Raw genomic sequence first — 51,615 nt, forward strand, 5'->3', positions numbered from 1 at the left:
TCCCCCGATGTGAGCGAGGGCGACGACGAACAAATCCAAGCGTCCCGCTCCCTCCCCCCCCCCCCCCCCCCCCCCCCCCCCCCGCCCGGACGGTCAGACGGCGAGGGCCTGCTTGACCTGGGCCAGGCTCGGGTTCGTCATGACGGACTCGCTGCCGGCGGCGGACTTCACGAGCACGGTCGGGACCGTCTGGTTGCCGTTGTTGGCCTTCTCCACGAACGCCGCGGACTCCGGGTCGAGCTCGATGTTGATCTCGTTGTACGCGATGCCTTCGCGGTCCAGCTGGGTCTTCAGCCGACGGCAGTAGCCGCACCAGGTGGTGCTGTACATCGTGACGGTGCCGGTGTCCTGCATGCTCGCTCCTCTGTGGGGACTCGGTGGATCGCGGGGCCCATGATGATCCGAGGAGTCGAACGTCCCGCCCCGCCGGGCCATTCCCGCCGGGCCGCCCGGTGTGACCGATCCGACTGCCGGCTGATCCACTCCCGCCGGACCTGCGGCTCCGCCGGTGCGACCGGTACGACGGGTCCCGCGGGGCTGTGGACAAGTTTCCCGTCCGGCCCACCCGACCTGGCAGCATGGCGGGGTGACAGCAGCAACGCACTCCTCATCCGTACCGGCCGGCGGCGGCGCGCCCGACGTCGACGCCGACGCCGTGCTCCAGGGCCTGGACCCTGAGCAGCGCGAGGTCGCCACGACCCTGCGCGGCCCGGTGTGCGTGCTGGCGGGCGCCGGTACCGGCAAGACCCGCGCGATCACCCACCGCATCGCCTACGGCGTCCGCTCGGGCCAGCTGATGCCGGCCAGCGTCCTCGCCGTCACCTTCACCAACAGGGCCGCCGGCGAGATGCGCGGCCGGCTCCGCGCCCTCGGCGCGGGCGGGGTCCAGGCCCGCACCTTCCACTCCGCCGCCCTGCGCCAGCTCCAGTACTTCTGGCCCCGGGCGATCGGCGGGGAGGTGCCCCGGCTCCTGGAGCGCAAGATCCAGTTCGTGGCCGAGGCCGGCGCGCGCTGCCGCGTCCGCCTCGACCGCAACGAGCTGCGCGACGTCACCGGCGAGATCGAGTGGGCCAAGGTCACCCAGACCGTGCCCGCCGACTACCCGGCGGCCGCCCTCAAGGCGGGCCGCGAGGCCCCCCGCGACATGGCCGAGATCGCCCAGATCTACGGCACGTACGAGCAGCTCAAGCGCGACCGCGGGATGATCGACTTCGAGGACGTGCTGCTCCTGACCGTCGGCATCCTCCAGGACCGCCACGACATCGCCGAGCAGATCCGCGCCCAGTACCAGCACTTCGTGGTGGACGAGTACCAGGACGTCAGCCCGCTCCAGCAGCGCCTGCTGGAGCTGTGGCTCGGCGACCGCGACAGCCTCTGCGTCGTCGGCGACGCCAGCCAGACGATCTACTCCTTCACCGGCGCCACCCCCGACCACCTGCTGAACTTCCGCACCCGCTACCCGCAGGCCACGGTGGTCAAGCTGGTCCGCGACTACCGCTCCACCCCCCAGGTGGTCCACCTCGCCAACGGCCTGCTGAACCAGGCCCGCGGCCGGGCCGCCGAACACCGGCTGGAGCTGGTCTCCCAGCGCGAGCCCGGCCCCGACCCGGTCTACGCCGAGTACCCCGACGAGCCCGCCGAGGCCGAGGGCGTGGCCCGCCGGGTCCGCGACCTGATCGCGGCCGGGGTCCCGGCCGGCGAGATCGCCGTGCTCTACCGCATCAACGCCCAGTCCGAGGTCTACGAGCAGGCCCTCGCCGACGCCGGCGTCCCGTACCAGCTGCGCGGCGCGGAGCGCTTCTTCGAGCGCGCCGAGGTACAGAAGGCGGTCCTCGCGCTGCGCGGAGCCGCCCGCTCCGCGGGCAACGACCCGCTGCTCGACGACGTCGTCGAGCTCGGCGCCCAGGTCCGGGCCGTGCTCAGCTCCACCGGCTGGACCGCCGAGCCGCCGGCCGGCTCGGGCGCCGTGCGCGACCAGTGGGAGTCGCTGGCCGCGCTGGTCCGCCTCGCCGAGGACTTCGCCCGCTCCCGCCCCGGTGCGGGGCTGGCCGAGCTCACCGTCGAACTGGACGAACGCAGGGCCGCGCAGCACGCGCCGACCGTCCAGGGCGTCACCCTCGCCTCGCTGCACGCCGCGAAGGGCTTGGAGTGGGACGCCGTCTTCCTGGTCGGCCTCACCGACGGCATGATGCCGATCACGTACGCCAAGACCGACGACCAGGTCGAGGAGGAACGCCGGCTGCTCTACGTCGGCGTCACCCGGGCGCGGCTGCACCTGACCCTCTCCTGGGCGCTCTCCCGGGCTCCGGGCGGCCGGGCCTCCCGTCGCCCCAGCCGCTTCCTGAACGGGCTGCGGCCGGGCTCCGCGGCCCCCGCAGTCCGGCCGGGCACCCCGGCCGAGGGCGCGCCGCGCAAGCGGGGCCGCCGCGGGCCGGTGCTGTGCCGGGTCTGCGGCCGGACCCTGACCGAGGCCGGGGACATCAAGCTGATGCGCTGCGGGGACTGCCCCTCGGACATGGACGAGGGCCTCTACGAGCGGCTGCGCGAGTGGCGCGCCGTGCAGTCGAAGCTCCAGGGAATGCCCGCATACTGCGTGTTCACGGACAAAACCCTCATGGCGATCGCCGAGGCCGCTCCCTCCGAGCCGGGGGAGCTCTCGATGATCTCCGGAGTGGGGGGCCGCAAGCTCGACCGCTACGGGGCCGACGTCCTGGCCATCTGTACTGGTCAGGAGACTGACGGTGAGGATCCTGACGACGCGTAGAAACTCGTCGGAAAAATAGTTTGCACATGCCCGGCGAAGCCCCATAGGTTCTTAGCAACGGAAACGGTGGCTTCTCCGAAGCTCCGGATCCGTGCTGTACTTATCCGAATACATGGGACAGGCCCCCGGGCCGAGTCCCCGAGACGCCGAGAGGAGGCGAGACCAGTGACCAGCTTCATGACCTTCACCAAAATGACCGATCGCTCGGTCGCCGCTTCCTGCCTGCTCGGTTCCGTCTCCCTCCGGGGCACCGGTCTGTCCGCGATTGCCGCTGACAGCCCCGCCCTGCTGGCGATCCGTCCGGTCAGCGAGCGCAATGAGCGACCGACCAAGGCACTGGTGGCAGTAGCGGAAGCCCAGAAGGCGCATGGCGCCTATGGCTTCGCGGCCGCGGCCGGTGCCGGATCCAAGACGCAGCAGACGACGCAGCACCACCTGATGTGGGCCTTCCGCGGGCTCGAACCCTGGAGTGATCCAGCCTGATCGCATGATCAGGCCGGCGCCTTCAGGGCCGCGGAACCCCACCCGGGATCCGCGGCCCTTCTGTTTGTCCCCGAACGGGGATGACGGAGCGAAGGGGCCTCGGGACTGGCAAGACCAGGTACCACAGCCGCCACCCGGCCGACCGGCCGGAACGACTAGACGAACAAGACGAGGAAGAAAACACCGTGCAACTCGAAGCGCACGCCCCGTCCGTACCGCAGACCCAAACGATCTCCCCGCCCGCAGTCCCGGAGGACCACGCCTTGACCCCCCTCACCGCGCTCACCGCGCTCGACGACGCCATCGAGAACCTCGGCGTCCCCGTACCGTGCCGGACCTTCGACCCCGAGGTCTTCTTCGCCGAGTCCCCGGCGGACGTCGAGTACGCCAAGTCCCTCTGCGGCACCTGCCCGCTGGTCGAGGCCTGCCTCGCCGGCGCCAAGGAGCGCCGCGAGCCCTGGGGCGTCTGGGGCGGCGAGCTCTTCGTCCAGGGCGTGGTCGTGGCCCGCAAGCGGCCCCGTGGCCGTCCGCGCAAGAACCCGGTTGCAGCGGCATGACCGCCATCGGAACCATCGACCGCCCCCTCACGCACGACCCCTTGAAGCAGGCCCCCATGTCCCCCCACGCCACCACGAGCGAGCAGCCGCACGGCTCCGCCACCGCAGACTTCATCACCGCAGGCGCGATCACCTCGCGTCAGAACAGGACCCGCGAAATGCAACTCATCCCAGAAGCCCTGGCCCGTGCCCATATGGACGACCGCATGCGCGAGGCGGACGCCGAGCGTCACGCCCTGCGCCTGGTCGCCGCGCGGCGCATGCAGCGAAGGGCCGAGCGCGTCTCCATGCGCGCCCGGCGCGCGCTGGCCATGGCCGTCATGCACTGAGCAGGCGAGACCGGCCCGACAGGGCACGGAAGCCGCTCGAAAGCGACTCGAAGGCGACTTGAACGCCGCCGGAGCCGGCTGAACACAGCAGGCGACGGCAGCACCGGGGGGGGGGGGGGGGGGGGGGGGGGGGGGGGGGGGGGGGGGGGGGGGGGGGGGGGGGGCGGGGGGGGGGGTGGGGCGGGGTGAGTACCCCCCCCCCCCCCCCCCCCCCCCCCCCCCCCCCCCCCCCCCCCCCCCCCCCCCAAACCCCCCCCCCCCCCCCCCCCCCCCCCCCCCCCCCCCCGGTGCGTTGCGGGGCGCCGCGCGGGTCCGCGGGGATATCGTCTGGTGGTGGACCAGCCGACCCCCCAACCCACCCCGCCGGGGCCCGAGGCCCAGCCCGTCGTCTGCGCGCGCTGCGGAGCCCGCTCCCCGGAAGGCGGCCCGCCGCCCACCTGGACGTGTTCGGTGGAGAACGGGACCAGACAGTTCTTCTGCGTCGACTGCGCGCGCGCCAACCTCCGGGCGATCGAGGGCCGGCTCGACTCCTCCTGGTGGTGACGGACCCCCAGGTCAGTCCTCGGGCAGGAACCCCGGGAGCCAGGACTCCAGTTCGTCCCGCAGCCGCACCGTCGCGCCCAGCTGGCACAGCACGCCGATGGTGCTCAACGTCACCCGGTGGATCAGCAGGTAGGACGGCGGCAGGTTGATCTGCCGCCCCAACTGGTGGGCGGGGGAGCGGGGATCGGCGATCCGCGCCGCCTGCCCGCGCAGCCACGGCCGGGTGAAGGTGAACTCGTCGGCCTCGGCGGGCTCGAGCATGGGCTTGAGGTAGTCCAGCACCGCGTCCGGGTCGAGTTCGATGCTCTCCCTGACGAACCCCTCGCCGCACAGGTGCCCGTAGACCCCCTCGGCATCCCCCTCCAGGGTCATCCGCAGCGACCGGCCGATGGGCTTGGGCCAGCCGCCCGGCAGCCGGTCCACCGTGCCGAAGTCCAGTACGCCCAGCCGCATCCGGCCGTCCGCCCCCGACACCAGCCGGAAGTTGCCCGGGTGCGGATCGGCGTGCAGCAGCCCGGTGCGAGCGGGCCCGGAGAAGAGGAACCGGGCCAGCAGCTGTCCGGCACGGTCGCGCTCCTCCCGCGTCCCGTCGGCGATCACCTCGGAGAGCGGGGTGCCCTCCAGCCACTCGGTCACCAGCACCTGGTCACCCTGGAACACGACGTCCGGGACGAGGACGTCCTCGTCGGCGTCGAAGGCGTCGGCGTGGGTGCGCTGCGCCTCGGCCTCCAGCTCGTAGTCCAGCTCCTCCGCGACCCGGTCGCGCAACTCGGTGATCAGCGGCTTGAGGTCCATGCCCGGGACCAGCGGCCCCAGCAGGCCCGCGAACCGGCCCAGCTGCTTGAGGTCCGACAGCAGCGCCTCCCCGGCCCCCGGGTACTGGACCTTGACCGCCACCTGCCGCCCGTCGTGCCACACCGCCCGGTGCACCTGTCCGATCGAGGCGGCCGCGGCCGGCTTGTCCTCGAACTCCTCGAACAGCTCCCGCCAGTCCTCGCCGAGCCGCTCCGCCAGCACCTCGTGCACCCGCGCCGCCGGCAGCGGCGGGGCCGCCTCCTGAAGCTTCGTCAGCGCCGCCCGGTAGGGCCCGGCGACCTCCTCGGGAAGCGCCGACTCGAACACCGAGAGGGCCTGCCCGAACTTCATCGCGCCGCCCTTCAGCTCCCCGAGCGTGCGGAACAGCTGCTCGGCGGTGCGCTGCTGGAGCTCGCGGGCCACGATCTCGGCCGACTTCCCGCCGATCCGCTTGCCCAGCCCCCAGGTGGCCCGGCCCGCGATGCCGAGCGGGAGCGCGGCCAGCTTGACGGTGCGCGTGACCGCCTTCCGGGGAAGATCGGACATGAGCCCCTCCAGTTTCCGGACTGCTGCGCCGCGAGCGGCGGTTCGGGGCGCGGCTCGGCCCCCGTCGCATCCTGCCATGGCCCCCCGACCCCCCGGACCGGGGCACCCGCCCCCGCTCCGGCGGGAGTCCGGCGGCTCACGACCGCACCGCCGCGCCCGCCGCCGGGCCGGACGCCGCCCCCGGGTCGGCCGCAGCCCCGGGCTCGGCCGCCGCCCCAGGGTCCGCGGCCGCGCAGGGGCAGTCCGGGTGCGGGCGCAGCGCGGTGCGCTGCCAGTGCAGCCCGGGCAGGGCGGCCTCCCACCGGGCGGCCGTCGAAGCGGGCAGCTGCCCGTCGAGGAAGGCCAGGGCGTGCGCCGCGGCCAGGCCGGCCACCGCCGTGGACAGCCCCAGGTCGCAGGCCCCCGCCCCGCGCCGGCGGTGTGCCGAGCGCCACTGGACCAGCATCCGGGGCCACGCCGGGTCCCGGTCGACGCGGTCGCGCTCCATGCACCCCGCGCAGGCGGTGGACCCGGGCAGCACCAGGGGCCCGACCAGCCCCGTCCCCTCCAGCACCCCCGCGTACAGGTGCGGGGTGCCCGACGCCACCCAGTCGGCGGCCGTCGCCGGATCGGGGGCCCACGCCTGGAGGCCGTCCCGGGGCGCGAGGACCACCAGCGCCGGCTCCGGCCCCGGGCCCCCGGGATCGCCCGCCCCCGGAGCCCGCCCCGGTGCTGCCGCACGCACCAGCGCCCCCGCCGCCTCGGCCCGAGGCCGGCCCACGCTCCCCGGATCCAGCCCGCCCGGAGCCACGTCGGCGGCCTCCACCCGGCCTCCGTCGAGCACGTCGACCCGGCCCACCCCGGCCCCCGCCAGCACGGCGGCGATCACCGCCCCCACCCGGCCGCTCCCGCGCACCTGGACCCGTAACGCCCTGCGCGCCGCGACCCCTCGCAGGTCACCGCCCGGCTCCCGGTGCACCAGCGAGAGCGAGCCCAGGTCGGGCCCCAGCCGCTCCAGCACCTCCGGCCTCCTCCGCACGGCCTGCGCCCGCGGCCCCCCGGCGGTGAGGTCGTCGAGCAGCCCGGCCCCGGCGAGGTGCCGGACCAGCCCGTCGACCTGCCCCTCCGGCAGTCCCATCCCGGCGCCCTCGGCCCGCAGCAGTTCCATGCCCCGCGTGCCGTCGATCCGGTCGATCAGCGACCCCGTCGCCGTGTCCAGTGGTCCGAGCACCACCGCGTGGGCGGGCGTCACCCCGAACTGGACCGTCTGCAGGTCCCGCCACGCCCGCGCCAGCGCCGGCTTCACCTTCGGATACATCACGGCCTCCCCGTCCCGATGGACTTCCCCTGTCTTCCGCCACCATGCCCGGCCGCCGGCCGGGGTGCGGAGATTCGTCCACAGGCAAGGGGTATTGGTCATATGGGATGAGGAATGGCCGTGTTTGCGGCCTCCTGGTGAACCGATCACGTTCCGAACCCCGGACGCGCGGGATTTCCGCCACGGCTACCGGGTACCGTCGTTGCGTGCCAGCCGCCGACCCGCCACAGCGCGCCGTCGAAGTACGCCGGAGCGCGCGCCGCCGCAGGACCGTGTCCGCCTACCGCGAGGGCGAGCGGACGGTCGTCCTGATCCCCGCCCGGATGTCCGAGGCCGAGGAGCGGCGCTGGGTGGGCGTCATGCTCGACAAGCTCGCCGCCCAGGAGAGCAAGCGCACCCTCGGCGACGCGGAACTGATCGCGCGCGCCGAGCGTCTGTCCGAGCAGTACTTCGGCGGCCGTGCGCGTCCGCTCTCGGTCCGCTGGGTCACCAACCAGAACACCCGGTGGGGCTCCTGCACCCCCGCGGAGGGCAGCATCCGGCTGTCCCACCGCATCCAGGGGATGCCGGAGTACGTCGTCGACTACGTGCTGCTCCACGAGCTGGCGCACCTCCTGGTGCCCGGCCACGGCCCCCGTTTCTGGGAGCTGCTGGAGGCCTATCCGAAGACCGAGCGGGCCCGCGGGTTCCTCGAAGGAGTGGCCGCGGCGGAGCGGATGCCCAGGGTCCCGGCCGCCCGCGGCGAGTGACGTCCCGTCACGGAGGACGGGCGCGCACCGGGCCGGGAACGGCCCGGAACCGGGTCGGTACCGGCTTGGCCGGATGTCGGCAGGAGCCGTTAGCCTGAGCGGCACACATCGAGCAGTCGAAGTCGGGATGGGGGACGGTCGGACACATGGCCAGGGAATTCCAACGCGGCCACAAGGCCAAGATCAGTGATCTGACGGCGGGCACCGATCTGTACGTGGGCGTCCAGATCGCCGGCCCCGGGCTCGCCTTCGACATCAGCTGCTTCGGCCTCGACGCCGACGAGCGCCTGTCGGACGACCGCTACTTCGTCTTCTACAACCAGCCGAAGTCGCCCGAGGAGTCCATCCAGCAGCTCGGCGCACAGGCCGGGGACACCGAGTCCTTCCGGGTGACCCTCGACCACGTGCCCGCCTCCATCCACAAGCTGTCCTTCAGCGCCACCCTCGACGGCGCCGGCCAGATGTCGCAGATCGGCCCCGGCTACATCCGGATCGTGGCCGGCGGCGAGGAAGTCGTCCGGTACTCCTTCACCGGCTCCGAGTTCAGCACCGAACGCGCCCTGATGATCGGCGACTTCTACCGCAAGGACGTGTGGCGCTTCGCCGCCGTCGGCCAGGGCTTCGACGGCGGCCTCGCCGCACTGCTGGAGCACTTCGGCGGCGAGGTCGCCGAGGACGAGCCGCAGCCCGAGCCGCAGGCCCCGGCCCAGCCGCAGGCCGCCGCCCCCGCGTTCGCACCGCCCCCGCAGGCCGCCGCCCCGGCCCCGTCCTTCGGCGCCCCGGTGCAGCAGCAGCCGCCCGCTCCGGCGCCCGCCCCCGCGCCGTACGCCCCGCCGCAGCAGCCCCAGCAGCAGCCCCCCGCCCCGCAGCCCCCCGCCCCGCAGCCCCCGGCGCCCGCGCCCGTGCACTCGGCCCCGACCATGGTCGGCCCGATCGGCACGCCCCAGGCCCCGTACGGCCAGCCGCCCCACCCGCCGCAGCAGCCCGGCCCGCCCTCGTACGGCCAGCAGCCGCAGCACTCCTACGGCGCGCAGGTCCCGCCGCCGGCCCCCGCCCCCGCGCCCTACGGCCAGCAGCCGCAGCAGCAGTCGTACGGCCAGGTCCCCGGCCAGCCGCCCGCCCCGCAGGCCCCCTACGGCCAGCAGGCCCCGTACGGCCAGCAGCCCCCGGCCCCCTACGGCCAGGCCCCGCAGGCCGCCGCCCCCGGAGCCGGCCTCGCCCTCGCCCTCCAGCCGTACAAGGAAGCCCCCACCGGCGCCCGCTGGACCCCGCAGAACCAGCAGCTCATGCGGGTCGACCTGTCGATGGGCGGCCAGGCCGTCCTCGCCCGCCAGGGCAGCATGGTCCTCTACCAGGGCAAGGTCGACTTCAGCTACAAGGGCGCGGGCTTCGCCGGCCGCATCGTCGGCAACGCCACCGGCCAGGAGATGCAGCTGATGCGCTGCACCGGCCGCGGCCAGGTCTTCCTCGCCGAGAACGGCGCCCACCTGCACGCCATCGAGCTCCAGGGCGACGGCATCTGCGTCTCCGCCGAGAGCGTCCTCGCCTTCGACGAGTCCCTCCAGCACGAGGTCCGCCGCATCGAAGGCCACGGCATCCCCGGCGGCGCCCTGTTCACCATGCTGTTCCAGGGCACCGGCACGGTCATCGTCAAGACGCACGGCGTGCCCGTCGTCCTGCCGGTCACCCCCACCACCTTCGCCGACAGCAACGCCATCGTCGCCTGGTCGGCCGCCTCACAGGTGATCATTTCCAGCCAGGTCCGGCTGCGCCGCAACGCCTACCCGGGCCACAGCGGGGAGACCGTGAACCTCCAGTTCCGCGGCGCCCCCGGCAACTTCATCGTCGTCCAGCCGTACGAGGTCTGAGGGAGCCCCACATGAACGCCATGAACGCCATGAACCAGCAGCTCGCGGGCTACGCCCCGACCCCCGTCACGGCCCGCATGGAGAACCACGGCCGCGCCATGCTCAAGGTCGCCATGCAGAGCGGCCAGGACCTCTTCGCGCGCACCGGCTCGATGGTCGCCTACGAGGGCTTCGTCCAGTACGAGCCCAACCCGCCCGCCGTCCGCCAGATGGCCTCCCAGTGGCTGACCGGCGAGGGCGCGCCCCTGATGAAGTGCACCGGCGACGGCCTGCTCTACCTCGCCGACTACGGCGCGGACGTCGTCTGCATCAACCTCAACAACGACGCCCTCTCCGTCAACGGCACCAACCTCCTCGCCTTCGACGCCCACCTCCAGTGGGGCGTCGAGCGGGTCAAGGGCATGGCGAAGTTCGCCGGCCAGGGCCTGTTCAACGTCCAGGTGGCCGGCACCGGCTGGGTCGCCATCACCTCCCGCGGCACCCCGATCGTGGTCGACTGCGGCCGCGGCGACGACGAGACGTACGTCGACCCGGACGCGCTCGTCGCCTGGTCCCCCAACCTCAAGGTCAAGGGGAAGCGCAGCTTCAAGGCCTCGTCGATGATCGGCCGGGGCAGCGGGGAGGCCTACCAGATGGCCTTCTCCGGCCAGGGCATCGTCGTCGTACAGCCCAGCGAGGACAGCACCGACCGGCTCCGGACCCGGGGCTGAGGGGGAGCGGACACACCATGCAGAGCTCACTTTTCGGCCACGCCGAGCAGCAGTCCCAGGACCGCTACACCGTCCAGAACCCCCAGCTCCTGAGGGTCACCCTGAACGGCTCCGACGACATTCTCGCCCGCAAGGGCTCGATGGTCGCCTACCAGGGCATCGTCGACTTCGACGGCGAGTACCAGAGCAGCAACCAGCGGGGCGCCCGCCGCCGCACCGGCGAGGGCCTCGACCTGATGCGCTGCTCCGGCCAGGGCACCGTCTACTTCGCCAACCTCGCCCAGTACGTCCACGTCGTCGACGTGGACCACGACGGCCTCACCGTCGACAGCGGCTACGTCCTCGCCATGGACTCCACCCTGCACTCCGAGGTCATCGCCGTCGACAGCCAGTACGGGATCTCCGGCTCCGGCAAGTACCAGCTCAACATCTCCGGCCGCGGCAAGGTCGCCCTCATGACCTCCGGCCAGCCGCTGATGATGCAGGTCACCCCCGACAAGTACGTCAACGCCGACGCCGACGCCATCGTCGCCTGGTCCACCTCGCTGCGCGTGCAGATGCAGGCCCAGACGCACTCCACCGGCGTGTGGCGGCGCCGCGGCAACACCGGCGAGGGCTGGGAGCTCAGCTTCCTCGGCACCGGCTTCGCCCTGGTGCAGCCCAGCGAGGTGCTGCCCCCGCAGAACGCCCAGCTCGGACAGGGCGTCGCCGCCCAGTACGGAGTGGGCCAGCACGGCGCGCACGCCCAGAACCAGAACAACGCCTGGAACTGACGGGCACCGGCGCACGGCGAAGGGGCGGACCCGCACGGGCCCGCCCCTTCAGCGTCACCTCAGCTCACGCGCCCAGCCGCGCCCGCGTGGCCTCCAGCAGCCGCACCACCGAGGTGTCGGCGACCGCCGCCACCTCCGCGTACGGGAACCAGCGCAGGTCCAGCGACTCGTCGCTGATCTCCGCCTCCACACCGGCCGGGGCCAGCACCGCGTACTGCACGTCCAGGTGCCAGTTGCACGGCGCCGGGATCGGATGCCGGTCCAGGCGCACCGGCCCGCCCGCCACCAGCGTCAGCCCCGAGCCGATGCCCGACTCCTCCACGGCCTCGCGCATCGCCGCACCGGCCAGGGTGGTGTCACCGGGCTCGCAGTGCCCGCCCATCTGGAGCCACATGCCGAGCTTCTTGTGCAGGGTCAGCAGCACCCGGCCGCCGGCGGGGTCGATCACCAGCGCGCTGCCCGTGACGTGCCCGGCCGTGCAGGGCTTGTACATCCCCTCCGGGTGGGCGGCCAGGTGGTCCAGGTAGACCCCGCGCAGCTCTTCCTGCTGGGCGTCCGGGCCCTCGTACTCCTTCAGGACCCGGACCGCGTCGTCGTACAGGCTCACTTCTTGTCGTCGCCCTCTTCGTCACGCTGCTGGGCGGCCTCGCCGAGCATCTTGTCGATCTCCGAGAAGTCCAGCTGCTCGCGGTGCACGAACCCGTCCGGGTCGTCCAGGTCGGAAGCCGTCGGCAGCATGTCCGGGTGCTCCCACAGCCCGTCCCGGCCGTCCACGCCGCGCGCGTCCGTGAGCGAGGCCCACAGCCGCGAGGCGTCCCGCAGCCGCCGCGGACGCAGCTCCAGCCCGATCAGCGTCGCGAAGGTCTGCTCCGCCGGACCACCCGAGGCGCGCCGCCGGCGCATCGTCTCGCGCATGGCGTCCGCCGAGGTCAGGCGGGGCTTCGCCGCCTCGTGCACGACCGCGTCCACCCAGCCCTCGACCAGCGCGAGCGCCGTCTCCAGGCGGGCCAGGGCGGCCTTCTGCTCCGGGGTGTCCTGCGGCTGGAACATACCGCCCTGCAGCGCCTCCTGGAGCTGCTCCGGGTTCGACGGGTCGAGCTGGCCGACCACGTCCTCCAGCTTCGAGGTGTCCACCTTGATGCCCCGGGCGTAGCCCTCGACCGCACCGAACAGGTGCGAGCGCAGCCACGGCACGTGCGCGAACAGGCGGGCGTGCGCGGCCTCGCGCAGCGCCAGGTACAGCCGCACCTCGTCCGAGGGGACGCTCAGGTCCTTGCCGAAGGCCTCGATGTTCAGCGGCAGCAGCGCCGCCCGCCCGGCCGGGCCCAGCGGCAGCCCGATGTCCGTCGAGCCGACGACCTCGCCCGCGAGCGTGCCCACGGCCTGGCCGATCTGCTGGCCGAACATGGCCCCGCCCATGGAGCGCATCATCCCGAGCAGCGGGCCGGCCATGGCCTGCATCTCTTCGGGCAGGACGCTGCCCATGGCCGCGCCGACGCGCTCGGCGACCGGGTCCACCAGCTCCTTCCACACCGGGAGGGTCGCCTCGACCCACTCGGCGCGGCTCCACGCGACGGCCGCGTTGGCACCCGACGGCAGGGAGGTCACGCCGTCGAGCCACAGGTCGGCCAGGCGCACGGCCTCCTCGACCGCGGACTTCTCCGCGATGCCGACGCTCGCGTCCTTGACCCCGTCCGCGGTGCCCTGCGCGACGGTCTGGCGGGCGATGTCCTTGGCCATGTCCCAGTTCACGGGACCGCCCTCGTAGCTCAGCATCTGGCCGAGCTGCTGGAAGGCGGCACCGAGGTCGTTCGGGTTCATCGAGCCGAACATCGCGGCGAACGGATTCTCCGCACCGCCGGGGAAGCCGCCGGGGAGGCCGCCCGGGCCGAACCCGAACGGATTGGCGGGACCTCCCTGGCCGCCCTTCTTGCCTTTGTCGCCGTCCTCCGGCTCCTCCGGCGGAAGGCCGAATCCGAATGGGGTGTCGCTCACGGGTTTCCTCGGCTCGTAGGGCCGCCGGCGGGTGCCGACGGGCGATGGTCCGACAACACCACCCAGCCTAGACACCACTCCCGCTTCCGGGCTCGGTGCTCCGCCGGGTCCTGGGCTGCGGCAGGATGGACATCACCTGGTGGGTACGCGTCACAGCGCGTCCCCACTGAAGACAACCGCTGGAGACGCCCGGTGAGTTCCCCAGATCCGCAGGCTCGCGCGCCGCACGACGCCGAAAAACGCCCTGAGCACGACGACAGCGCCCCCGGCGTTCGCCAGCCGCGAAACCAGGCCGGTCCGCGCCGCCCGAGCCCCGTGATCGCGGTGACCGGAGCCGCTTCGGGGGTCGGCGCCGCGCTGGTGAGCCGCCTCGTCGAATCCGACGAGGTCAAGCAGGTCGTGGCCATCGACGAGCGGCGCGGGGACTGCGCCGCCGCCCAGTGGCACGTCCTGGACGTCCGGGACCCCGCCATCGCCGAGAAGCTGCGCGGCGCGGACGTCGTCGTCCACCTCGCGCTCGACCTCGACCTGGAGACGGACCCGGCGGCCCGCACCGCCTACAACGTGCGCGGCACCCAGACCGTGCTGACCGCCGCCGCCGCGGCCGGCGTGCACCGGGTCGTGCTGTGTACCTCGGCGATGGTCTACGGGGCCCTGCCGGACAACGACATCCCGCTCTCGGAGGACTCCGAGCTGCGCGCCACCGCCGAGGCCACCGGCGTCGGCGACCTGCTGGAGATCGAGCGCCTGGGCCGCCGCGCCCCCCGCGCCCACCCCGGGCTGAACGTGACCGTCGTCCGCCCCGCGGTCCTGGTCGGCGGCACGGACACCGCCCTCACCCGCTATTTCGAGTCCCCGCGCCTGCTCGTCGTCGCCGGATCCCGGCCCACCTGGCAGTTCTGCCACGTCGAGGACCTGGTCAGCGCCCTGGAGTACGCCGCCCTGGAGAAGGCCGAGGGCGAGCTCGCCGTCGGCTGCGAGGGCTGGCTGGAGCAGGAGGAGGTCGAGGAGCTCAGCGGGATCCGCCGCATGGAGCTGCCCTCCGCCGTCGCGCTCGGCGCCGCGGCCCGGCTCCACCGGATCGGCCTGACCCCGTCCCCGGCCGGGGACCTCGCGTACACCATGCACCCGTGGGTGGTCAGCGTCAGCGGGCTGCACGCGGCCGGCTGGCGGCCCCGCTGGACCAACGAGGAGGTGCTGGCCGAGCTGCTCCAGGAGGTCGCGGGCCGGCACACCGTCGCGGGCCGCCGCCTCGGCCGCAAGGACGCCGCCACGGCCGCCGGTGCCGCGGGCGCGACGGTCGCCCTGCTCGGCGCCGCCGCCGCCGTACGCCGCGCCCGGCGCCGCCGCGGGCTCTGACCTGCGGGACACGGCCCCGGACCGGCCCGGTCCGGGGCGGGGCCGGTCTCCTGTAGGAGGCTCCCAACCGACGCGCCGCGCCCCGGGCGAAACGGCTATTCCACCGGGTCGGCGGCTAGGGCACGATGGGGAACATGGCACCGCACTTCGACCACCCCGGCGAGCAGGCCGCTCAGGACCCCATCCGGCTGCTCGAGATCCGTGAGACCCCGCTCTCCATCGACGAGGTCTTCAAGGCCGTCGGCGACGACGCCACCGGAGGCACCACCCTCTTCGTCGGGACGGTGCGCAACCACGACGGCGGAGCCGACGTCGACTCGCTCGGCTACTCCTGCCACCCGACGGCGGAGGCCGAGATGCGCCGCGTCGCGGACCGCGTCGTGGCGAAGTACCCGGTCCGCGCCCTGGCCGCCGTGCACCGCATCGGCGACCTCGCCGTGGGAGACCTGGCCGTGATCGTCGCCGTCTCCTGCCCGCACCGCGGCGAGGCCTTCGAGGCCTGCCGGATGCTGATCGACGACCTCAAGCACGAGGTCCCGATCTGGAAGCACCAGACCTTCTCCGACGGCACCGAGGAGTGGGTCGGCGCCTGCTGAGGCCCGCCGGTACGGGGGCCGGGCGCGGGGTCCTCACGGGCGGGCGGTAGCCTCACCCCCGTTCGGCCGCGCAACACGCCCTCGATTTGCGTAACCCCCCTCCGGGCACGAGCGTTGAAGCCACAACGACACGCACTTTCGGGGCAGGGAGGCACGTTCATGGCATCACTGGCGTGGTTGCTGATTCCGCTGTTCGCCGCGATCGGAGCGGCGATATGGGGCAGCTGGGCGGCCCGCGACCGCACCCAGGGCGACATATCCGAACTGGCCGGTTACGCCAGGTTCCGCGAGGCCATGGACCGGGCCGACCGGGCGAGGACGAACGAAAAGGCGCACTCCGGTTCCGACGCTGTCTGACGCGTCCCGGAAGTGCCCTCCCCGCCCCCGCAGGCCCCTTCGGGAACGTGCCGGACGGGCTCCGACCGGGCTCCGACCGGGCTCCGACCGGGCCCTGGCTGAGAATCCGGTGAGAGTTCCGCCCGCGGGCCCCGTACGGACCGGCCCCACGGGCCGCCCGGCAGGGCCGTCCCGTACTGTCGATCCATGCCACGCCGCACCGCGACGATGCTCGCTTCCTTCCTCGTGCTGTTCGCGCTGCTCTGCGCGGGCGTCTTCATCAAGGTCCCGTACTCCGAGATGAGCCCGGGCCCGACCGTGAACACGCTGGGCGACTCGCGCGGTGAGCCGGTGCTGAGCATCTCGGGGCACCAGACGTACCCGACCAGCGGCCACCTCAACATGACCACGGTCCGCGTCACCGGCGCCGACTACGACATGAACCTGCTGGAAGCGGTCTACGGCTGGGTGGCCGGCGACAACATCGTCGTACCGCACGAGAACCTCTACCCGAACGGCAAGACGGACAAGGAATCGACGCAGGAGAACGCCGAGGAGTTCAGCCAGTCGCAGGAGAGCGCCAAGGTGGCCGCCCTCAAGCAGCTCGGCATCCCGGTCAGCGCCCGCGTCGTCGTCTCCACCGTCGTCAAGGGCAGCCCCTCCGAGGGCCGGCTGCACGCCGGGGACGTGGTCAAGGCGGTGGACGGCACCCCCGTCACCGTCCCCGGGGACGTCGCCAAGCTCGTGACCAAGCACAAGCCCGGCGAGCCCGTCGAGTTCACCATCGTGCCCGCCGCCGAGGCGGCCGAGGCCGAGAAGGCGAACCGCGAGCCCACCGGCAGCGCGAAGGTCACCATCACCGCGGGCAAGGCGGAGGACGACGGCCACGCCATCGTCGGCATCCGGGCCGGGACCGACCACACCTTCCCGTTCCCGATCGACATCAAGCTCGCCGACGTCGGCGGCCCGAGCGCCGGCCTGATGTTCGCCCTCGGCATCGTCGACAAGCTCACCCCCGAGAACCTCACGGGCGGCAAGTTCATCGCGGGCACCGGCACCATCGACGACGAGGGCAAGGTCGGCCCCATCGGCGGCATCCAGATGAAGACCATCGGCGCCCGCAAGGCCGGGGCCGAGTACTTCCTGACCCCGGCCGAGAACTGCGTGTCGGCGGCCCAGCACACCCCCGAGGGCCTGACCCTGGTGAAGGTGTCCACCATCGGGGACGCCACCAAGGCACTGGAGAAGATCGGCAAGGGGGACACGGCCGGACTGCCGAAGTGCACCGCGTCCTGACCGCGCCCCTCCCCCTAGGACTCAGGCGAACGTAGCCGCCAGCGCGTCGGCCAGGCCCGGCACGAGGCTCGCGCCGGTCAGCACCTCGCTGGAGGAGTCCTTCTCCCGCAGCCGTACGGCGGACTCCCGCGAGCCGTCGCGCAGCACGCCCACCGTGAGGCGCACCTCCTGCCGCTCGGGGTGGCCCGCGACCCACTTGGTCAGCTGCTTGTCGTTCAGCCCCTCCGGCACGGCGGCCTCCGCGGACGGCGGCAGCATCAGCCGCTCCACCGTCAGCGCGCAGCCGACGACCGCGTCGGGCCAGGCGATGGTGCCCAGGAACTTGTCCAGCGGGGTCCCGGCCGGCACCTCGTCCTGCTCGATCGGAGTGAGCTGGCTCTTGCCGGCGTCGTCCTGGTCCAGGCCGAGCTGCCCGGCGAGGCGGGGCTCCTGCCGGCGCAGGCGGGCCGTGTCGACCAGGGCGAAGAGGCGGGCCGGCTTGTCCCAGCCGAGGGTGGAGGCGTACTCGTCGATCTCGAGGACGGCGCGGGTCAGCGGACTGGCCGCCATGGGGGTGCCGGGGGAGGGCGAAAGGTTGGACATGGACAACATCCTGCCTCCTTTCCCCCCGATACCGGGAACTGACTAAAGCCTCAGTAAGTTGCATGGGTGGGCCCTACGATCGTGGGCCCAGGACCAGACACAGCGACTTTCGAGGTGCGCACCTTGGCTTTCCAGATGCCGGACCGCGGCGGAGGCCCCTCCGGGCCACGGATGAGAGTCGGCCGCCCCTCCCGGCGCGCCCGGACCCTCCTGACGACATTGGGCGTCCTTGCCGTCCTGGCCATGGCGTTCATCATGTTCGCCGGGTTCTGGACGGACTGGCTCTGGTTCCGCTCCGTCAAGTACTCCTCCGTCTTCACCACCACCCTGTGGACCAAGATCGGCCTCTTCGCCGTCTTCGGCCTGCTCATGGCGGGTGCGGTCGGGCTGAACATCTGGCTGGCGTACCGGCTGCGGCCGCCGCTCAGCGCGATGTCGATGGAGCAGCAGAGCCTCGACCGCTACCGGATGAGCGTCGCCCCGTACAAGAAGTGGCTGCTCCTGGCCATCGCGGCGATCGTCGGTCTGATCGCGGGCGCGTCGGCGGCGGGCCAGTGGAAGACCTGGCTGATGTACGTGAACGGGGTGCCCTTCGGGAAGAAGGACCCCCAGTTCCACCTGGACGTGTCGTTCTACACCTTCGACCTGCCCTGGTACCGCTTCCTCCTCGGCTTCGGCTTCGCCGCCGTCGTGCTCTCGGTGATCGCCGCCGTCGTCGTGCACTACCTGTACGGCGGCCTGCGCCTGACCAGCCCGGGTGCCCGGGCCACCGCCGCGGCGACCGGACACCTGTCGGTGCTGCTCGGCCTGTTCGTCACCTTCAAGGCCGTCGCCTACTGGCTCGACCGGTACGGCCTCGCCGTGAAGTCCAGCGACTTCAAGGCCGCCGACAACTGGACCGGCCTGCGCTACGTCGACGCCAACGCCTACCTGCCGGCGAAGACGATCCTCGTCGCCATCGCGGCGATCTGCGCGGTGCTGTTCTTCGCCACCCTGTGGCGGCGCACCTGGCAGCTGCCGGTCATCGGCTTCGGCCTGATGGTCCTCTCGGCGATCCTGATCGGCGGGCTGTACCCGGCGATCGTCCAGAAGTTCCAGGTCCAGCCGAACGAGCAGGCCAAGGAATCGCCGTACGTCGAGAAGAACATCAAGGCCACGCGCGACGCCTACGGCATCGACGGGGCCGACGTGAAGGACTACCCGGGCGTCCCGCAGACCGAGGACCGCACCAAGCTGCGGTCGGTGGCCGACACCACGGCCAGCCTGCGCCTGCTCGACCCGAACATCGTCTCGCCGGCCTTCCAGCAGCTCCAGCAGGTGAAGGGCTACTACGGCTTCCCGTCCACGCTGGCGGTCGACCGGTACGCCGGCCAGGACACGGTCATCGGGCTGCGCGAGCTCAACATCGGCGGCATCCCGAAGAACAACTGGATCAACGACCACTTCAAGTACACGCACGGCTACGGCGTGGTCGCCGCCAAGGGCACCACCGTCAAGGACGGCGCCCCGGACTTCACCCAGTCCGACCTGCCCTCCAAGGGCATGTTCGGCACGGACTTCGAGCAGCGCATCTACTACGGCGAGCAGACGAAGCAGTACTCGATCGTCGGCGGTCCGCAGAAGGAGCTCGACTACTCGGACGACAAGGGCGAGAAGGAGACCAGCTACAAGGGCAACTCCGGGGTCAACCTGGACAACCCGGTCAACCGGGCCGCGTACGCGCTCGCCTTCAGCGAGCCGCAGATCCTCTACTCCGGCGCCATCGGCGACGGCTCGCGGATCCTGTACAACCGCACGCCCAAGGACCGCGTCGAGGCCGTCGCCCCCTGGCTGACCATCGACGGCGCCCCGTACCCGGCCGTCGTCGACGGCCGGATCAAGTGGATCGTCGACGCCTACACGACGACCAACGGCTACCCGTACGCCTCGCGCACCACGCTGGGCCAGAGCACCGCGGACTCGCTGACCAACAGCCAGCGCGCGGTGGTCGCCCAGGAGAACCAGGTCAACTACATCCGCAACTCGGTGAAGGCCACCGTCGACGCGTACGACGGCACGGTCGACCTGTACCAGTGGGACACCAAGGACCCGGTCCTGAAGACCTGGATGAAGGCGTTCCCGGGCACGGTGAAGCCCAAGAGCGAGATCTCCAAGCCGCTCATGGACCACATGCGCTACCCGCAGGACCTCTTCAAGGTCCAGCGCGAGCTGCTGACCCGGTACCACGTCACGGACCCGCAGACCTTCCTCAGCGGCAGTGAGGCCTGGGCCGTCCCGGACGACCCGACGACCAAGGCCGGCACGGCGGTCCCGCCGTACTACCTGTCGATGAAGATGCCGGGCCAGCCGGAGAAGGACCAGGTCTTCTCGCTCACGACGACCTTCACGCCGAACGAGCGGCCCAACCTGAGCGCCTTCATGGCGGTGAACGCCGATCCCGGGACCCCGGACTACGGCAAGATCCGAATCCTGAAGATGCCGACGAGCAAGCCGCCGGACGGCCCCGGCCAGGTCCAGAGCAAGTTCCAGTCGGAACCGAAGATCGCCGAGTCGATCCGGCTGCTGCGCGGCGGTGACTCGGAGATCGAGTACGGCAACCTGCTCGCGGTCCCGATGGACGGCGGAATGCTCTACGTGGAGCCGGTGTACGTGCGCAGCTCCGGGCTGAAGTACCCGCTGCTGCGCAAGGTGCTGGTGACCTACGGCGGCCAGACGGCCTTCGAGGACACCCTGGAGAAGGCGCTGAACGTGGTCTTCGGAGCCGAGGCCCCGACCACGCCGGTGCCGCCGACCACGCCGACGAACCCGACCACGCCGACGAACCCGAACACCCCGCCGACCGCGCAGGACCCGACGGTCAAGGCGGCCCTCGCCGACGCCCAGAAGGCGGTGGAGGAGGCCGACAAGGCGATGAAGGCGGGTGACTGGGCCGCGTACGGCAAGGCGCAGAACGACCTCCAGGCGGCGCTGAAGCGGGCGATCGACGCGGAGGCGAAGCTGACGGCGCCCAAGCCGGGCGGCTAGGGGGCGCGGAAAACCCCGTAATGGTTCCGTCCCGCGTCGTGATACTGTGGTTTCACCGACGCGGGGTGGAGCAGCTCGGTAGCTCGCTGGGCTCATAACCCAGAGGTCGCAGGTTCAAATCCTGTCCCCGCTACTGAAGACGAAGGCCCGGATCCAATGGGATCCGGGCCTTCGTCATGTCCGGAGCACCGAAAGGTGCCGTTGGGAGACACGGGGTCACTGGGGCGGGTGAGTTGGGGGGCGAGCGTGTTTGACTTGTCTCTCTGTGGGCATGTCGACAAAACGCTGTAGTGACCTCACTGGCTGCGACATACCAGGTGTACGCGGGTAGCAGGTGATGCGACGATGGGATTTATGGGGGACAGGTCAACTCTGCTGGAGACAGGGCGGTTTGTGAGGGCGGAGGCCGAGTCGGGCGCGGGAACGGGCGAGGCCGCTCCGACTGTTAACGCGCAGACCGCACTGACCGATGCGGATTTCTTGGACAAGCACAGCGCGGCAGAAGCCTTCGGGGACGCCGAGGGCGCCACCGACGCCGAGCTGGAGGCCCGCCACCGCGTGGCCGCCGACAAGGGCGACCCCGGCGCCATGAGCGTGCTCGGCGCGCTGCTGCTGCGCCGCGGCGACCTGGCCGGGGCCGAGCCCTACCTCCGCGGCGCCACCGGCGCCGGTGACCGTGCCGCCGCCAACAACCTCGGGGTCCTGCTCCTCCAGCGCGGCTACCCCGACGAGGCCGCCGGCTGGTGGCGGGTCGCCGCCGTCGCCGGATCCGCCCCCGCCGCACACGCCCTCGGCCGCCACTACCGCGAGCGCGGGGACGAGCCCGCCGCCGAGTACTGGCTGCGCCAGGCGGCCGAGTCCGGGCACGCCCTGGGCGCCTACGGCCTGGCCGACCTGCTGGAACACCGCGGGGACAAGGGCATCGAGCGCTGGTTCCGGGCCGCCGCCGAGCAGGGCCACCGCGAGGCCGCGTACCGGCTCGCCCGCCACCTGCGCAAGGGCGACCCCGCCGAGGCCGAGCAGTGGTACCGCCAGGCCGCCGCGCGCGGACACCGCCGGGCCGGCCTGCACCTGGGCGCCCTGCTGGAGGCCCGCGGCGAGCTGAAGGAGGCCGGCCGCTGGTACCTGAGCTCGGCCAAGCAGGGGGAGGCCCGGGCCGCCTGCGCCCTCGGCTTCCTGCTGCGCGACGCCGGCGACGAGGACAGCGCGGCCGCCTGGTGGCACCGCGCGGCCCAGGACGGCGACGGCAACGCGGCGAACGCCCTCGGCGCGCTGCACGCCGCCCGCGGCGAGACCCAGACGGCCGAGAAGTGGTACCGGGTCGCCATGGACGCCGGCGACCACAACGGCGCCTACAACCTCGCCCTGCTCTGCGCCGCCCAGGAGCGGACGGCCCAGGCCGAGCAGTGGTACCGCCGCGCCGCGTACGCCGGCCACCGCGAGGCCGCCAACGCGCTGGCGATCATGCTGCTCCAGGCCGGGGACGCGGCCGGAGCCGAGCCGTGGTTCTCCAAGGCCGCGGAGGCCGGCAGCGTCGACGCCGCCTTCAACCTCGGGATCCTCTTCGCCAGCCGCGACGAGGACCGCTCCGCCCTGAAGTGGTACGAGCGGGCCGCCGCGGCCGGGCACACCGACGCGGCGCTCCAGGTCGGGATCGCCCTCGTGCGCGACGGCGAGGAGCGGGCCGCCGAGCGGCACCTGCGCTGTGCGGCGGGCGGCGGCAGCGCGGAGGCGGCCTTCCGGCTGGCCGCCCTGCTGGAGTCGCTGGCCCCGCCGCCGGAGCCGGTGGCCCTCGGCGAGCCCGTCGGCGGCGCCGCCCGCACCGAGAGCGAGGAGTGGTACGCCCGCGCCGCCGAGCAGGGCCACCGCCGGGCCCAGGTGCGGGTCGGCATGCTCGCCGCCGCCCGCGGCGACCTCACGGTGGCCGCCCGGTGGTACCGGGAGGCGGCCGAGGCCGGCTCGCGCAACGGCGCCTTCAACCTCGGGCTGCTGCTGGCCCGCGAGGGCAACGAACCCGAGGCGGCCCTGTGGTGGACCCGCGCGGCGGTGGCCGGACACGGCCGGGCCGCGCTCCGGCTCGGGCTGCTCGCGGCCCGGCACGGGGACCTCGCCGAGGGGCAGAAGTGGTGCGTCCGGGCCATGGAGCTGGGCCCGGCCGAGGTGGCCGAGCGCGCCGCCCGGCTGCGCGACGCCCTGGCGGAGGAGCTGTCGGCGTAGGGGCCGCCCGTCAGGGTCGTCCGTCGGGGTTTCCGACAACTGATTTGCATCTGCCGGGTGGGCTCCCGTAGAGTCGTGTTTACCGACGCGGGGTGGAGCAGCTCGGTAGCTCGCTGGGCTCATAACCCAGAGGTCGCAGGTTCAAATCCTGTCCCCGCTACTGAAGGCCCGAGGCCCGGATCCCATGGATCCGGGCCTCGAGTCGTTTCCGGGACGTTCCTGAACGCGAAGCGCGGGAACGCGAAGAAGGCCGGGAGCCCGAGGCTCCCGGCCTTCTTCCGTGACGCGTCAGGCGCCCGCGCAGCTCGGGCACACCCCGCGGTACGTCACCTCGACCGCCGAGACCACGAAGCCGAAGCGCTCGCCGTCGGGCAGGTCGGCCAGCGGGTCGCCCGCCGGGTGGACGTCCCGGATGGCGCCGCACTGGGCGCAGACCAGGTGGTGGTGGGGGCGGTGGGCGTTCGGGTCGTACCGCTTGGCCCGCCGGTCCGTCGAGACTTCGAGGACCTCGCCGATCGACACGAGCTCACCCAGGGTGTTGTAGACCGTCGCGCGAGAGATCTCGGGCAGTTTGGTCACAGCGCGTGCGTGCACCTCGTCTGCCGTCAGGTGCACGTGGTCACCGTCGAGCACTTCGGCCACGACGCGGCGCTGGGCCGTCATGCGCCAGCCGCGTCCGCGAAGTCGTTCCAGCAGGTCACTCATACAGGCCAGCCTAACAGTGGGGAATCCGTTCAGATCCCGAACCGATGTGGACTTGGATGCTCACTTGACTTAGACAAAGTCCATCGTAGGATCGATTACGAGATACGCCGAGGACAGGACAGGCGCGAATGACGCAGGAGGCACACGTGACACAGGGACCGCTCACCACGGAGGCCGGGGCTCCGGTCGCCGACAACCAGAACAGCGAGACGGCCGGTGTCGGTGGTCCGGTCCTGGTCCAGGACCAGCTCCTGCTGGAGAAGCTCGCGCACTTCAACCGCGAGCGCATCCCGGAGCGCGTGGTGCACGCCCGCGGCGCCGGCGCCTACGGCACCTTCACGGTGACGGCGGACGTCACCCGGTACACCCGCGCCAAGTTCCTCTCCGAGGTCGGCAAGCAGACCGAAACGTTCCTGCGCTTCTCCACCGTCGCGGACAGCCTCGGCGGCGCCGACGCCCGCCGTGACCCGCGCGGCTGGGCGCTGAAGTTCTACACCGAAGAGGGCAACTACGACCTCGTCGGCAACAACACCCCGGTCTTCTTCATCCGGGACGCCATCAAGTTCCCCGACTTCATCCACACCCAGAAGCGCGACCCGTACACGGGCTCGCAGGAGCCGGACAACGTCTGGGACTTCTGGGGCCTGTCGCCCGAGTCCACCCACCAGGTGACCTGGCTGTTCGGTGACCGCGGCATACCGGCGTCCTACCGCCACATGAACGGCTACGGCTCGCACACGTTCCAGTGGAGCAACGAGGCCGGCGAGGTCTTCTGGGTCAAGTACCACTTCAAGACCGACCAGGGGATCAAGAACCTCACCCAGGCCGAGGCCAACGCCCTCGCCGGCGAGGACCCGGACTCCCACCAGCGCGACCTGCGCGAGTCCATCGAGCGCGGCGACTTCCCGACCTGGACCGTGCAGGTCCAGATCATGCCCGCGGCCGAGGCGGCGCAGTACCGCTTCAACCCGTTCGACCTCACCAAGGTGTGGCCGCACGAGGACTACCCGCCGATCGAGATCGGCAAGCTGGAGCTCAACCGCAACCCGGAGAACGTCTTCGCCGAGGTCGAGCAGTCCATCTTCTCCCCGGCGCACTTCGTCCCCGGCATCGGTCCGTCCCCGGACAAGATGCTCCAGGGCCGCCTCTTCGCGTACGGCGACGCGCACCGCTACCGCGTCGGCATCAACGCCGACCACCTGCCGGTGAACCGCCCGCACGCCACCGAGGCGCGCACCAACTCCCGCGACGGCTACCTGTACGACGGCCGCCACAAGGGCTCCAAGAACTACGAGCCCAACAGCTTCGGCGGCCCCGCCCAGACCGGCCGCCCGCTGTGGGAGTCCACCCCCGTCACCGGCGGCACGGGCAACCACGCCACCCCCTCGCACTCCGAGGACGACGACTTCGTCCAGGCGGGCAACCTCTACCGCCTCTTCTCGGAGGACGAGAAGTCCCGCCTGATCGAGAACCTGTCCGGCTTCATCGCCAAGGTCTCCCGTGACGACATCGTCGAGCGCGCCGTCGAGAACTTCCGCCGCGCGGACGCCGACTTCGGCAAGCGGCTCGACGCCGCGGTCCAGGCCCTCCGCGGCTGATGGCGGACCGCTTGCCGTAGCAGGACAGCGGGCCGGAACCCCCTCGCCGGGGTCCCGGCCCGCTGTCGTTCCCGTACCGGGAACGGGTTACGCGGGCACGGCCCGGCGGGCCGGCACCCAGCAGCGGATGACGTCGCGGACGGAGACGATGCCGACCGGGCCGCCGTCCTCCAGCACGATCAGGTGCCGGAACCCGCCGTGGACCATGGCCTCCGCGGCCTCCTGCACGGTCGCCTCGGGGGTGCAGAAGACGACGTTGTTCGTGGTGTGCGCGCCCACGGACTCCCGGTCGGGGTCGTGGCCGGCGCCGATCGAGTTCAGGATGTCGCGCTCGGTCAGGATGCCGATGCCGCTGTGGTCGGGGTCGAGGACGACGGCGGCGCCGACGCGCCGGCCGGACATCAGGCAGGCCGCCTGACGGAGGGAGTGCGCGGGTCCGAGGGTGAGGATCACGGTGCTCATGGCGTCGCGGACGAGCATGGAGAGAGCCACCTCCTGGGTGAGCCCCCGCCTGGGTGGGGTGCGGCGCGTGTAGGTCCTCCACTTAGAGAAGCCGTTCACAAGCGCACAAGCGGGGGGATCCTCAGATTCCCACGGACACGGAAAGTCATCAAGGGGGCACGCTCGGCGCGCGAGGGCGCCGGGCGTCCCCCCGGTCTCCGGCTCCGGGCCCTGCGGCTTCAGGCCTTGCGGTTCAGGTACCCGAGCATCTCGTCGTGCAGCAGGCCGTTCGAGGCCACCGCGTTGCCGCCGTCCACCCCGTCCACCCCGTCCAGGCTGGTGAAGCGGCCGCCCGCCTCCTGGACCACGACCGCGACGGCGGCCATGTCCCACAGGTTCAGCTCCGGCTCGGCGCACAGGTCCAGCGAGCCCTCCGCGACCATCATGTACGGCCAGAAATCGCCGTACGCCCGCGTACGCCAGCACGCACGCGTCAGGTCCAGGAAGCCCGGGAGCCGGCCCTGCTCCTCCCAGCCGCCCAGCGAGGAGTACGCGAACGAGGCGTCCCCCAGGGAGGCCACCTTCGACACCGAGACCGGCCCGGCCGGCTCGCCCAGCGCACCGCCCGCGAAGGCGCCGCCACCCTCCGAGGCCCACCAGCGGCGGCCCAGCGCCGGGGCCGACACCACGCCGACGACCGGGCGGAACACCCCGTCCGCGCCCTCCTCCATCAGGGAGATCAGCGTCGCCCACACCGGGACGCCGCGCACGTAGTTCTTCGTGCCGTCGATCGGGTCCACGACCCAGCGGCGCGGCCCGCCGCCCTTCAGCCCGTACTCCTCCCCGAGGATCGCGTCGTCGGGGCGCGCGGCCTGGATCCCGGCCCGGACGACCTCCTCGGCGGCCTTGTCGGCCTCGGTCACCGGCGTCATGTCCGGCTTCGTCTCGACCTGGAGGTCGAGGGCGCGGAAGCGCTGCATCGTGGTGGCGTCCGCCGCGTCGGCGAGTTCGAGGGCGAGGCGCAGGTCATCGGCATATGTGGACATGCCCGAACAGTATCGAGACTTGCCGGGCGCGGTGAGCGGAGTCCACAGTGCGGCCGGGACGCGCCCTTGACGGGATCTGGCGACCCGTCAACCCTGGTGGAGAAGCGCGGCCGGCGAACCCAGCGGGGAGGTGGCGATGCCGACGGCCCGGGAGTCCCTGCTGCAAGCGGCCGAGGCCGCACTGGCCGCCCGGCCCTGGCCGGCCGTGCGGATGGTCGAGGTCGCGGCCGCCGCCGGGGTGTCGCGCCAGACCCTCTACAACGAGTTCGGCGGCAAAGCGGGCCTGGGCCGGGCCCTGGTGCGCCGCGCCGCCGACTGGTACCTCGACGGGGTGGAGCGGGCGCTGGCCGCCCCCGCCGCGCGCGGCTCCGCCGAGCGGCTCGCCGCCGTCGCCGAGTGGACCGTACGGGCGGCCCGCGCCCGGGTCCTCGTACGGGCCCTGCTGACCGGCTCCTGGGGGCCGGGCCTGCCCTCGCCGCCCCCGGCCGGGGGACGGCAGGCGCTCGGGCCGGGCGAGCTGACCCGCGCGGCCCGCGACCGGGCCGCCGCCGCCCTGCCGCAGGAGCCGGCCCGCCGCTGCGAACTCGCCGTACGGCTCGCGCTGTCCTACGTGGTCGCGCCGGGGGAGCCGGGCCAGGAGCCGGCGGCGGTGGAGCTGCTGCGGCTGCTCAGTGCGCCGAACCGGAGAGCTGGAGGCCGATGACCCCGAGGATCACCAGGGTGATCGAGACGAGTTTGAGGGTGGAGACCAGGTCGCCCAGGAAGACCATGCCGTAGATCGCCGTCCCGGCCGCCCCGATGCCCGTCCACACCGCGTACGCCGGACCCACGTCCAGCTTCTTCAGCGCGAGGGTCAGCAGCCCGAAGCTGCCGAGGGCGAAGCACGCGAAGGCGATCGTGGGCCACAGCCGGGTGAACCCGTGGGACAGCTTGAGGCAGACCGCGAAGCCCGTCTCCAGGATCCCGGCGACCACGACCAGCAGCCACGCCATGGCGTATGCCTCCCCGCGTCAGGTGACTCGGCGTCACTTGGTGCGATTATGCATTTACCAGACATGGCCGTTGGCAAACCCCGCCGGACGGACAACCCGGCGCCGGACGGCCCGGCGCCGGACCGCGGTCAGTCGCCCTCGCGGCGCTCGCGGGTCTGCAGCAGCCGCCGCAGCGAGTACAGCCGCGCCGGGTCCGCGTGGCCCTCCTCCACCCACCGGTCCAGCGCGCAGTCCGGCTCGTCGTGGCTGCACGCGCGCGGGCACTCCTCCGTGCCCGGCACCAGCTCCGGGAAGGCCAGGACCACCCGGGACGGGTCCACGTGGTGCAGGCCGAAGGAGCGCACGCCCGGGGTGTCGATGACCCAGCCGTCCCCGGACGGCAGCGGCAGCGCGAGCGCCGAGGTGGTGGTGTGCCGGCCGCGGCCGGTCACGGCGTTGACGTGCCCGGTGGCCCGCTTGCGGCCCTCGCCGACCAGCGAGTTCACCAGGGTCGTCTTGCCGACGCCGGAGTGGCCGACGAAGGCGGTGATCCGGCCCTCCAGGCGCTCGCGCACCCGCTCGGCCGCGTCGCCCGTCTCCAGCTCCTCGCGGTTGGTGACCACGTAGTCCAGGCCGAAGGTCGAGTAGACCTCCAGGATCTTGTCCGCGGAGGTCAGGTCGGACTTGGTGAGGACCAGCAGCGGCTCCAGCCCGGCGTCGTACGCGGCCACCAGACAGCGGTCGATCATCCGGGGCCGGGGCTCCGGATCGGCCAGCGCCGTGACGATGGCCAGCTGGTCGGCGTTGGCGACGACCACCCGCTCGTACGGGTCGTCGTCGTCCGCGGTGCGCCGCAGGACGGACTTGCGCTCCTGGATCCGCACGATCCGCGCGAGGGTGTCCTTCTTGCCGGACAGGTCACCGACGAGCGACACCCGGTCGCCGACCACCGCCGCCTTGCGGCCCAGTTCCCGGGCCTTCATGGCGATGACCTTGCGGTCCTCGACCAGGCAGGTCAGCCGGCCGCGGTCCACGGTGAGGACGAAGCCGTCGGAGGCGTCCTCGTGCTTGGGCCGGATGTTCGTCCTGGCCCGGTTGCCCTTGGGGTTCGGGCGCTGGCGGATGTCGTCCTCGTCGGTGTGCTTGCCGTACCTGCGCATGACCGGGCCCCTACGCTCCCGCTCCCGTTCCCGTTCGCGTTCCCGCGAGCATGTCCGTCCACATCTTCGGGAAGTCGGGCAGGGTCTTCGCGGTCGTCGCCACGTTCTCGATCTCCACGCCCGGCACGGCCAGGCCGATCACCGCGCCGGCCGTGGCCATGCGGTGGTCGTCGTAGGTGTGGAACACGCCGCCGTGCAGCTTGCGCGGGCGGATGCGCAGGCCGTCCTCGGTCTCGGTGACGTCACCGCCGAGACCGTTGATCTCCGCGGTCAGCGCCGCCAGGCGGTCCGTCTCGTGCAGCCGCAGGTGCGCGACCCCGCGCAGGACCGACTCCGAGTCCGCCAGCGCGGCCACGGCCGCGATGCCCGGGGTCAGCTCGCCGACCTCGCTCAGGTCCACGTCGATGCCGTGGATCTTGCCGGTGCCGGTGAAGACCAGGCCCGCCTCGGTCAGCTCGCAGGAGCCGCCCATCGCGGTGAAGATCTCGCGCAGCGCGTCACCGGGCTGCGTGGTGCGCAGCGGCCAGTCCGGGATGGTGACCGTGCCGCCGGTGATCAGGGCCGCGGCCATGAAGGGCTGGGCGTTGGACAGGTCCGGCTCGACGACCATGTCGCGGCCGAGGAGCGCGCCCGGCGCCACCCGCCACACGTCCTTCTCGCCACCCGCCTCGGGGGTGTCGACCTGGGCGCCCGCCGCGCGCAGCATGTCCACGGTCATCCGGATGTGCGGCATCGACGGCAGCTTGCCGCCCACGTGCCGGACCTCGACGCCCTGGTTGAAGCGCGGAGCGGACAGCAGCAGCGCCGAGACGAACTGCGAGGAGTTGGAGGCGTCGATCTCGACCGTGCCGCCCTCCAGGGCCCCGCCGCCCTGGACGGTCATGGGCAGGGCGCCCCGGCCGTCGTCGTCGATCCGGGCGCCGAGGGCGCGCAGCGCGGTGATGACCTGGCCGAGGGGGCGCTCGTAGGAGCGCGGGTCGCCGTCGAAGCGGATGTCGCCGTCGGCCAGGGTGGCCACGGGCGGCAGGAAGCGCATGACCGTGCCGGCGTTGCCGACGTCGACGGTGGCGGGGCCGTGCAGGGCGGCCGGGATGATCCGCCAGGCCTCGCCGCTGTCGCCGTCGGCGGAGCTGGAGGAGACGGTCTCCTCGATGCCGACGCCGAGCGCCCGCAGGGCGTCCGACATCAGCTGGGAGTCGCGCGAGCGCAGCGGGCGGCGCACCCAGCCCGGCTCGGCGGCGAGGGCGGCGAGCACGAGGGCGCGGTTGGTGACCGATTTGGACCCCGGCACGGTGACGGTGGCGTGGACGGCCGCCTCCGCGAACGGAGCGGGCCAGAGGTCGTGGAGCGCGGGGGTCTCGGTCATGGCCCTTACTTTAGTGGCTTCGCACGGCCCCGGATCTGGATGGCGGCCCCGTCTCAGAGGGCGAGCAGCCAGCGCCCGCCGCCGATGAGGCAGCACAGGGTGACCGTGTGGAACAGGAGCAGCCAGGCGACGGGATGGACGTGCGTGAGCCGGCCCAGCTGGTCCGCGTCGGACTCCGGCGCCGCACCGCCCCGGCGCTGCGCCTGGAGCTCGAACACCGGCCGCACCGAGCCCAGCAGCAGGAACCACACCACCGCGTACGCGAACGCCGCCTGCACCGCCTCCGGCGCCTTCCAGGACACCAGCAGGAACACCCCGCCGGTCAGCACCACCGTCAGCAGCCCGTACGCGTTCCGGATCATGACCAGCATCACCAGCAGCAGCGCGGTCGCCGCCCAGAGCAGCAGGGTGATCCGGTGCGCCGCCAGCAGGGCCGCCCCGCCCAGGCCCAGCAGCGCGGGCGCCGTGTAGCCGGCGGCGAGCATCAGGACCATGCCGATCCCGGTCGGCTTGCCCCAGCTGAGGGTGACCCCGCTGGTGTCGGAGTGCAGCCGGATCCCGGTGAGCCGGCGTCCGGTCAGCAGGGCGAGCAGCCCGTGGCCGCCCTCGTGCGCGATGGTGATCGCGTTCCGGGCCACCAGCCACACCGGCCGCGGTGCCACGACCGCGAGCGCGGCCAGTCCCGTCGCCACCACCAGCCAGAAGGCGGGCGCGGCCTGTATTCCGGTGAGCCGGTCCCAGAGGCCGGCCGTCGTGCTGCTGTCCATGGAGTGGCGGACTCCTTGCGGTCGGGGGTCGGGTCCATGGCAGTGTGTCAGCCATGTGCGGAAGGTTTGCGGCGAGTCGGACACCCCAGGAGCTGGCGGGGATATTCGGGATCGAGCGGTGGGAGCCGAGCGAGACCCTGGCCCCCGACTGGAACGTGGCGCCGACCAAGGAGGTCCACGTCGTCCTCGACCGCCCCCTGAAAGACGCGCGGGACCCCCGTCCGGTTCGCCAGCTGCGGGTCCTGAAGTGGGGCCTGGTCCCCTCCTGGGCACAGAACCCCGAGGGCGCGGCCCGGATGATCAACGCCCGGTCGGAGACCCTGCACGAGAAGCCGTCCTTCCGCACGCCCTTCGCACAGCGCCGCTGCATCGTCCCCGCCGACGGGTACTACGAGTGGGTCACCGCGCACGACGAGCGGGAGCTGGAGGTCGAGGGGAAGCGCAAGCGGTCCCGCAAGCAGCCCTACTTCGTGCTCCCCGCCGACGGCTCGGTCTTCGCGATGGCCGGGATCTACGAGTTCTGGCGCGACGGGACCCTGGCCGCCGACCACCCCCGCGCCTGGTGGGCCACCTGCTCGGTGATCACCGCCGAGGCCGAGACCACCCCGCTGGGGGTGGCGCCCGCCGAGGGGCCGCGCTCGCTCTCCGAGATCCACCCCCGGATGCCGCTGATGCTGACCCCGGACCGCTGGGACGCCTGGCTGGACCCCGCCCGGACCGACGGGAGCGAGCTGCGGGACCTGCTGGCACCCCCGCCCGGCGGGCTGATGCGGGCCTACCCGGTGGCCACGGCCGTGAGCAGCGTCCGCAACAACGGTCCGGAGCTGCTGAGGGAGCTGGAGGGCCCGGAGGAGGCCACGCTGTTCTAGGGCCTGCCTCTGGGGTGCCCTTGCCGTCCTCGGCCGCCGCCGCCCGGCAGGATGGGCCCATGAGCACCCGTACCGAGACCGTGGACGCCCCCGCCGGCGAGGCCCGGATCACCTGGCACACCGCCCGCGCCGCGAAGCTGGTGCTGGCGCTGGGCCACGGCGCCGGCGGCGGCATCGAAGCCCGCGACCTCCAGGCCCTGGCCACGGCACTGCCCGCCCGGGGCGTCACCGTCGCCCTGGTGGAGCAGCCCTGGCGGGTCGCCGGCAAGAAGGTCGCCGCCGCGCCCAAGGCGCTGGACGAGGGCTGGCGGGCCGTGTGGCCCGCGCTGGGGCGGCCCGGCCTCCCCGTGGTGGCCGGCGGGCGCAGCGCCGGGGCCCGGGTGGCCTGCCGGACCGCCGCCGAGCTGGGTGCGGCCGGGGTGCTCGCGCTGTCCTTCCCGCTGCACCCGCCGGGCAAGCCGGAGAAGTCCCGGGCCGAGGAGCTGCTGGGCGCGGGGCGGCCCGTCCTGGTGGTGCAGGGCGGCCGGGACCCGTTCGGGCGGCCGGAGGAGTTCCCTGCAGGGGAGTACGAGCTGGTGGAGGTGCCCTTCGGGGACCACGGCTTCGCCGTGCCGAAGAAGGCGGACCTGACGCAGGACGAGGCCCTGACGGTCATCACGGACGCCGTGGCGCCCTGGCTCGCCGGCCTCCCGGGCTGACCCGACGGCCCGGCCGGGCCCGGAAAGCGGCTGGAGGGGTGGCGGAACGGGGCTGGAGGGGGCGCGGGGCGGACCCGGGACGCGGCCGCGCCGGGGCCCGCGCCGGGGCCCGGGCGGGCGGCGCCGTGGTCCGGACCTGACAGATTCCGGCGTGACCCCGCTCACCCGCCCCCGCCCGGCCCCGGAATGCGGCGAAAACCCTTGGCGCACCGGGGAATGCGCTGCCCCGGCCGCCTGTTGTGGGGAATGTCGGAACGCAGGGGAAAAGACGTCGGAGGAGAGGGAGCGCATGACCCAGGTCATCAGCCAGAACCGCCCGCAGGCCGCTGACCTGGAATGGACGGTGCTGCCCGCCCCCAAGCGCGACTCGCTTCGGGCGGCGGAGGGCCGGGAAGGTCGACTATTCTCCGATTCGAGCGGATCCGCTTTCGGAGCCGCCACGCTGTCGGAGGAGGTGGGTCCTGTCGCTGGGACCGACGAAGGCCAGGCACAGGAGACGACCGCAGAGCGCAACGCGCGTTTCGAGCGGGACGCCCTCGGCTACCTCGACCAGATGTACTCCGCCGCGCTGCGCATGACGCGCAACCCGGCCGATGCCGAGGACCTGGTCCAGGAGACCTACGCGAAGGCGTACGCGTCCTTCCACCAGTTCCGCGAGGGCACCAACCTCAAGGCGTGGCTCTACCGCATTCTGACCAACACGTTCATCAACTCCTACCGCAAGAAGCAGCGCGAGCCGCAGCGCAGCGCCGCCGAGGAGATCGAGGACTGGCAGCTGGCGCGCGCCGAGTCGCACATGTCGACCGGTCTGCGTTCCGCCGAATCGCAGGCGCTCGACCACCTGCCCGATTCGGACGTGAAGGAAGCGCTCCAGGCCATTCCGGAGGAGTTCCGCATCGCGGTCTATCTTGCCGACGTAGAGGGCTTTGCGTACAAGGAGATCGCGGACATCATGGGTACACCCATCGGTACGGTCATGTCGCGGCTGCACCGTGGGCGCCGTCAACTCCGCGGAATGCTGGAGGACTATGCCCGTGAGCGCGGGCTGGTCCCCGCCGGCGCGGGAGAGTCGAACGACCTGAAAGGCTCGGGCTCATGAGCTGCGGAGAGCCGCACGAGACGGAGTGCGCCGAGGTACTGGATCATCTATACGAGTTCCTGGACCACGAGATGCCCGACAGTGACTGCACGAAGTTCGAGACGCACTTCGGCGAATGCAATCCCTGTCTGGAGAAGTACGGCCTGGAACAGGCCGTGAAGAAGCTGGTCAAGCGCTGCTGCGGATCGGACGACGTGCCGAGCGATCTCCGCTCCAAGGTCATGGGACGGATCGAACTCATCCGTTCGGGCCAGGCCGTGCCCGAGGGTGACATCACCGCCGGGCCCGCAACCAGCTGAACCGCCGCCCCCGGAAGCCCACTTCGTTCACTCGAAGGTGCTAATCCGGGGGCGCCCGTACGGCGCAATGCACAAATGTGCCCCGCTCCGTTCGGGGGCCGACCTATTCTCCCCTCGCGGTACCGCTCACTTCCGGTACCCGGTTTTCCCGGCCCCTGGGGGAGGAGAGCGCCATGCGGGTACTTCCGCCGATGGCGCGCGCCTGCGTCCTGGCCGCCGTTCTCGCGGCCGCGGCCTGCGTCGCCCCGGCCCTCCTCGCGGGTTCCGCCACGCCCTGGCCCGCCGCGACCCTGCTGGCCCTCCTCTACCTCGGCTGCGAGTCGGTACGGAACCTCCCCTTCCTGGGCCGTCGGGTCCCCGAGGGCATCGGCTCCTTCTTCCCGGTGGTGATGGCCGCCGTCTTCCTGCTGCCGCCGTCGGCCGCCGCTCTCGTGGCCGTGCCCGGCGGACTCGCGCAGAGCGTCGTGCGGAGGCCCGCCGGGGTCCGCCGGATCTGGCACGCCGCCCAGCAGGCGACCGCCGCGTGGGCGGCCGGGCGGGCCTACGGACTCCTCGGCGGCCGCGAAGCCCTCACCGGCCGGGGCGGTCCTCCCGCGGGACCGCCGGGCGGGAGCGGCCACGGCGCCGATCCCACCGCCTGGGTGGCCGACTTCCCGTACGTGATGCTCCCCGCAGCCGTCGCGGCCGTCGTGTTCTGCCTGGTGCTCACCGCCCTCGACGGCGCCGTCCTCGCCGCCGCCGAGGGCCGGCCGGCCGCCACCGCCTGGCGCGGACTCGCCACCGGGTCCCTCGCCCCGCACTGCGTGCACGGCCTCGCCGGCCTGATGATGGCCGTCATGTGGCGCAGCCCGTACGGGGTCCCGGCCGCGCTGCTCGTCCTGCTGCCGATGTACATCTCCTGCTGGGTCTTCGCCCAGTACCACCGCGAACGCGCCGCGCACCGGGCCACGATCCGCGCCCTCGTCCAGGCCGTCGACATCAAGGACCGCTACACGCGCGGGCACAGCGAACGGGTCGGCCAGGCCTCCGCCATGATCGCCCGCGAGCTGGGCATGCGAGACGACCGCCTCGAAGTGGTCCGGATCGCCGGGATCCTGCACGACGTCGGCAAGCTCGGCGTGCCGACCCGGCTGCTGCGCAAGGACGGGCCGCTCACCCCGGAGGAGCGGCGGACCATCGAACTGCACCCCGAGTACGGGCACGAGATGGTGCGGGGCATCGGATTCCTCGGGGAGGCCCGGTCCGCGATCCTGCACCACCACGAGCGGGTCGACGGCTCCGGCTACCCGTACGGGCTCAGCGGCGAGCAGATCCCGGTCCTGGCCCGCGTGGTGGCGGTGGCCGACTCCTTCGACGCCATGACCTCCACCCGCTCCTACAGCCGGGCCCGGCCGGTGGCCACCGCCCTCGCGGAGCTGGAGCGCTGCGCGGGGGCGCAGTTCGACCCGGCGATGGTGCGCGCCCTGGTCGCCGCCATCGGCCGGCACGGCTGGCACCCCGTGGTCACCTCCGACGAGGACCTCCAGGTCATCCCGGCCGCCCCGGCCGCCCCGGGCCCGCCCCGGCAGGAGGCCGCGGCAGGCACCGGGGACGCGGTCGGGGAAGGCGCCGGCGCGGGCCCCGCTGACGGGGCCGCCGGGCCGCGGGCCGCCCGTCCCGCCGGGCGCGATCCCGCCGGGCGGGCCGGCGGCGGCCGGTGAGGGCCCTCGCCGGCTGGGCCGTCCGCGCCGCCGCGGGCGTGCTCACCGCCGCCGCGCTGGGCCACACCCTGTGGACCGGCGTCGTCGAGCCCGGCACCGCCCTCGCCTTCGCCACCCTGGTCGCCCTCGGCGAACTCGCCCGCCGCGACCACCTCCCGGCCCGCGCCGGCGGGGGCGCCGGGCCCGCCGGGTACGGCCGGCCCGCACCGCTCGGCTCCGCCGGGGCCCTCGCGTACGCCCTGCTCGGGCAGAACGCCGGGCACCCCACCCACCACGGGGTGCTGCAGACCGTCGCCGTCGTCGTCGCGGCCGCCCTGGCCGGCACCGTCCCGCACATCGCCCGGGGCCACGGCCCGGCCCTGGACCACGTGGCCCGCCGGGTCCTCACCGTGGCCTTCGCCGCCGCCTGCTTCCGGCCCCTGCACAACTCCGGGCGGCTCGGCGAACGCCTCGCGCAGGGCCCGTACCTCGTCCTGTTCCTGCTGCTCCTGCTCGGCCTCACCGCCCTGTGCGACGCCGCGCTCGCCGCCGCCACCGCCGGGGCCCGCACCGGCTGGCCGTTCGCGCCCCTGCTCCGCGACGAGCTGCGCGCCCTGCCCGGCGCCGGCTCGGCGATCTGCGCCACCGGCGTCGTGATGGCCCTCGGGGTGGCCGTGGCGGGCCTGTGGGCCCTGCCGGTCTTCTGCGTCCCGCTGCTGCTGACCCAGCTGTCCTTCCACCGGATCACCGCCGTCCGCACCACCTACCGCCAGACCATCACCTCCCTCGCCCGGGCCACCGAGATCGCCGGGTACACCGCCCCCGGGCACGCCCGCCGGGTCGCCGCCCTCAGCTGCGCCGTCGGCCGCGAGCTGGGCCTGTCGGAGCGGGAGCTCACGGTCCTGGAGTACGCCGCGCTGATGCACGACATCGGCCAGCTCTCGCTCGTCGACCCCGTCCCCGCCGGGGCCACCGCCTCCCTGCCCGCCGCGGAGGCCCGCCGGATCGCCGAGCTGGGCGGCGAGGTGGCCCGCCAGACCGGGGTGCCCGCGGAGGTCGCGGTGATCGTGGAACGGCAGACGGCCCCGTACCGTGAGCAGCCCGTCGCGGCCCGGATCGTGCGCGCGGTCAACGCGTACGACGACCTGGCGGGCGGCGGCCGTCACCCGGGCGGCTCACTGGCCGCCCTCGAACAGCTGCGCCTGGGTACCGGGCGCGACTACCAGCCGGAGGTCGTGGAGTCCCTGGCGAGGGTTCTGGCCAGGGGCGGACGCGGCAGAGTCGTACCCGTTCCGCCGGGGTAACCCATGGGTAATGAGCGGCCGTCCGAGCGGGCATGGTTGGATGCAGTAGGAGTGTCCGTGAGGGTGTGCGCACAGCTGCACCTGTCCCCCAGCCACCGCTGGGGGTGCCCCCAAGCAGGCGGGAATCGTGAGGATCTTCGGGAAGGTACGGCATCGGCCCTCCGCCTCGTGGCGGCAGGCCACCGACCGCGCGTTCACGCTGATCGGCGACGGTCGGTACGAGGACGCCGGCGCGCTGCTGACCAGGGCTGCCGACCTGGAGCCCTGGCTGTCCGAGTCCTGGTTCAACCTGGCACTTCTCCACAAGTTCCGGCACGACTGGGAGCAGGCCAGGGCCGCCGGACTGCGCGCCGTGGCCCTGCTCGACCGGGAGACCGGCGCCCCGGACTGGTGGAACGTGGGCATCGCCGCGACCGCCCTGCAGGACTGGCCGCTGGCCCGCCGGGCCTGGCAGGCGTACGGGCTGAAGGTGCCCGGGGACCCGCACAGCACGGCCGGCACGGGCGAGCCGGTGGGCATGGAACTGGGCAGTGCGGCCGTACGGCTGTCGCCCGAGGGCGAGGCCGAGGTCGTGTGGGGCCGCAGGCTCGATCCAGCCCGGATGGAGGTCCTGTCCATCCCGCTGCCCTCCTCGGGACGGCGCTGGGGCGAGGTCGTCCTGCACGACGGGGTGCCGAACGGCGAGCGGATCACCGCGGCCGGCCCCTCGTACCCGGTCTTCGACGAGATCGAGCTGTGGGCGCCCTCGCCGGTGCCGACCTGGGTGGTGCTGCTGGAGGCGGCCACCGAGGCCGACCGCGACGCCCTGGAGCAGCTGGCCTCGGACGCAGGCTTCGCCGCCGAGGACTGGTCCTCCTCGGTGCGGCTGCTGTGCCGGACCTGTTCGGAGAGCGCGATGCCCAGCGGCGAGGGCAACGGCGACCACCTCGACCCGCACGACCACAGCGAACCGGGCCACCCCGGCCCGCTGGGCCACCGCACGGCCGGATCCGGCTCCCTGTGGGTGCCCGAGCGCGAGTGCGGCATCGCGGCGCCGGCCGGCCTGGTGCGCGGGCTGCTGGACAGCTGGGTCGCCGACAGCCCCGACAGCCGTGAGTGGCGGGATCTGGAGGAAGTCTGCTGACCCTGGGCCGTAGGCTGTACGGGCACACCACGGACTTGAGGGAAGGCGTACGGCGGACATGGCGCAGCAGGAGAACCAGGTGACCCCGATCGACGACGAGGGCTACGTCGTGGACACCGAGGACTGTGAGGCGCGCGAGCTGGCCTACCGCGAGCGCGGCACGTCCCGCCCGATCACGGTCGTCGGCAACCCGGTGCTGCACCGCGAGTGCAAGGACGTCACCGAGTTCGGCGACGACCTGGCCCGGCTGATCGACGACATGTTCGCCAGCCAGAAGACCGCCGAGGGCGTGGGCCTGGCCGCCAACCAGATCGGCGTGGACGCCAAGGTCTTCGTCTACGACTGCCCGGACGACGACGGCGTGCGCCACACCGGCGTCGTGGTCAACCCGAAGCTCGTCGAGCTGCCCGCCGCGAACCGCGTGCTGGACGACTCCAACGAGGGCTGCCTGTCGGTCCCGACCGCGTACGCCTCGCTGGCCCGCCCGGACTACGCCGAGGTCACCGGCCAGGACGCCCAGGGCAACCCGATCAAGGTCCGCGGCACCGGCTACTTCGCGCGCTGCCTCCAGCACGAGACGGACCACCTGTACGGCTACCTGTACATCGACCGCCTCTCCAAGCGCGACCGCAAGGACGCGCTGCGCCAGATGGCGGAGAACGACCCGCGCTACGAGATCGTCCCGAACGACTGATCCCGCCCGCGCCCCGCACGCGTACGAAGGCCCCGCTCCGGAACCGGAGCGGGGCCTTCGTCTGTGGGGGGAGTGGCCGGCGCGCGCGGTGCGGGGCGCGGTCGGCGCACCCGGATGACATCACCGCTGCCGGAGCGCGGCCAGACCTGCCGTCGCCGAATGTCAAGTCACCGTCGATTACCGGCCGTTGGGCTCCGGTCAGGCCACCGCGCGGGGGCCGCGGAAGGCGCGGCGGAAGGCGTTGGGGGTGGTGCCGAGGGTCCGCAGGAAGTGGTGGCGCAGGGCGGCCGCGGTGCCGAAGCCGCTGCGGCCGGCGATGGCGTCCACCGTGTCGTCGGTGGCCTCCAGCAACTCCTGCGCCAGCAGCACCCGCTGGCGCAGCACCCACTGGTAGGGGGTGGTCCCCGTCTCCTGGAGGAAGCGGCGGGCGAAGGTCCGCGGCGACATGTGGGCCCGCTCCGCCAGCCGCTCGACGGTGATCTCCTCGTCCAGGTGCCGGGCCATCCAGCCGATCACCTCGCCGACCGTGTCGCAGGAGGTGCGGGGGAGCGGCCGCTGGATGAACTGGGCCTGGCCGCCGTCGCGGTGGGGCGGTACGACCATCCGCCGGGCGATGGTGTTGGCCACCTCGGCGCCGTGTTCCTGGCGGACCACGTGCAGGCAGGCGTCGATGCCCGAGGCGGTGCCGGCGGAGGTGATCACCGGCCCCTCGTCGACGTAGAGCACGTCCGGGTCGACCCGGGCGGCCGGATAGCGGCGGGCCAGCGCCGCCGCGTGCATCCAGTGCGTGGTGCAGCGCCGCCCGTCCAGCAGCCCGGCCGCGCCGAGCACGAAGGCGCCGCTGCACACGCTGAGCACCCGCGCCCCCCGGTCCACGGCCCGGCGCAGGGCGTCGAGGAACGGCTCGGGGTAGTCCCGTACCGGGGCCTGGCGGTCGGCGGGCAGGCAGATGAGGTCCGCCTCCTCCAGCCGCTCCAGGCCGTGGGCGGGCGCGATGGCGAAGCCGACGTCCGCCATGGCCAGCGGCCCGTCCTCGGCCGCACACACCGCGAAGTCGTACACGGGCAGCCCCTGCTCGCTCCGGTCGATCCCGAAGACTTCGCAGAAGATCCCGAACTCGAAGGGCGCCACTCCGTCGACGAGGGCCACCGCCACGTTGGTCAGCATGGACCCAGTGTGGCAGTAATTCGCTCTTCCATGACAGTCCTGCCACTGTCCGGTTTTCGCGGACGGAGCGATCTTTGAGTCATGAACACGTTCCTCGACTACCTCACCGTCCTCGCCGTCGCCGCCCTCCTCCTCGCCCCCGCCCAGTACGGCGCCCTCCACGACCGCCGCACCGACCGCGAGCTCGCCGCCGCGGCCCGCGAGCGCCTGGTGGCGCCGGATCCGCACAACCGCCGGTCGCTGAAGGTGGCCACCCGTAACGCGATCGTGCGGCTCTCGTTCAGATGAGTTGAGGACAAGCGTTCGCTGCGCTGAATCGGGGGGATATGTCGACGTCCAGCTGGGAGCTCAGCCCAGATCTCGTCAGTGGGCTGGCCGAAGGCATCGGCTTCGCCCAATGGCTGGGTGACCGTGTGCCCGTCGCTTCGTACGCTCGTATCAGCCGATCCCGACCAGGTGCTGTCGGCAGGCAGCATCTCAACAACGCGGCCGAAGCGGAGCGGCTCGGCTGGGCGGTGGTCTGTCTGTACACCGACGACGGCGTCTCGGCGGCCGATCCGGAGGTGCCCCGTCCGGCTTTCGAACGTATGGTCCGGGACCTGTTGCTGGGCAGGACGCGAGAGGGATTTCCGATCGGCGGTGTGATCGCGGTGGAGGAAGAGCGCTTGGCTCGTACGGCAGCCGACTACACCTGTTTGCTCAGGGCCCTCTCCGCCATGCAGGGCGGCTGTCTCTACTTGGTGGACACGGCAGAACTCGTGGACATTCCAATGACGTTGCAAAGCCTGGAGAAGGGCGTCAAGCCGCGCGGACAGGTGGAGGTGGAGCGCATGGGGCAGAGGCGGCGCCGCTCCATCAGGGATCGAGCCGGTGAAGGGCGGCAGTCGGGCGGGCAGCGCAGGTTCGGCTGGCTCGGGCCGGACGCGTCGGAGTGCCGGCCCACCAACACCATCCTCGACGCATTCGAGTCGCTCTATCTGAGGGAGGCGGTCGAGAGGGCGCTCGCCGGTGCGACGTGGATGTCGATCGCCGACTGGTTGACGGCTGAGAACGTACCGACGGTACGCGGTGGGAAATGGACGATTCCCACTGTTCAGGCGATGCTGACGAACCCCGCGATCTGCGGCTACCGGGTTCTCGACGGTGTTCTCGTACGGAATGCGGCTACGGGCGAACCGGTTGTCGGCGAGTGGCAGCCGGTCGCCTCTGCCGAGGAGTGGTCGACTCTGGTCAGCCGTTGCGACCGTTGGTATTCGCCGGACGGAGAACGGAGGGGCTACAAGGACGGGCGTGCGTCGCGGTCCCGTGGAAGTGCTCCGGCTCCTGGCCGGTCAGGGCGGGCCGCCGATTCCGATTCGTCACGCAAATACCTGCTATCCGGATTCCTGCGGTGCGGCTACGCCGGCGCGAACGCCGTATGCGGCACCAAGATGGGCGGACATCCTGCGCACGGGACGAATCGACACGCCTCATACCGCTGTTCGTCGTCCGGGTGCCGCAAGGTGGGGCGTCGCGCGGACATGCTCGACCAGCATGTTGAAGCAATCGTGCGAGAGCGCATGGATCTCACACTCGAACGGTGGCAAGCGCTGGACGTGAAGACCAAACGGGAGGTGATCGCCTCACTGATCGACGAGATCGTGGTGCGCCCCATCCCGAAGGGGCGTCCTCGAAACGCTCCATTCGATCCAGGGCTCATCGAGGTGATCCCGAAGTCGACTACCACCGTGGGCGATCCCCACTGATCAGCGCCGCCCCCTTCCGGATCTGAAGATCCGGAAGGGGGCGGCGGGAATTTTCGCGGCCCGGACTTAGAAGTCCTCGTCCAGGTCGACCGTGCCCTCCACGGCGACCTGGTAGGCCGACGGGCGGCGCTCGAAGAAGTTCGTCAGCTCCTGGACGCCCTGCAGCTCCATGAAGGAGAACGGGTTCTGCGAGCCGTACACCGGCGGGAAGCCGAGGCGCACCAGGCGCTGGTCGGCGACGCACTCCAGGTACTCGCGCATCGAGTCGGTGTTCATGCCCGGCAGGCCGTCACCGCACAGGTCGCGGCCGAACTGCAGCTCCGCCTCGACGGCCTCCTTCAGCATGTCGGTGACCTGCTGCTGGAGCGCGTCGTCGAAGAGCTCCGGCTCCTCCTTGCGGACGGTGTCGATAACCTCGAAGGCGAAGCTCATGTGGGCGCTTTCGTCCCGGAACACCCAGTTGGTGCCGGTCGCCAGGCCGTGCAGCAGGCCGCGCGAGCGGAACCAGTACACGTACGCGAAGGCGCCGTAGAAGAACAGGCCCTCGATGCACGCGGCGAAGCAGATCAGGTTCAGCAGGAAGCGGCGGCGGTCGGCGGCCGTCTCCAGCTGGTCGATCTTCTCGACCGAGTCCATCCACTTGAAGCAGAACTGCGCCTTCTCGCGGATCGACGGGATGTTCTCCACCGCGTCGAAGGCCGCCGCGCGGTCGTCCGGGTCGGGCAGGTAGGTGTCCAGCAGCGTCAGGTAGAACTGGACGTGCACGGCCTCCTCGAACAGCTGGCGCGACAGGTACAGGCGCGCCTCCGGGGAGTTGATGTGCTTGTACAGCGTCAGGACCAGGTTGTTCGCCACGATCGAGTCGCCCGTCGCGAAGAACGCGACCAGACGGCCGATCATGTGCTGCTCGGCTGGCGTCAGCTTCGCGAGGTCCGCGACGTCGGAGTGGAGGTCGACCTCCTCCACCGTCCAGGTGTTCTTGATCGCGTCCCGGTAGCGCTCGTAGAAGTCCGGGTAGCGCATCGGGCGGAGCGTGAGCTCGAAGCCCGGGTCGAGGAGGTTCTTCTTCTCGGTGGAGCTCATTACTGGCAGGCCTCGCAGGACTCGGGGTTCTCAAGGGAGCAGGCCAGCGCCTCGGCGTCGAGGGCCTGGGGCAGCTGGGCCGGGGTGGCCGCGGCCGGGACGGCGGCCGCGCCGGAGGCGGCGCGGGCGATCTTCGTCGCCGGGCGCGAGCGCAGGTAGTACGTGGTCTTCAGGCCCTGCTTCCAGGCGTACGCGTACATCGAGCTGAGCTTGCCGATGGTGGGCGTCTCCAGGAACAGGTTCAGCGACTGGCTCTGGTCCAGGTACGGCGTACGGGCCGCCGCCATGTCGATCAGGCCGCGCTGCGGGATCTCCCACGCCGTGCGGTACAGCTCGCGGATCTCGGCCGGGATCCAGCCGAAGCCCTGGACGGAGCCGGAGGAGTCGCGCAGCGCCTCGCGGGTCTGCGCGTCCCACACGCCGAGCTGCTTGAGGTCCTCCACCAGGTAGCCGTTGACCTGGAGGAACTCGCCGCTGAGGGTCTCGCGCTTGAAGAGGTTGGAGACCTGCGGCTCGATGCACTCGTACACGCCCGCGATCGAGGCGATCGTCGCCGTCGGGGCGATGGCCAGCAGCAGGGAGTTGCGCATGCCGGTCTGCGCGATGCGGGCGCGCAGGGCCTCCCAGCGCTCGGGCCAGTGGCGCTCGGTCTCGTAGTGGTCCGGGTGCAGGACGCCCTGCGCGGTGCGGGTCTCGGCCCAGGCCGGGAGCGGGCCGGAGCGCTCGGCGAGGTCGCAGGAGGCCTCGTACGCGGCCAGCATGATGCGCTCGGAGATCTTCGTGGACAGGGCCTTCGCCTCGGCCGAGTCGAAGGGCAGGCGCAGCTTGAAGAAGACGTCCTGGAGGCCCATCGCGCCCAGGCCCACCGGACGCCACTTGGCGTTGGAGCGGCCGGCCTGCTCGGTCGGGTAGAAGTTGATGTCCACGACGCGGTCGAGGAAGGTCACCGCGGTGCGGACGGTCTCGTCCAGGCGGGCCCAGTCCATGTCCCCGTCGGCGACGAACGCGCCGAGGTTGACCGAGCCGAGGTTGCAGACGGCCGTCTCGCCGTCGTTGGTGACCTCGATGATCTCGGTGCAGAGGTTGGAGGAGTGGACGACGGTGCCGGGCAGCGCGGTCTGGTTCGCGGTCCGGTTGGAGGCGTCCTTGAAGGTCATCCAGCCCTGGCCGGTCTGCGCGAGGGTGCGCATCATGCGGCCGTAGAGGTCGCGCGCCGGCATGGTCTTCTTGGCGAGGCCGGCCGCCTCCGCCTTGACGTAGGCGGCGTCGAACTCGTCGCCGTAGAGGTCGACCAGCTCGGGGACGTCGGCCGGGGAGAACAGCGACCAGTCGGCGTCGGCGTTCACGCGGCGCATGAACTCGTCCGGGATCCAGTGGGCGAGGTTGAGGTTGTGCGTGCGGCGCTGGTCCTCGCCGGTGTTGTCGCGGAGCTCCAGGAACTCCTCGATGTCCGCGTGCCAGGTCTCCAGGTAGACGGCGGCGGCGCCCTTGCGGCGGCCGCCCTGGTTCACGGCGGCGACGGAGGCGTCGAGGGTCTTCAGGAACGGCACGATGCCGTTGGAGTGGCCGTTGGTGCCGCGGATCAGCGAACCGCGGGCGCGGATGCGGGAGTACGACAGGCCGATGCCGCCGGCGTGCTTCGACAGGCGCGCCACCTGGTGGTAGCGGTCGTAGATCGAGTCCAGCTCGTCCAGCGGGGAGTCCAGCAGGTAGCAGGAGGACATCTGCGGGTGGCGGGTGCCGGAGTTGAAGAGCGTGGGGGAGGACGGCAGGTAGTCCAGGCGGCTCATCAGGGTGTACAGCGAGGCGACTTCCTCGACGGCCTGGACGGACTCGTCCTCGGCGAGGCCGCAGGCGACGCGCAGCATGAAGTACTGCGGGGTCTCGATCACCTGGCGGGTGATCGGGTGGCGCAGCAGGTAGCGGCTGTGCAGGGTGCGCAGGCCGAAGAAGCCGAAGCGGTCGTCCGCGCCCTCGGCGAGCGCGTGCTCGACCAGGGCGTCCAGGCGGGCGGCGTGGGCGGCGACGAACTCGGCGGTGCGGTCGGCGATCAGGCCCTCGCGGTGGCCGACGGCGACGGACTCGGCGAAGGAGGTCGAGCCCTGGCCGGCGGCCTCGTCGGCGACGGCCAGCGTCAGCAGGCGGGCGGCGAGCCGGGAGTAGGCGGGGTCCTCGGAGATCAGGCCCGCCGCGGCCTCGGTGGCCAGCCCGCGCAGCTCGGCCTCGTCGGCGGAGGCGCTGCGGCCGCGCAGGGCGGCGGCGGCGACCCGGCCGGGGTCGGTGTCGGGGAGGTCGGCGGTCAGCTCGGTGAGAGTACGCAGCAGCGCGGCCCCCGGGCCTTCGGTGGTGTCGCCAGAAACGGACTCGGCGCGCGGTGCGGAAGGCGCGATGGTCACGGCGGGAGCTCTCCCTCGCTCGGCCCGGTCATCGGCGGATCGGGGCGCGGGGAGGCGCATGCGGGCGCGACGGGATCGCGTACACACCGCATGGCGTCCACCGGCCCAACCGCGAGGCCCGGACGTGGTCGGCACCCGGTTCGGTCGATCCGGGCGCACTGTCGGCAGGTCCTCGGACTTTTCATACCGTTGCGGGACAGTTCCGGATTCGCACCGGATTCCCCTGCGGCGACAGCGAGGATGAGCATACATGTGGGGGGCCGCCCGTGCGCGACCCACCACATGTTGTGTCGGCCCGGCTACAGCTCCAGACGGTAGGTCAGCAGTTTCAGGGCCGGGATGGGCGACCAGTCGAGCTCCGGAGTGCGTACGAAGCCCAGCCGCTCGTAGATCCGCCGGGCGCCCAGCATGGCCGGCTGGGTGGACAGCACGAGGGCTCTGAGGCCCTGGGCGCGGGCCCGTTCGGTGCAGGCGCGTACGAGGGCCTCCCCGACGCCCTTGCCGCGCGCCTCGGGGGCCACGGCGAGCATCCGGAATTCGGCCTCCTGCGGTCCGGCCACGTCCGCGAGCCGGCTGCCGGGTGCGGCGAACGTCACGCCGCCGAGCACCCGGCCGTCCTCCACGGCGACGAGCACCTCCCCGTCGCCGGCCCGTCCGGCGACGTCGCGCAGGACGTTCAGGTAGGTGTCGTCCTCGTTCAGGTCCAGCAGCCCGTCCCCGCTGTAGGCCGCTCCGGTGATCGCCCCGAGCCGCCCGTACTCGTCGGCCCGCGCCGTTCTGATCTCGAAGTCCATGCCGCCGAGTGTGCCGGACGGGTGTCGGTGGTCGGCGCTATCGTCGAAGGAGCACCGTCGATGGAAGGTGAGCGAGGCATGACCGTGATGACAGACCGGCCCCACATGCTGACTGAGGACTTCGAAGCCGTCGCGCGGATAGCCGCCCGGGAGCGGGTGGGGACACGGCTGGAATTCATCGACGGGGTCATCAGGAGCAAGGCCATGCCGGACGGGGACCACGGGCGGATCATCCAGTGGCTGTTGAAGATCTGCATGCAGTCCCGGCCCGAGTTGTTCCTGCATCCGGGGCAGGGGATCAAGGTGGAACCGTACCGACAGGGCCGTGCCATTCCGGACGGGGTCCTGGCGCACGAGGACGCGTTCGTCGGCCAGGGCGACTGGGTCGAACCCGAGCCGATCCTCATGGCCGTCGAGGTGACCTCGTGGGACTCCGACACCCGTCGGCGGGACCACGTCGAGAAGCCCCGCGCCTATGCGGAGACGGGCATTCCCGTGTACCTGCTGATCGATCGGGCCAAGTGCGAGGTCTCCGTCTACAGCCAGCCCGTCGGCCGTGAGTACAAGAGCATCCACATCGTGCCGTACGGCACGGAGATCGCCCTCCCCGAGCCCGTCGGCATCACTCTCCAGACCGAAGTCCTCAAGGACTGGGCGCGCTGACCCGGCGCATGTGAAGGGCCCCGTCGGACGGTCCGGCGGGGCCCTTCTGGTTCCTCAGCAGCAGCGGAAGCCCTCGCGGGGGTCCGCCTCGCGGGCGTCGGTGCGGGCCCGTTCGAAGGCGCGCCGGGTCAGGACCTCGGCGTCCGGGTCGTGCGAGCGGGCGTGCGCCACGTAGCGGTCGTACGCGGCCTCGCCGGAGAACTCCCGTACGTAGAACCGGGCCTTCGCTAGCGCCCCGCGCACCCCGCTCACGCGACGGGCTCCTTGGCCTTGCCCCCGCTCCCGTCGAGGCCGGCGGCCGCGAGCTCGGCCTTCTCCTCGGCGGTGGCGATGAGCCCGGCCGGGGCGATGATCTTCGACTCGGTCCACGGCACCTCGGAGAGGCGGACCGACTCCGGGCTGCGGACGGCCTTGAGGCAGACCCGGGCCGCGTCCACCAGCACGATGACGATCAGCACCGCGAACAGCGCCGACAGGACCCCGTCGACCGTGGCGTTGGTGACCACGGTGTGCATGTCGTCCATGTTCTTGGCGGGCGGCAGCACCTTCCCGGCGTCGATGCCGGTCTGGTACTTGTCGCGCTGCGCGAAGAAGCCGACCTTCACGTCGTCGGAGAAGATCTTCTGGTAGCTCGCGGTGAGGGTGACCGCCACGTCCCAGGCCAGCGGGACGCCCGTGACCCAGGCCCACTTGAGCCGCCCGGACTTGACCAGCAGCGTGGTGCAGACGGCCAGGGCGACCGCCGCGAGCAGCTGGTTCGCGATGCCGAACAGCGGGAAGAGCTGGTTGATGCCGCCCAGCGGGTCCTTGACGCCGACCCACAGGAAGTAGCCCCAGCCGCCGACGACGACGGCGCTGGCGAGCCACACGCCCGGCTTCCAGCTGACGTCCTTGAAGGACTTGTGCACGTTGCCGAGGGTGTCCTGGAGCATGAACCGGCCGACGCGGGTGCCGGCGTCGACGGTGGTCAGGATGAACAGGGCCTCGAACATGATGGCGAAGTGGTACCAGAAGGCCTTCATCCCGGCGCCGCCGATGACCGAGGAGAAGATCTCCGACATCCCGAGTGCGAAGGTCGGCGCGCCGCCCGTACGGGACAGCAGGCTGGCCTCCTCGACGTCCTTCGCGGCCTGCGCGAGGGCCTCCGGGGTGATGGCGAAGCCGAAGTCGGTGACGGCCTTCGAGGCGGTCTGGACGGTGGCGCCGATGACGCCGCCGGGGGAGTTCACCGCGAAGAAGAGGCCGGGCTCGATGATGCTCGCCGCGATCACCGCCATGACGGCGACGAACGACTCGGTGAGCATGGCGCCGTAGCCGATGACCCGGACCTGGGTCTCCTTCTGGATCATCTTCGGGGTGGTGCCCGAGGCGACCAGCGAGTGGAAGCCGGACAGGGCGCCGCAGGCGATGGTGATGAAGACGAAGGGGAACATCGACCCGGCGAAGACCGGGCCGTCGCCGCGCGTGGCGAAGTCGGTGACCGAGGGCATCTTCAGCGTCGGCATCGCGATGACGACGCCGGCCGCCATCAGGGCGATGGTGCCGACCTTCATGAAGGTGGACAGGTAGTCGCGGGGCGCGAGCAGCAGCCACACCGGCAGCACCGAGGCGATGAAGCCGTACACGACCATCCAGATGACCAGCGTCTCCTTCTCCAGGGTGAAGGTGCTCGCCCAGGAGGAGTCGGCGACCCAGCCGCCGGCGACGATGGCGAGGAGCAGCAGCGCGACGCCTATGACGGAGACCTCGGTGACCCGGCCCGGCCGCAGGACGCGCAGGTACACGCCCATGAAGAGGGCGATGGGGATGGTCATGCCGATGGAGAAGACACCCCAGGGGGAGTGCGCCAGCGCGTTGACGATGACCAGTGCGAGCACCGCCAGCAGGATGACCATGATGACGAACACGGCGACGAGGGCGGCGGCGCCGCCGACGGGGCCGATCTCGTCCCGGGCCATCTGGCCGAGGGAGCGGCCGTCGCGCCGGGTGGAGAAGAACAGGGTCACCATGTCCTGGACGGCGCCGGCGAAGATGACGCCCGCGACGATCCAGATGGTGCCCGGCAGGTAGCCCATCTGTGCGGCCAGCACCGGGCCGACCAGGGGGCCGGCGCCGGCGACGGCGGCGAAGTGGTGGCCGAAGAGCACGCGCCGGTCGGTGGGGTGGAAGTCGACACCGTTGTCGAGGCGTTCGGCGGGGGTGGCCCGCGTCTTGTCGAGCCGCAGGACGCGGGTGGCGATGAAGCGGGAGTAGAAGCGGTAGCCGATGGCGTACGAGCCCAGCGCGGCGGCGAGCAGCCAGGCGGCCGAGATCTCCTCGCCCCGGGACAGTGCGAGCACGCCCCAGCCGAGGGCCCCGACGAGGGCCACGCCCACCCAGACGGCGATCGACTGCGGGGAGGCCTTCCCCGAAGAAGAGGGAGAGCCCGGACTGCCGCCTTGACCCGCCGCTTCTGTCCCTGTTGCTCCCGGTTCCGGCATGATCCTCGTCCCCTCGTTGATCATTTGCGTAAACGCACGGAATCTACGGGGGCTTGACCGGTGAAAGTAAGCCCCCGTCCGCATAGCGGTACGAGCGTCTACCGAGGGCCGTGGGCAGTCAACAGCTGATCACGTGGCGGGTCGCTGGAGGCGGGCCACGAATTTGTAACGGTCGCCGCGATATACCGATCGCACCCATTCGACTGGTTCCCCGTCGGCGTCCAGGGAGTGCCGGGAGAGCATCAGCATCGGCAGGCCCACGTCGGTGCCGAGCAGTCCGGCCTCGCGCGGGGTGGCCAGGGAGGTCTCGATGGTCTCCTCGGCCTCCGCCAGCCGGACGTCGTACACCTCGGCGAGGGCGGTGTAGAGCGAGGTGTACTTGACGAGGGACCGGCGCAGCGCCGGGAAGCGCTTGGCCGAGAGGTGGGTGGTCTCGATGGCCATCGGTTCGCCGCTGGCCAGGCGCAGCCGCTCGATGCGCAGGACCCGCCCGCCCGTGGCGATCTTCAGCAGGCCCGCGAGGGTGTCGTCGGCGGTGACGTACCCGATGTCCAGGAGCTGTGAGGTGGGCTCCAGGCCCTGGGCGCGCATGTCCTCGGTGTAGGAGGAGAGTTGCAGCGGCTGCGAGACCTTGGGCTTGGCGACGAAGGTGCCCTTGCCCTGGATGCGCTCCAGCCGGCCCTCGACGACGAGCTCCTGCAGGGCCTGCCGGACGGTGGTCCGGGAGGTGTCGAACTCGGCCGCGAGAGTACGCTCGGGCGGCACGGGGGTGCCGGGGGGGAGTGTTTCGGTCATGTCGAGCAAGTGCCGCTTGAGTCGGTAGTACTTGGGCACACGCGCCGTGCGAGTGGCTGCCCCGCCTTCCGGCTCCGTGGTCGCCCCTTCGGTGGCCATCGCCGCCCGCCTTCCCGACTCCAGTTTCGCTGCCGTCACCGGCTCCTCCGATATGTGCGGTCACATGGTGACACGGGCGGGAGGGCAGGCCTCCTCCCCTCCCCCAGGTGTCGGTCCGATAACGGACCGAGCACCCGCTCATTAGACCCTTGACACCCCTAAAGGTCTAGGCCAAGCTCCCGGTACTGGTCTAAACCAATGTGGATCAGATCCCGGCCCCACGGCAGTACTTGGTACGTACGTCACCGCGGCGGGCGAGGGAAGGTGCAAAGCAGCAGCATCCCTGAGGAGGGTGGCGTGAAGCGCAAGCTCATTGCGGCGGTCGGTGTCGTGGGCATGATGGTCGGTGTCGCGGCGTGCGGCAACGGCGGCGACGACAAGCCGGAGTCCGACGCGTCGGGTGGCGCCAAGGAGATCACCGTCTGGGTCATGGACGGTTCCGCTCCCAAGGCCTGGATCGAGCAGGTCAACAAGGAGTTCTCGGCCAAGCACCCCGGTGTCACGGTCAAGGTCGAGGAGCAGAAGTGGACGGGCATCCAGGAGAAGATCACCACCGCCCTCTCCGAGAACACCCCGCCGGACGTCCTTGAGCTCGGCAACACCCAGACCGCCGGCTACGCGGTCACCGGCGGCCTCGCCGACCTGACCAAGGACAAGGCCAAGCTCGGTGCCGACGCCTGGCAGAAGAGCATGCTCGCCTCCGCCGAGGTCGAGGGCAAGCTCTACTCCGCCCCCTGGTACGCCGCCAACCGCGTCGTCGTCTACGACAAGAAGGCCTACGCGAAGGCCGGCGTCACCCCGCCCAAGACCCGCGACGAGTGGATCGCCGGCCTGGAGAAGCTGAAGGCGTCCGACCCGTCCGCCCAGCCGATCTACCTGCCCGGCCAGAGCTGGTACATCCTCGCCGGCTTCATCTGGGACGAGGGCGGCGAGCTCGCGGTCAAGGACGGCGGCAAGTGGAAGGGCCAGCTGGCCACCCCGCAGGCCGCCTCCGCGATGGACTTCTACAAGAAGCTCCAGTCCTTCTCCACCGCCCCGAAGGACAAGGACGAGGCCACCCCGCAGCAGTCCACCGACATCATCCCCAAGGGCGGCGTCTCCTCCTGGATCGGTCTCGGCTGGGAGGCCGGCGGTGCCGAGAAGGCCCTGAAGGACGCGGGCAAGGAGGCCGACTTCGGCTACTTCCCGATCCCGGGCAAGGCGGCCGACAAGTCCGGCACCGTCTTCCTCGGCGGCTCGAACCTCGCCGTGGCCGAGCGCTCCAAGAACAAGGAGCTCGCCAAGGAGTGGCTGGCCCTCGCCACCGGCAAGGACCAGATGACCAAGTACGCCGCCGAGGTCAAGGGCGCGCTGCTGCCGAACCAGACCGGCGCGAACTTCGCCCCGGCCGCCGGCTCCTTCGCCGAGGCCATGGCCAAGGCCGGCGCCAACGGCAAGATCACCCCGGTGACCGCCGGCTGGGCGAACGTCGAGACCGAGCCGAACCCGATCAAGGAGTTCATGACCAAGGTCCTGAAGGGTGAGGACGCCGCCAAGGCGGGCGCGGAAGCGGACAAGGAAATCGCGAACCGCATCAACAAGTAACAACAGCCCCACCCAGCAGTACCCGCACAGCCCAGCAGTGTGAACGCACCGGGGGGTGGGGGGGGGGGGGGGGGAAGAGGCACCCCCCCCCCCCCCCCCCCCCCTCCCCCCCCCCCCCCCCCCCAACCCACCCCCCCCCCCCCCCCCCCCCCCCCCCCCCCCCCCCCCCCG

Annotated in this window: 49 protein-coding genes, 2 tRNA genes and 1 riboswitch; of the genes, 31 read left to right on the forward strand and 20 right to left on the reverse strand. The window is 72.1% G+C overall.

Annotation, left to right across the window (positions count from 1 at the left end; genetic code table 11):
• Positions 1–93: 93 nt before the first annotated feature.
• The gene (locus tag AC07A6_RS24075; protein ID WP_007266404.1) at positions 94–354 is read right to left on the reverse strand and encodes a mycoredoxin; all 261 of its coding nucleotides are present in this window, start codon (positions 352–354) and stop codon (positions 94–96) included.
• Positions 355–508: 154 nt separating this feature from the next.
• Between AC07A6_RS24075 and AC07A6_RS24080 the strand changes: the two genes are divergently transcribed.
• The 5 genes from AC07A6_RS24080 to AC07A6_RS24100 all read left to right on the forward strand — a co-directional run bounded on the left by AC07A6_RS24080 (position 509) and on the right by AC07A6_RS24100 (position 4,676).
• A complete protein-coding gene (locus AC07A6_RS24080; protein ID WP_478778471.1) occupies positions 509–2,764 on the forward strand; it encodes an ATP-dependent DNA helicase UvrD2 in 2,256 nt (751 codons plus the stop codon).
• Between the two features lie 177 nt (positions 2,765–2,941).
• A complete protein-coding gene (locus AC07A6_RS24085) occupies positions 2,942–3,247 on the forward strand; it encodes a hypothetical protein (protein WP_362465987.1) in 306 nt (101 codons plus the stop codon).
• Between the two features lie 185 nt (positions 3,248–3,432).
• Positions 3,433–3,804 (forward strand): WhiB family transcriptional regulator, encoded by a 372-nt coding sequence (locus AC07A6_RS24090; RefSeq protein ID WP_007266407.1) that lies wholly within the window; start codon positions 3,433–3,435, stop codon positions 3,802–3,804.
• Complete coding sequence (locus tag AC07A6_RS24095; RefSeq protein WP_125818092.1) at positions 3,801–4,133, forward strand: hypothetical protein; 333 nt, start codon at positions 3,801–3,803, stop codon at positions 4,131–4,133. The genes AC07A6_RS24090 and AC07A6_RS24095 overlap by 4 nt, the downstream gene beginning before the upstream one ends.
• Before the next feature lie 333 nt (positions 4,134–4,466).
• Entirely contained in the window at positions 4,467–4,676 is a 210-nt protein-coding gene (locus tag AC07A6_RS24100) for an ADP-ribosylation factor GTPase-activating family protein (RefSeq protein ID WP_362465875.1), read from the forward strand.
• A gap of 12 nt (positions 4,677–4,688) precedes the next feature.
• Here AC07A6_RS24100 and AC07A6_RS24105 read toward each other — a convergent pair whose 3' ends face one another.
• Together AC07A6_RS24105 and AC07A6_RS24110 are read right to left on the reverse strand one after the other, a co-directional pair.
• The gene (locus tag AC07A6_RS24105) at positions 4,689–6,017 is read right to left on the reverse strand and encodes an ABC1 kinase family protein (protein WP_362465878.1); all 1,329 of its coding nucleotides are present in this window, start codon (positions 6,015–6,017) and stop codon (positions 4,689–4,691) included.
• 136 nt (positions 6,018–6,153) lie between these two features.
• Positions 6,154–7,314, reverse strand: a complete 1,161-nt coding sequence (locus AC07A6_RS24110) for a ThiF family adenylyltransferase (RefSeq protein ID WP_478778472.1) — start codon at positions 7,312–7,314, stop codon at positions 6,154–6,156.
• Between the two features lie 206 nt (positions 7,315–7,520).
• Here AC07A6_RS24110 and AC07A6_RS24115 point away from each other — a divergent pair, with 206 nt between their 5' ends.
• The 4 genes from AC07A6_RS24115 (at position 7,521) to AC07A6_RS24130 (ending at position 11,414) form a co-directional block, all read left to right on the forward strand.
• Positions 7,521–8,063, forward strand: coding sequence for a M48 metallopeptidase family protein (locus tag AC07A6_RS24115; RefSeq protein WP_362465884.1), 543 nt, complete (start codon positions 7,521–7,523; stop codon positions 8,061–8,063).
• A gap of 146 nt (positions 8,064–8,209) precedes the next feature.
• Positions 8,210–9,931: a TerD family protein gene (locus AC07A6_RS24120; protein ID WP_478778473.1), complete on the forward strand. Its 1,722-nt coding sequence runs from the start codon at positions 8,210–8,212 to the stop codon at positions 9,929–9,931.
• Between the two features lie 29 nt (positions 9,932–9,960).
• On the forward strand, positions 9,961–10,641 hold the full coding sequence (locus AC07A6_RS24125) for an AIM24 family protein (protein WP_125594309.1): 681 nt from the start codon (positions 9,961–9,963) through the stop codon (positions 10,639–10,641).
• Positions 10,642–10,658: 17 nt separating this feature from the next.
• A complete protein-coding gene (locus AC07A6_RS24130) occupies positions 10,659–11,414 on the forward strand; it encodes an AIM24 family protein (RefSeq protein WP_362465889.1) in 756 nt (251 codons plus the stop codon).
• Between the two features lie 64 nt (positions 11,415–11,478).
• Here AC07A6_RS24130 and AC07A6_RS24135 read toward each other — a convergent pair whose 3' ends face one another.
• Positions 11,479–12,021, reverse strand: a complete 543-nt coding sequence (locus tag AC07A6_RS24135; protein WP_362465892.1) for an NUDIX hydrolase — start codon at positions 12,019–12,021, stop codon at positions 11,479–11,481.
• Entirely contained in the window at positions 12,018–13,409 is a 1,392-nt protein-coding gene (locus AC07A6_RS24140) for a zinc-dependent metalloprotease (protein WP_478778474.1), read from the reverse strand. Before AC07A6_RS24140 ends, AC07A6_RS24135 begins: the two co-directional genes overlap by 4 nt.
• Positions 13,410–13,601: 192 nt before the next feature.
• On the opposite strand from AC07A6_RS24140, the gene AC07A6_RS24145 reads away from it, so the two are divergent.
• From AC07A6_RS24145 to AC07A6_RS24160, 4 genes are all read left to right on the forward strand, one after another.
• On the forward strand, positions 13,602–14,768 hold the full coding sequence (locus AC07A6_RS24145; RefSeq protein ID WP_478778475.1) for an SDR family oxidoreductase: 1,167 nt from the start codon (positions 13,602–13,604) through the stop codon (positions 14,766–14,768).
• Between the two features lie 134 nt (positions 14,769–14,902).
• Positions 14,903–15,364, forward strand: a complete 462-nt coding sequence (locus AC07A6_RS24150; RefSeq protein ID WP_362465898.1) for a molybdenum cofactor biosynthesis protein MoaE — start codon at positions 14,903–14,905, stop codon at positions 15,362–15,364.
• Positions 15,365–15,523: 159 nt separating this feature from the next.
• Entirely contained in the window at positions 15,524–15,721 is a 198-nt protein-coding gene (locus AC07A6_RS24155) for a hypothetical protein (RefSeq protein WP_362465900.1), read from the forward strand.
• Between the two features lie 186 nt (positions 15,722–15,907).
• Positions 15,908–16,996 (forward strand): YlbL family protein, encoded by a 1,089-nt coding sequence (locus AC07A6_RS24160; protein WP_478778476.1) that lies wholly within the window; start codon positions 15,908–15,910, stop codon positions 16,994–16,996.
• 21 nt (positions 16,997–17,017) lie between these two features.
• On the opposite strand, the gene AC07A6_RS24165 is transcribed toward AC07A6_RS24160, so the two are convergent.
• On the reverse strand, positions 17,018–17,587 hold the full coding sequence (locus AC07A6_RS24165) for a PPA1309 family protein (RefSeq protein ID WP_362465906.1): 570 nt from the start codon (positions 17,585–17,587) through the stop codon (positions 17,018–17,020).
• A gap of 105 nt (positions 17,588–17,692) precedes the next feature.
• Here AC07A6_RS24165 and AC07A6_RS24170 point away from each other — a divergent pair, with 105 nt between their 5' ends.
• The 4 genes from AC07A6_RS24170 to AC07A6_RS24185 all read left to right on the forward strand — a co-directional run bounded on the left by AC07A6_RS24170 (position 17,693) and on the right by AC07A6_RS24185 (position 22,979).
• The gene (locus AC07A6_RS24170; protein ID WP_386272336.1) at positions 17,693–20,602 is read left to right on the forward strand and encodes a UPF0182 family membrane protein; all 2,910 of its coding nucleotides are present in this window, start codon (positions 17,693–17,695) and stop codon (positions 20,600–20,602) included.
• A gap of 59 nt (positions 20,603–20,661) precedes the next feature.
• Positions 20,662–20,735, forward strand: a tRNA-Met gene (locus AC07A6_RS24175).
• 212 nt (positions 20,736–20,947) lie between these two features.
• The gene (locus AC07A6_RS24180) at positions 20,948–22,819 is read left to right on the forward strand and encodes a tetratricopeptide repeat protein (RefSeq protein ID WP_385767814.1); all 1,872 of its coding nucleotides are present in this window, start codon (positions 20,948–20,950) and stop codon (positions 22,817–22,819) included.
• 86 nt (positions 22,820–22,905) lie between these two features.
• A tRNA-Met gene (locus tag AC07A6_RS24185) sits at positions 22,906–22,979 on the forward strand.
• 128 nt (positions 22,980–23,107) lie between these two features.
• Here the strand turns inward: AC07A6_RS24185 and AC07A6_RS24190 are convergent.
• Complete coding sequence (locus AC07A6_RS24190; protein WP_362465911.1) at positions 23,108–23,524, reverse strand: Fur family transcriptional regulator; 417 nt, start codon at positions 23,522–23,524, stop codon at positions 23,108–23,110.
• Positions 23,525–23,652: 128 nt separating this feature from the next.
• Here AC07A6_RS24190 and AC07A6_RS24195 point away from each other — a divergent pair, with 128 nt between their 5' ends.
• A complete protein-coding gene (locus AC07A6_RS24195) occupies positions 23,653–25,122 on the forward strand; it encodes a catalase (RefSeq protein WP_362465913.1) in 1,470 nt (489 codons plus the stop codon).
• An 87-nt stretch (positions 25,123–25,209) separates the two neighbouring features.
• On the opposite strand, the gene AC07A6_RS24200 is transcribed toward AC07A6_RS24195, so the two are convergent.
• Both AC07A6_RS24200 and hisN read right to left on the reverse strand, forming a co-directional pair.
• Entirely contained in the window at positions 25,210–25,602 is a 393-nt protein-coding gene (locus tag AC07A6_RS24200) for a CBS domain-containing protein (RefSeq protein WP_007266429.1), read from the reverse strand.
• A gap of 200 nt (positions 25,603–25,802) precedes the next feature.
• Entirely contained in the window at positions 25,803–26,609 is an 807-nt protein-coding gene (gene hisN / locus AC07A6_RS24205; protein WP_362465917.1) for a histidinol-phosphatase, read from the reverse strand.
• 136 nt (positions 26,610–26,745) lie between these two features.
• On the opposite strand from hisN, the gene AC07A6_RS24210 reads away from it, so the two are divergent.
• On the forward strand, positions 26,746–27,312 hold the full coding sequence (locus AC07A6_RS24210) for a TetR/AcrR family transcriptional regulator (RefSeq protein ID WP_125818075.1): 567 nt from the start codon (positions 26,746–26,748) through the stop codon (positions 27,310–27,312).
• Here the strand turns inward: AC07A6_RS24210 and AC07A6_RS24215 are convergent.
• The 4 genes from AC07A6_RS24215 to AC07A6_RS24230 form a co-directional block, all read right to left on the reverse strand.
• Positions 27,278–27,601 (reverse strand): DMT family transporter, encoded by a 324-nt coding sequence (locus AC07A6_RS24215; protein WP_007266432.1) that lies wholly within the window; start codon positions 27,599–27,601, stop codon positions 27,278–27,280. The two genes, AC07A6_RS24210 and AC07A6_RS24215, sit on opposite strands and share 35 nt — an antisense overlap.
• Positions 27,602–27,729: 128 nt before the next feature.
• Complete coding sequence (gene rsgA / locus AC07A6_RS24220) at positions 27,730–28,740, reverse strand: ribosome small subunit-dependent GTPase A (protein WP_362465922.1); 1,011 nt, start codon at positions 28,738–28,740, stop codon at positions 27,730–27,732.
• Between the two features lie 10 nt (positions 28,741–28,750).
• Positions 28,751–30,106, reverse strand: a complete 1,356-nt coding sequence (gene aroA / locus AC07A6_RS24225) for a 3-phosphoshikimate 1-carboxyvinyltransferase (protein WP_362465925.1) — start codon at positions 30,104–30,106, stop codon at positions 28,751–28,753.
• A 53-nt stretch (positions 30,107–30,159) separates the two neighbouring features.
• Entirely contained in the window at positions 30,160–30,873 is a 714-nt protein-coding gene (locus tag AC07A6_RS24230; RefSeq protein ID WP_478778477.1) for a M50 family metallopeptidase, read from the reverse strand.
• Positions 30,874–30,926: 53 nt separating this feature from the next.
• On the opposite strand from AC07A6_RS24230, the gene AC07A6_RS24235 reads away from it, so the two are divergent.
• The 8 genes from AC07A6_RS24235 to def all read left to right on the forward strand — a co-directional run bounded on the left by AC07A6_RS24235 (position 30,927) and on the right by def (position 38,638).
• Entirely contained in the window at positions 30,927–31,742 is an 816-nt protein-coding gene (locus tag AC07A6_RS24235) for an SOS response-associated peptidase (protein WP_478778478.1), read from the forward strand.
• 59 nt (positions 31,743–31,801) lie between these two features.
• A complete protein-coding gene (locus AC07A6_RS24240) occupies positions 31,802–32,440 on the forward strand; it encodes an alpha/beta hydrolase family protein (RefSeq protein WP_478778479.1) in 639 nt (212 codons plus the stop codon).
• A gap of 454 nt (positions 32,441–32,894) precedes the next feature.
• Entirely contained in the window at positions 32,895–33,539 is a 645-nt protein-coding gene (locus AC07A6_RS24245; RefSeq protein WP_007266438.1) for a sigma-70 family RNA polymerase sigma factor, read from the forward strand.
• On the forward strand, positions 33,536–33,838 hold the full coding sequence (rsrA, locus tag AC07A6_RS24250; RefSeq protein WP_125818068.1) for a mycothiol system anti-sigma-R factor: 303 nt from the start codon (positions 33,536–33,538) through the stop codon (positions 33,836–33,838). The genes AC07A6_RS24245 and rsrA overlap by 4 nt, the downstream gene beginning before the upstream one ends.
• A gap of 173 nt (positions 33,839–34,011) precedes the next feature.
• Positions 34,012–35,538: an HD-GYP domain-containing protein gene (locus tag AC07A6_RS24255; protein WP_478778480.1), complete on the forward strand. Its 1,527-nt coding sequence runs from the start codon at positions 34,012–34,014 to the stop codon at positions 35,536–35,538.
• Complete coding sequence (locus tag AC07A6_RS24260) at positions 35,535–36,821, forward strand: HD-GYP domain-containing protein (protein ID WP_478778481.1); 1,287 nt, start codon at positions 35,535–35,537, stop codon at positions 36,819–36,821. The genes AC07A6_RS24255 and AC07A6_RS24260 overlap by 4 nt, the downstream gene beginning before the upstream one ends.
• Positions 36,822–36,948: 127 nt before the next feature.
• The gene (locus AC07A6_RS24265; protein ID WP_362465943.1) at positions 36,949–37,944 is read left to right on the forward strand and encodes a tetratricopeptide repeat protein; all 996 of its coding nucleotides are present in this window, start codon (positions 36,949–36,951) and stop codon (positions 37,942–37,944) included.
• A gap of 58 nt (positions 37,945–38,002) precedes the next feature.
• Positions 38,003–38,638 carry a peptide deformylase gene (gene def / locus AC07A6_RS24270; protein ID WP_478778482.1) on the forward strand — a complete coding sequence of 212 codons (636 nt, stop codon included), beginning with the start codon at positions 38,003–38,005 and terminating at the stop codon, positions 38,636–38,638.
• Positions 38,639–38,836: 198 nt separating this feature from the next.
• On the opposite strand, the gene AC07A6_RS24275 is transcribed toward def, so the two are convergent.
• Positions 38,837–39,805 carry a helix-turn-helix domain-containing protein gene (locus AC07A6_RS24275; RefSeq protein WP_478778483.1) on the reverse strand — a complete coding sequence of 323 codons (969 nt, stop codon included), beginning with the start codon at positions 39,803–39,805 and terminating at the stop codon, positions 38,837–38,839.
• Positions 39,806–39,886: 81 nt separating this feature from the next.
• Between AC07A6_RS24275 and AC07A6_RS24280 the strand changes: the two genes are divergently transcribed.
• Both AC07A6_RS24280 and AC07A6_RS24285 read left to right on the forward strand, forming a co-directional pair.
• Entirely contained in the window at positions 39,887–40,093 is a 207-nt protein-coding gene (locus AC07A6_RS24280) for a hypothetical protein (protein ID WP_478778484.1), read from the forward strand.
• 38 nt (positions 40,094–40,131) lie between these two features.
• The gene (locus AC07A6_RS24285) at positions 40,132–41,550 is read left to right on the forward strand and encodes a recombinase family protein (RefSeq protein ID WP_478778485.1); all 1,419 of its coding nucleotides are present in this window, start codon (positions 40,132–40,134) and stop codon (positions 41,548–41,550) included.
• A 66-nt stretch (positions 41,551–41,616) separates the two neighbouring features.
• Here the strand turns inward: AC07A6_RS24285 and AC07A6_RS24290 are convergent, their stop codons facing one another.
• From AC07A6_RS24290 to AC07A6_RS24300, 3 genes are all read right to left on the reverse strand, one after another.
• A complete protein-coding gene (locus AC07A6_RS24290; RefSeq protein WP_185911138.1) occupies positions 41,617–42,633 on the reverse strand; it encodes a ribonucleotide-diphosphate reductase subunit beta in 1,017 nt (338 codons plus the stop codon).
• Positions 42,633–45,029, reverse strand: coding sequence for a ribonucleoside-diphosphate reductase subunit alpha (locus AC07A6_RS24295; RefSeq protein ID WP_362465959.1), 2,397 nt, complete (start codon positions 45,027–45,029; stop codon positions 42,633–42,635). Before AC07A6_RS24295 ends, AC07A6_RS24290 begins: the two co-directional genes overlap by 1 nt.
• A gap of 158 nt (positions 45,030–45,187) precedes the next feature.
• Positions 45,188–45,264: riboswitch (adenosylcobalamin-variant (AdoCbl-variant) riboswitch) on the reverse strand.
• 64 nt (positions 45,265–45,328) lie between these two features.
• Entirely contained in the window at positions 45,329–45,823 is a 495-nt protein-coding gene (locus AC07A6_RS24300; protein ID WP_478778486.1) for a GNAT family N-acetyltransferase, read from the reverse strand.
• A gap of 78 nt (positions 45,824–45,901) precedes the next feature.
• Here AC07A6_RS24300 and AC07A6_RS24305 point away from each other — a divergent pair, with 78 nt between their 5' ends.
• Entirely contained in the window at positions 45,902–46,486 is a 585-nt protein-coding gene (locus AC07A6_RS24305; RefSeq protein ID WP_478778487.1) for a Uma2 family endonuclease, read from the forward strand.
• A gap of 54 nt (positions 46,487–46,540) precedes the next feature.
• On the opposite strand, the gene AC07A6_RS24310 is transcribed toward AC07A6_RS24305, so the two are convergent.
• The 3 genes from AC07A6_RS24310 to AC07A6_RS24320 all read right to left on the reverse strand — a co-directional run bounded on the left by AC07A6_RS24310 (position 46,541) and on the right by AC07A6_RS24320 (position 49,860).
• On the reverse strand, positions 46,541–46,738 hold the full coding sequence (locus tag AC07A6_RS24310) for a YbdD/YjiX family protein (RefSeq protein ID WP_007266448.1): 198 nt from the start codon (positions 46,736–46,738) through the stop codon (positions 46,541–46,543).
• Positions 46,735–48,966: a carbon starvation CstA family protein gene (locus AC07A6_RS24315; protein ID WP_386274789.1), complete on the reverse strand. Its 2,232-nt coding sequence runs from the start codon at positions 48,964–48,966 to the stop codon at positions 46,735–46,737. The genes AC07A6_RS24310 and AC07A6_RS24315 overlap by 4 nt, the downstream gene beginning before the upstream one ends.
• 129 nt (positions 48,967–49,095) lie before the next feature.
• Entirely contained in the window at positions 49,096–49,860 is a 765-nt protein-coding gene (locus AC07A6_RS24320) for a GntR family transcriptional regulator (protein WP_362465995.1), read from the reverse strand.
• 297 nt (positions 49,861–50,157) lie between these two features.
• Between AC07A6_RS24320 and AC07A6_RS24325 the strand changes: the two genes are divergently transcribed.
• On the forward strand, positions 50,158–51,444 hold the full coding sequence (locus AC07A6_RS24325) for an extracellular solute-binding protein (RefSeq protein WP_362465971.1): 1,287 nt from the start codon (positions 50,158–50,160) through the stop codon (positions 51,442–51,444).
• Positions 51,445–51,615 lie beyond the last annotated feature (171 nt).

This window comes from Streptomyces sp. NPDC044002 (assembly GCF_056434525.1).

Excerpts from the sequence above, each read along its gene's own strand:
- AC07A6_RS24075 (WP_007266404.1), bottom strand. The coding sequence starts at position 354 with ATGCAGGACACCGGCACCGTCACGATGTACAGCACCACCTGGTGCGGC.
- AC07A6_RS24085 (WP_362465987.1), top strand. The coding sequence starts at position 2,942 with ATGACCTTCACCAAAATGACCGATCGCTCGGTCGCCGCTTCCTGCCTG.
- AC07A6_RS24095 (WP_125818092.1), top strand. The coding sequence starts at position 3,801 with ATGACCGCCATCGGAACCATCGACCGCCCCCTCACGCACGACCCCTTG.
- AC07A6_RS24105 (WP_362465878.1), bottom strand. The coding sequence starts at position 6,017 with ATGTCCGATCTTCCCCGGAAGGCGGTCACGCGCACCGTCAAGCTGGCC.
- AC07A6_RS24110 (WP_478778472.1), bottom strand. The coding sequence starts at position 7,314 with ATGTATCCGAAGGTGAAGCCGGCGCTGGCGCGGGCGTGGCGGGACCTG.
- AC07A6_RS24120 (WP_478778473.1), top strand. The coding sequence starts at position 8,210 with ATGGCCAGGGAATTCCAACGCGGCCACAAGGCCAAGATCAGTGATCTG.
- AC07A6_RS24125 (WP_125594309.1), top strand. The coding sequence starts at position 9,961 with ATGAACCAGCAGCTCGCGGGCTACGCCCCGACCCCCGTCACGGCCCGC.
- AC07A6_RS24130 (WP_362465889.1), top strand. The coding sequence starts at position 10,659 with ATGCAGAGCTCACTTTTCGGCCACGCCGAGCAGCAGTCCCAGGACCGC.
- AC07A6_RS24150 (WP_362465898.1), top strand. The coding sequence starts at position 14,903 with ATGGCACCGCACTTCGACCACCCCGGCGAGCAGGCCGCTCAGGACCCC.
- AC07A6_RS24155 (WP_362465900.1), top strand. The coding sequence starts at position 15,524 with ATGGCATCACTGGCGTGGTTGCTGATTCCGCTGTTCGCCGCGATCGGA.
- AC07A6_RS24160 (WP_478778476.1), top strand. The coding sequence starts at position 15,908 with ATGCCACGCCGCACCGCGACGATGCTCGCTTCCTTCCTCGTGCTGTTC.
- AC07A6_RS24165 (WP_362465906.1), bottom strand. The coding sequence starts at position 17,587 with ATGTTGTCCATGTCCAACCTTTCGCCCTCCCCCGGCACCCCCATGGCG.
- AC07A6_RS24180 (WP_385767814.1), top strand. The coding sequence starts at position 20,948 with ATGGGATTTATGGGGGACAGGTCAACTCTGCTGGAGACAGGGCGGTTT.
- AC07A6_RS24190 (WP_362465911.1), bottom strand. The coding sequence starts at position 23,524 with ATGAGTGACCTGCTGGAACGACTTCGCGGACGCGGCTGGCGCATGACG.
- AC07A6_RS24195 (WP_362465913.1), top strand. The coding sequence starts at position 23,653 with ATGACGCAGGAGGCACACGTGACACAGGGACCGCTCACCACGGAGGCC.
- AC07A6_RS24200 (WP_007266429.1), bottom strand. The coding sequence starts at position 25,602 with ATGCTCGTCCGCGACGCCATGAGCACCGTGATCCTCACCCTCGGACCC.
- hisN (WP_362465917.1), bottom strand. The coding sequence starts at position 26,609 with ATGTCCACATATGCCGATGACCTGCGCCTCGCCCTCGAACTCGCCGAC.
- AC07A6_RS24210 (WP_125818075.1), top strand. The coding sequence starts at position 26,746 with ATGCCGACGGCCCGGGAGTCCCTGCTGCAAGCGGCCGAGGCCGCACTG.
- AC07A6_RS24215 (WP_007266432.1), bottom strand. The coding sequence starts at position 27,601 with ATGGCGTGGCTGCTGGTCGTGGTCGCCGGGATCCTGGAGACGGGCTTC.
- rsgA (WP_362465922.1), bottom strand. The coding sequence starts at position 28,740 with ATGCGCAGGTACGGCAAGCACACCGACGAGGACGACATCCGCCAGCGC.
- aroA (WP_362465925.1), bottom strand. The coding sequence starts at position 30,106 with ATGACCGAGACCCCCGCGCTCCACGACCTCTGGCCCGCTCCGTTCGCG.
- AC07A6_RS24230 (WP_478778477.1), bottom strand. The coding sequence starts at position 30,873 with ATGGACAGCAGCACGACGGCCGGCCTCTGGGACCGGCTCACCGGAATA.
- AC07A6_RS24235 (WP_478778478.1), top strand. The coding sequence starts at position 30,927 with ATGTGCGGAAGGTTTGCGGCGAGTCGGACACCCCAGGAGCTGGCGGGG.
- AC07A6_RS24240 (WP_478778479.1), top strand. The coding sequence starts at position 31,802 with ATGAGCACCCGTACCGAGACCGTGGACGCCCCCGCCGGCGAGGCCCGG.
- rsrA (WP_125818068.1), top strand. The coding sequence starts at position 33,536 with ATGAGCTGCGGAGAGCCGCACGAGACGGAGTGCGCCGAGGTACTGGAT.
- AC07A6_RS24255 (WP_478778480.1), top strand. The coding sequence starts at position 34,012 with ATGCGGGTACTTCCGCCGATGGCGCGCGCCTGCGTCCTGGCCGCCGTT.
- def (WP_478778482.1), top strand. The coding sequence starts at position 38,003 with ATGGCGCAGCAGGAGAACCAGGTGACCCCGATCGACGACGAGGGCTAC.
- AC07A6_RS24275 (WP_478778483.1), bottom strand. The coding sequence starts at position 39,805 with ATGCTGACCAACGTGGCGGTGGCCCTCGTCGACGGAGTGGCGCCCTTC.
- AC07A6_RS24280 (WP_478778484.1), top strand. The coding sequence starts at position 39,887 with ATGAACACGTTCCTCGACTACCTCACCGTCCTCGCCGTCGCCGCCCTC.
- AC07A6_RS24285 (WP_478778485.1), top strand. The coding sequence starts at position 40,132 with ATGTCGACGTCCAGCTGGGAGCTCAGCCCAGATCTCGTCAGTGGGCTG.
- AC07A6_RS24290 (WP_185911138.1), bottom strand. The coding sequence starts at position 42,633 with ATGAGCTCCACCGAGAAGAAGAACCTCCTCGACCCGGGCTTCGAGCTC.
- AC07A6_RS24300 (WP_478778486.1), bottom strand. The coding sequence starts at position 45,823 with ATGGACTTCGAGATCAGAACGGCGCGGGCCGACGAGTACGGGCGGCTC.
- AC07A6_RS24305 (WP_478778487.1), top strand. The coding sequence starts at position 45,902 with ATGACCGTGATGACAGACCGGCCCCACATGCTGACTGAGGACTTCGAA.
- AC07A6_RS24315 (WP_386274789.1), bottom strand. The coding sequence starts at position 48,966 with ATGCCGGAACCGGGAGCAACAGGGACAGAAGCGGCGGGTCAAGGCGGC.
- AC07A6_RS24320 (WP_362465995.1), bottom strand. The coding sequence starts at position 49,860 with ATGGCCACCGAAGGGGCGACCACGGAGCCGGAAGGCGGGGCAGCCACT.